The sequence below is a fragment of the Shewanella litoralis genome (assembly GCF_009828585.1).
GTDB lineage: Bacteria > Pseudomonadota > Gammaproteobacteria > Enterobacterales > Shewanellaceae > Shewanella > Shewanella litoralis.
This window is the reverse complement of sequence record NZ_WSRZ01000006.1, coordinates 115,343-173,013: the sequence shown is the minus strand read 5'-3', so window position 1 is coordinate 173,013 and position 57,671 is coordinate 115,343. Positions and strand designations below refer to the sequence as shown.

The 57,671-nt window shown below is 44.1% G+C and carries 50 protein-coding genes (2 of these 50 running past the window's edge); 25 read left to right on the top strand and 25 right to left on the bottom strand.

Annotated elements, in window-relative coordinates:
- The 4 genes in view from GQA99_RS07525 to GQA99_RS07510 are tightly spaced (at most 29 nt apart) and all read right to left on the bottom strand, a layout consistent with a single transcriptional unit that may run on beyond the window.
- Positions 1 to 355 carry the 5' end (the start) of a LysR family transcriptional regulator gene (locus GQA99_RS07525; RefSeq protein ID WP_160053277.1) on the bottom strand. 542 nt of this gene lie to the left of the window's left edge, so 355 of the gene's 897 nt are visible here — the first part of the coding sequence; the start codon lies at positions 353 to 355; its stop codon lies beyond the left edge, outside the window.
- Positions 356 to 384: 29 nt separating this feature from the next.
- Positions 385 to 1,971: a cryptochrome/photolyase family protein gene (locus GQA99_RS07520; RefSeq protein WP_160053276.1), complete on the bottom strand. Its 1,587-nt coding sequence runs from the start codon at positions 1,969 to 1,971 to the stop codon at positions 385 to 387.
- A 1-nt stretch (position 1,972) separates the two neighbouring features.
- The gene (locus GQA99_RS07515; protein ID WP_160053275.1) at positions 1,973 to 2,122 is read right to left on the bottom strand and encodes a DUF2256 domain-containing protein; all 150 of its coding nucleotides are present in this window, start codon (positions 2,120 to 2,122) and stop codon (positions 1,973 to 1,975) included.
- Positions 2,112 to 3,626, bottom strand: a complete 1,515-nt coding sequence (locus tag GQA99_RS07510; RefSeq protein WP_160053274.1) for a cryptochrome/deoxyribodipyrimidine photo-lyase family protein — start codon at positions 3,624 to 3,626, stop codon at positions 2,112 to 2,114. The genes GQA99_RS07515 and GQA99_RS07510 overlap by 11 nt, the downstream gene beginning before the upstream one ends.
- Before the next feature lie 202 nt (positions 3,627 to 3,828).
- On the opposite strand from GQA99_RS07510, the gene GQA99_RS07505 reads away from it, so the two are divergent.
- Positions 3,829 to 4,467 (top strand): NAD(P)-dependent oxidoreductase, encoded by a 639-nt coding sequence (locus GQA99_RS07505; RefSeq protein ID WP_160053273.1) that lies wholly within the window; start codon positions 3,829 to 3,831, stop codon positions 4,465 to 4,467.
- A 98-nt stretch (positions 4,468 to 4,565) separates the two neighbouring features.
- On the opposite strand, the gene GQA99_RS07500 is transcribed toward GQA99_RS07505, so the two are convergent.
- On the bottom strand, positions 4,566 to 5,861 hold the full coding sequence (locus GQA99_RS07500) for a sigma-54 interaction domain-containing protein (RefSeq protein WP_160053272.1): 1,296 nt from the start codon (positions 5,859 to 5,861) through the stop codon (positions 4,566 to 4,568).
- Positions 5,862 to 6,107: 246 nt separating this feature from the next.
- On the opposite strand from GQA99_RS07500, the gene GQA99_RS07495 reads away from it, so the two are divergent.
- From GQA99_RS07495 to GQA99_RS07485, 3 genes are all read left to right on the top strand, one after another.
- Complete coding sequence (locus tag GQA99_RS07495; RefSeq protein WP_160053271.1) at positions 6,108 to 9,194, top strand: choice-of-anchor O protein; 3,087 nt, start codon at positions 6,108 to 6,110, stop codon at positions 9,192 to 9,194.
- Positions 9,195 to 9,469: 275 nt separating this feature from the next.
- The gene (gene aguA, locus GQA99_RS07490; protein ID WP_160053270.1) at positions 9,470 to 10,582 is read left to right on the top strand and encodes an agmatine deiminase; all 1,113 of its coding nucleotides are present in this window, start codon (positions 9,470 to 9,472) and stop codon (positions 10,580 to 10,582) included.
- Between the two features lie 119 nt (positions 10,583 to 10,701).
- Positions 10,702 to 12,408 carry an amidase gene (locus GQA99_RS07485; RefSeq protein ID WP_160053269.1) on the top strand — a complete coding sequence of 569 codons (1,707 nt, stop codon included), beginning with the start codon at positions 10,702 to 10,704 and terminating at the stop codon, positions 12,406 to 12,408.
- Positions 12,409 to 12,572: 164 nt separating this feature from the next.
- Here GQA99_RS07485 and GQA99_RS07480 read toward each other — a convergent pair whose 3' ends face one another.
- The 3 genes from GQA99_RS07480 to GQA99_RS07475 are packed head-to-tail and all read right to left on the bottom strand — an operon-like array spanning position 12,573 to position 14,422.
- Positions 12,573 to 13,472: a patatin-like phospholipase family protein gene (locus GQA99_RS07480; RefSeq protein ID WP_206194570.1), complete on the bottom strand. Its 900-nt coding sequence runs from the start codon at positions 13,470 to 13,472 to the stop codon at positions 12,573 to 12,575.
- A gap of 4 nt (positions 13,473 to 13,476) precedes the next feature.
- On the bottom strand, positions 13,477 to 13,845 hold the full coding sequence (locus GQA99_RS20795) for a Rossmann-fold NAD(P)-binding domain-containing protein (RefSeq protein WP_229785938.1): 369 nt from the start codon (positions 13,843 to 13,845) through the stop codon (positions 13,477 to 13,479).
- Positions 13,790 to 14,422 (bottom strand): SDR family NAD(P)-dependent oxidoreductase, encoded by a 633-nt coding sequence (locus tag GQA99_RS07475; RefSeq protein WP_240904649.1) that lies wholly within the window; start codon positions 14,420 to 14,422, stop codon positions 13,790 to 13,792. Before GQA99_RS07475 ends, GQA99_RS20795 begins: the two co-directional genes overlap by 56 nt.
- A gap of 180 nt (positions 14,423 to 14,602) precedes the next feature.
- On the opposite strand from GQA99_RS07475, the gene GQA99_RS07470 reads away from it, so the two are divergent.
- From GQA99_RS07470 to GQA99_RS07455, 4 genes are all read left to right on the top strand, one after another.
- On the top strand, positions 14,603 to 15,493 hold the full coding sequence (locus GQA99_RS07470) for an AraC family transcriptional regulator (RefSeq protein WP_160053268.1): 891 nt from the start codon (positions 14,603 to 14,605) through the stop codon (positions 15,491 to 15,493).
- Positions 15,494 to 15,607: 114 nt separating this feature from the next.
- Positions 15,608 to 16,315 carry a fibrobacter succinogenes major paralogous domain-containing protein gene (locus GQA99_RS07465; protein ID WP_229785936.1) on the top strand — a complete coding sequence of 236 codons (708 nt, stop codon included), beginning with the start codon at positions 15,608 to 15,610 and terminating at the stop codon, positions 16,313 to 16,315.
- A gap of 82 nt (positions 16,316 to 16,397) precedes the next feature.
- Entirely contained in the window at positions 16,398 to 16,700 is a 303-nt protein-coding gene (locus GQA99_RS07460) for a hypothetical protein (protein ID WP_160053267.1), read from the top strand.
- 362 nt (positions 16,701 to 17,062) lie between these two features.
- Entirely contained in the window at positions 17,063 to 17,974 is a 912-nt protein-coding gene (locus GQA99_RS07455; RefSeq protein WP_160053266.1) for a 2OG-Fe(II) oxygenase family protein, read from the top strand.
- A 130-nt stretch (positions 17,975 to 18,104) separates the two neighbouring features.
- Here GQA99_RS07455 and GQA99_RS07450 read toward each other — a convergent pair whose 3' ends face one another.
- Positions 18,105 to 19,973 (bottom strand): SLC13 family permease, encoded by a 1,869-nt coding sequence (locus tag GQA99_RS07450; protein WP_160053265.1) that lies wholly within the window; start codon positions 19,971 to 19,973, stop codon positions 18,105 to 18,107.
- 1,573 nt (positions 19,974 to 21,546) lie between these two features.
- Positions 21,547 to 22,449 (bottom strand): LysR substrate-binding domain-containing protein, encoded by a 903-nt coding sequence (locus tag GQA99_RS07445; protein WP_206194569.1) that lies wholly within the window; start codon positions 22,447 to 22,449, stop codon positions 21,547 to 21,549.
- A 152-nt stretch (positions 22,450 to 22,601) separates the two neighbouring features.
- Between GQA99_RS07445 and GQA99_RS07440 the strand changes: the two genes are divergently transcribed.
- The gene (locus GQA99_RS07440; RefSeq protein WP_160053264.1) at positions 22,602 to 23,564 is read left to right on the top strand and encodes a TDT family transporter; all 963 of its coding nucleotides are present in this window, start codon (positions 22,602 to 22,604) and stop codon (positions 23,562 to 23,564) included.
- A gap of 10 nt (positions 23,565 to 23,574) precedes the next feature.
- On the top strand, positions 23,575 to 24,042 hold the full coding sequence (gene ybaK / locus GQA99_RS07435) for a Cys-tRNA(Pro) deacylase (protein WP_160053263.1): 468 nt from the start codon (positions 23,575 to 23,577) through the stop codon (positions 24,040 to 24,042).
- A gap of 102 nt (positions 24,043 to 24,144) precedes the next feature.
- Here the strand turns inward: ybaK and GQA99_RS07430 are convergent, their stop codons facing one another.
- Positions 24,145 to 24,864, bottom strand: a complete 720-nt coding sequence (locus GQA99_RS07430) for a YccT family protein (RefSeq protein ID WP_160053262.1) — start codon at positions 24,862 to 24,864, stop codon at positions 24,145 to 24,147.
- 46 nt (positions 24,865 to 24,910) lie between these two features.
- Positions 24,911 to 25,765: a pseudouridine synthase family protein gene (locus tag GQA99_RS07425; protein WP_160053286.1), complete on the bottom strand. Its 855-nt coding sequence runs from the start codon at positions 25,763 to 25,765 to the stop codon at positions 24,911 to 24,913.
- A 194-nt stretch (positions 25,766 to 25,959) separates the two neighbouring features.
- Here GQA99_RS07425 and lgt point away from each other — a divergent pair, with 194 nt between their 5' ends.
- Positions 25,960 to 26,736 (top strand): prolipoprotein diacylglyceryl transferase, encoded by a 777-nt coding sequence (gene lgt, locus GQA99_RS07420; RefSeq protein ID WP_160053261.1) that lies wholly within the window; start codon positions 25,960 to 25,962, stop codon positions 26,734 to 26,736.
- 106 nt (positions 26,737 to 26,842) lie between these two features.
- Here lgt and GQA99_RS07415 read toward each other — a convergent pair whose 3' ends face one another.
- The gene (locus GQA99_RS07415; RefSeq protein ID WP_160053260.1) at positions 26,843 to 27,685 is read right to left on the bottom strand and encodes a sulfotransferase domain-containing protein; all 843 of its coding nucleotides are present in this window, start codon (positions 27,683 to 27,685) and stop codon (positions 26,843 to 26,845) included.
- 241 nt (positions 27,686 to 27,926) lie between these two features.
- On the opposite strand from GQA99_RS07415, the gene GQA99_RS07410 reads away from it, so the two are divergent.
- The gene (locus GQA99_RS07410; RefSeq protein WP_160053259.1) at positions 27,927 to 28,148 is read left to right on the top strand and encodes a hypothetical protein; all 222 of its coding nucleotides are present in this window, start codon (positions 27,927 to 27,929) and stop codon (positions 28,146 to 28,148) included.
- 112 nt (positions 28,149 to 28,260) lie between these two features.
- Here GQA99_RS07410 and fdhF read toward each other — a convergent pair whose 3' ends face one another.
- The 3 genes from fdhF to GQA99_RS07395 all read right to left on the bottom strand — a co-directional run bounded on the left by fdhF (position 28,261) and on the right by GQA99_RS07395 (position 34,656).
- Positions 28,261 to 32,484: a formate dehydrogenase subunit alpha gene (gene fdhF, locus GQA99_RS07405; protein ID WP_160053285.1), complete on the bottom strand. Its 4,224-nt coding sequence runs from the start codon at positions 32,482 to 32,484 to the stop codon at positions 28,261 to 28,263.
- A gap of 434 nt (positions 32,485 to 32,918) precedes the next feature.
- Positions 32,919 to 33,635, bottom strand: a complete 717-nt coding sequence (locus GQA99_RS07400) for an oxidative stress defense protein (protein WP_160053258.1) — start codon at positions 33,633 to 33,635, stop codon at positions 32,919 to 32,921.
- 91 nt (positions 33,636 to 33,726) lie between these two features.
- A complete protein-coding gene (locus GQA99_RS07395) occupies positions 33,727 to 34,656 on the bottom strand; it encodes a LysR family transcriptional regulator (RefSeq protein ID WP_160053257.1) in 930 nt (309 codons plus the stop codon).
- A gap of 92 nt (positions 34,657 to 34,748) precedes the next feature.
- Between GQA99_RS07395 and GQA99_RS07390 the strand changes: the two genes are divergently transcribed.
- Positions 34,749 to 35,558: a class II aldolase/adducin family protein gene (locus GQA99_RS07390; protein WP_160053256.1), complete on the top strand. Its 810-nt coding sequence runs from the start codon at positions 34,749 to 34,751 to the stop codon at positions 35,556 to 35,558.
- Positions 35,559 to 35,817: 259 nt separating this feature from the next.
- Positions 35,818 to 36,699: a bile acid:sodium symporter family protein gene (locus tag GQA99_RS07385; protein ID WP_160053255.1), complete on the top strand. Its 882-nt coding sequence runs from the start codon at positions 35,818 to 35,820 to the stop codon at positions 36,697 to 36,699.
- Positions 36,700 to 36,734: 35 nt separating this feature from the next.
- Here GQA99_RS07385 and GQA99_RS07380 read toward each other — a convergent pair whose 3' ends face one another.
- Positions 36,735 to 37,745 carry an AraC family transcriptional regulator gene (locus tag GQA99_RS07380; RefSeq protein WP_160053254.1) on the bottom strand — a complete coding sequence of 337 codons (1,011 nt, stop codon included), beginning with the start codon at positions 37,743 to 37,745 and terminating at the stop codon, positions 36,735 to 36,737.
- A gap of 153 nt (positions 37,746 to 37,898) precedes the next feature.
- Between GQA99_RS07380 and GQA99_RS07375 the strand changes: the two genes are divergently transcribed.
- Both GQA99_RS07375 and GQA99_RS07370 read left to right on the top strand, forming a co-directional pair.
- The gene (locus tag GQA99_RS07375) at positions 37,899 to 38,228 is read left to right on the top strand and encodes a 2Fe-2S iron-sulfur cluster-binding protein (RefSeq protein WP_160053253.1); all 330 of its coding nucleotides are present in this window, start codon (positions 37,899 to 37,901) and stop codon (positions 38,226 to 38,228) included.
- Positions 38,229 to 38,238: 10 nt separating this feature from the next.
- Positions 38,239 to 39,396, top strand: coding sequence for an alkane 1-monooxygenase (locus tag GQA99_RS07370; protein WP_160053252.1), 1,158 nt, complete (start codon positions 38,239 to 38,241; stop codon positions 39,394 to 39,396).
- Positions 39,397 to 39,418: 22 nt separating this feature from the next.
- Here the strand turns inward: GQA99_RS07370 and GQA99_RS07365 are convergent, their stop codons facing one another.
- From GQA99_RS07365 to GQA99_RS07345, 5 genes are all read right to left on the bottom strand, one after another.
- Complete coding sequence (locus GQA99_RS07365) at positions 39,419 to 40,522, bottom strand: sensor domain-containing diguanylate cyclase (protein ID WP_189386241.1); 1,104 nt, start codon at positions 40,520 to 40,522, stop codon at positions 39,419 to 39,421.
- A gap of 537 nt (positions 40,523 to 41,059) precedes the next feature.
- A complete protein-coding gene (locus GQA99_RS07360) occupies positions 41,060 to 41,824 on the bottom strand; it encodes a DP-EP family protein (RefSeq protein ID WP_160053251.1) in 765 nt (254 codons plus the stop codon).
- A 173-nt stretch (positions 41,825 to 41,997) separates the two neighbouring features.
- A complete protein-coding gene (locus tag GQA99_RS07355) occupies positions 41,998 to 42,378 on the bottom strand; it encodes a DP-EP family protein (protein WP_160053250.1) in 381 nt (126 codons plus the stop codon).
- Positions 42,379 to 42,412: 34 nt separating this feature from the next.
- Positions 42,413 to 45,709 carry an nSTAND1 domain-containing NTPase gene (locus tag GQA99_RS07350; protein WP_160053249.1) on the bottom strand — a complete coding sequence of 1,099 codons (3,297 nt, stop codon included), beginning with the start codon at positions 45,707 to 45,709 and terminating at the stop codon, positions 42,413 to 42,415.
- A gap of 166 nt (positions 45,710 to 45,875) precedes the next feature.
- Positions 45,876 to 46,841: a 2-dehydropantoate 2-reductase gene (locus GQA99_RS07345; RefSeq protein ID WP_160053248.1), complete on the bottom strand. Its 966-nt coding sequence runs from the start codon at positions 46,839 to 46,841 to the stop codon at positions 45,876 to 45,878.
- 140 nt (positions 46,842 to 46,981) lie between these two features.
- Here GQA99_RS07345 and GQA99_RS07340 point away from each other — a divergent pair, with 140 nt between their 5' ends.
- Together GQA99_RS07340 and GQA99_RS07335 are read left to right on the top strand one after the other, a co-directional pair.
- Positions 46,982 to 48,286 (top strand): metal-dependent hydrolase family protein, encoded by a 1,305-nt coding sequence (locus GQA99_RS07340; RefSeq protein ID WP_160053247.1) that lies wholly within the window; start codon positions 46,982 to 46,984, stop codon positions 48,284 to 48,286.
- A gap of 259 nt (positions 48,287 to 48,545) precedes the next feature.
- Positions 48,546 to 49,529: a sensor domain-containing diguanylate cyclase gene (locus GQA99_RS07335; protein WP_160053246.1), complete on the top strand. Its 984-nt coding sequence runs from the start codon at positions 48,546 to 48,548 to the stop codon at positions 49,527 to 49,529.
- A gap of 177 nt (positions 49,530 to 49,706) precedes the next feature.
- On the opposite strand, the gene GQA99_RS07330 is transcribed toward GQA99_RS07335, so the two are convergent.
- Complete coding sequence (locus GQA99_RS07330) at positions 49,707 to 50,153, bottom strand: MarR family winged helix-turn-helix transcriptional regulator (protein ID WP_160053245.1); 447 nt, start codon at positions 50,151 to 50,153, stop codon at positions 49,707 to 49,709.
- A gap of 175 nt (positions 50,154 to 50,328) precedes the next feature.
- On the opposite strand from GQA99_RS07330, the gene curA reads away from it, so the two are divergent.
- From curA to GQA99_RS07310, 4 genes are all read left to right on the top strand, one after another.
- A complete protein-coding gene (gene curA / locus GQA99_RS07325; protein WP_160053244.1) occupies positions 50,329 to 51,357 on the top strand; it encodes an NADPH-dependent curcumin/dihydrocurcumin reductase in 1,029 nt (342 codons plus the stop codon).
- Positions 51,358 to 51,409: 52 nt separating this feature from the next.
- Positions 51,410 to 52,087, top strand: coding sequence for a type 1 glutamine amidotransferase domain-containing protein (locus tag GQA99_RS07320; protein ID WP_160053243.1), 678 nt, complete (start codon positions 51,410 to 51,412; stop codon positions 52,085 to 52,087).
- A 99-nt stretch (positions 52,088 to 52,186) separates the two neighbouring features.
- Positions 52,187 to 52,801, top strand: a complete 615-nt coding sequence (locus tag GQA99_RS07315; protein WP_160053242.1) for a glutathione S-transferase family protein — start codon at positions 52,187 to 52,189, stop codon at positions 52,799 to 52,801.
- Between the two features lie 176 nt (positions 52,802 to 52,977).
- Complete coding sequence (locus tag GQA99_RS07310) at positions 52,978 to 53,583, top strand: hypothetical protein (protein ID WP_160053241.1); 606 nt, start codon at positions 52,978 to 52,980, stop codon at positions 53,581 to 53,583.
- Here GQA99_RS07310 and GQA99_RS07305 read toward each other — a convergent pair.
- Positions 53,573 to 54,406, bottom strand: coding sequence for a TIGR03899 family protein (locus tag GQA99_RS07305; protein WP_160053240.1), 834 nt, complete (start codon positions 54,404 to 54,406; stop codon positions 53,573 to 53,575). The two genes, GQA99_RS07310 and GQA99_RS07305, sit on opposite strands and share 11 nt — an antisense overlap.
- Before the next feature lie 244 nt (positions 54,407 to 54,650).
- Between GQA99_RS07305 and hemG the strand changes: the two genes are divergently transcribed.
- Complete coding sequence (gene hemG, locus GQA99_RS07300) at positions 54,651 to 55,175, top strand: menaquinone-dependent protoporphyrinogen IX dehydrogenase (RefSeq protein ID WP_160053239.1); 525 nt, start codon at positions 54,651 to 54,653, stop codon at positions 55,173 to 55,175.
- Entirely contained in the window at positions 55,175 to 55,690 is a 516-nt protein-coding gene (locus GQA99_RS07295) for a cytochrome b/b6 domain-containing protein (RefSeq protein ID WP_160053238.1), read from the top strand. Before hemG ends, GQA99_RS07295 begins: the two co-directional genes overlap by 1 nt.
- 12 nt (positions 55,691 to 55,702) lie before the next feature.
- On the opposite strand, the gene GQA99_RS07290 is transcribed toward GQA99_RS07295, so the two are convergent.
- Positions 55,703 to 56,614: a LysR family transcriptional regulator gene (locus tag GQA99_RS07290; RefSeq protein ID WP_160053237.1), complete on the bottom strand. Its 912-nt coding sequence runs from the start codon at positions 56,612 to 56,614 to the stop codon at positions 55,703 to 55,705.
- A gap of 145 nt (positions 56,615 to 56,759) precedes the next feature.
- Here GQA99_RS07290 and GQA99_RS07285 point away from each other — a divergent pair, with 145 nt between their 5' ends.
- Positions 56,760 to 57,671: the 5' portion of an aldo/keto reductase gene (locus GQA99_RS07285; protein ID WP_160053236.1), read on the top strand. The gene runs 60 nt beyond the window's last position; 912 of the gene's 972 nt are visible here — the first part of the coding sequence; its start codon is at positions 56,760 to 56,762; its stop codon lies off the right edge, out of view.

Here is a 57,671-nt window from a genome sequence, read left to right as displayed (position 1 = left end):
GGTGTTGCTGGCAAAACGCTTCAACCACATCAAAGAGTTTATGTTGCCCAAGTCCGATTGGGGAGGCAATACGAATGCTGCCAACCAATTCATTATTGTGGCTGTTGGCGCGGCTTTCCATGGCGGCCACTTCACTTAAAATACGTTGGCAATAGTTGAGCGCTTCTTCGCCTTGTAGGGTTAAACTCACGCGGCGAGTGGTGCGGTGCAACAAACGTAGCGCCAGCCATTGCTCAACGTCTTTAATGTGCCGAGACACCTGTAAGCGGCTTAACCCAAGTTGCTCAGCCGCCTGAGTAAAGCTGCCACAGCTGGCGACTTCAACAAAGCTGCGTATGGCTGATATCTTGTCCATGACTCTCCTGGTGTTTGGTTTACGTAAGCTTATAAGTTGTCGAGGTTGGCTAACAGTACTTCGGCTTTATGGATAATGGCTTGCTGAGTCGCAGAGTCCATCTTTTGCCAGTTTTTATACACCATCGTCATGCGAGGATTACGGCCAAATTGTTGTTGATGACGCTGAATAAAGTGCCAATATAAGCTATTGAAAGGGCAGGCGTTAGCTTCTGTTTTGAGTTTGACATTGTAATGACAGCTTTTGCAATAGTCGCTCATTTTATTGAGGTAGTTGCCACTGGCTGCATAGGGTTTGGTGGCTACAATACCGCCGTCGGCATATTGAGTCATGCCGCGGGTGTTGGGCATTTCTACCCATTCAATGGCATCAATGTAAATGCCTAAATACCATTGGTCGACTTCGTCTGGATTAATGCCAGCGAGTAAACTAAAACAGCCCGTCACCATTAACCGTTGAATATGGTGAGCATAGGCAAAGTCGAGTGACTGCTTAATCGCGTGGTGCATGCAGTTCATCTTAGTGTTAGCAGTCCAAAAATATTCAGGCAAAGGCTTGTGTGCTTGCAAGACATTTTTAGTTGCGTAGTCTGGCATATTGATCCAATAAATCCCGCGGACATATTCTCGCCAGCCTAAGATTTGCCGCACAAATCCTTCAACTTGTGTCAGTGATATTTCGGTTTGATTGGCTTGCCAATGGCTAATGACTTTATTGATGACTTCGCCTGGCGAAAGGATTTTAGCGTTAATGGCAAACGATAAACGCGAATGGTACAGGCTCCAATCTGCCTGGCTATTTTCGGTCATGGCATCTTGAAAACGGCCAAAGCGAACTAATAAATGCTGGCAAAAATAATCAAGTAACTGCCGAGATTGGCGGCGATTAACTGGCCACAATAGTTGGTTTTCAGCTTTGCCTATTGTGGCGACGTGATGCCGCTCGAGCCGATTAATAATGTTGCTCACATCATTGGCAAATAACAAAGGCGCTGGAATATCTTGAAGGTCGGCTTTTTTTAAATTTTCACGATTTTGTTGGTCAAAATTCCATTGGCCGCCTAAGGGCTCATCGTCTTGCATCAGCACATTAAAGCGCTTGCGCATGCGGCGATAAAAGAACTCCATTTTAACGTGCTTATTGGCGGTAAATTCACGTTTAATATCGTCAAAAGGCAACAAAAAATGTTCGCTGTCATGGCAGGTACTTTTAATGCCTGGCAATGATAATTCGCTGAGTTGCGTGGCTAAACGGTATTCATCAGGCTGTTGGTATTCAATGGTATTGAGCTGGTGCTGAGTACAGAGATGCTCAAGCAGTGTTGGCAAATCAGTAAATGGTTGGGTTTCATCTAACGTTAAATACATCACCTGATGGCCGCAGTGAGCTAAAGCGTCGGCAAACTGCGCCATGGCAGCAAAAAAAGCACACACTTTTTGCACATGATGCTTAACGTAGGCGGTTTCTTGCTTGAGCTCGGCAATCACATACACCACAGCCGGGTCTACGTGTTTAAACCAGCTGTGGGAGGCATTGAGTTGGTCGCCTAAAATGAGCCGCAATGTGTGAGTTTGTGGTGACAGTGAGGCCGAAATAGTGTTGTAAACGGTTGTCATTTTATTCCTTTAAATCAGCTTTGTGACGGCGGCAACGTTCGGAGCAATATTTAACATGATCCCAATCTTTAGCCCATTTTTTGCGCCATGCAAATGGGCGCAGGCACACCAGACAGATTTTATGCTCAAGATGTGGTTTTTTATGTGCCATGCTGCTGCCTTGTGCGTTTAGGCTTTGGACGCACGTGGCGTGTTAGCACCGCAGCAATGTGTTGTTGTACTTGCGGTTTATCGCGATAAGACCATAAACGATCGCGAGCGGCTTGCGAGGCTAAGGTAATGTCTATCATGGGCTCGGGGTAATCTCGACCTAACATCACTTCATTAAAAATTGCTTCCATTGGCGGCTGTAACCAGGGCTGGTGGATATATTCATTGGGTAAATTGTTAAGCTCTGGACACCATTGGCGAATAAAATCGCCACGTGGATCCTGATCTTGAGACTGCTTTATCGGGTTGTACAATCTAATGGTATTAATGCCAGTAACCGAGGCTTGCATTTGCAACTGTGGATAATGAATACCCGGCTCAAAATCGAGAAAGTAATTGGCTAATGGTAGGCTGGCTAGTTGCCAGTGAATGTTTAAATGGTGGGTTACAAAGCTAACAAGCATGGCGCGCATTCTAAAGTTAATATAACCGGTTTGACGTAAACAGCGCATGCAGGCATCGATAATTGGAATGCCGGTTTGCCCTTCTGCCCAGCGCTGAATATCTCGCTCGACATCGTCATCATTACGATAAGGGAAATCCTCATAACCTGGATTAACAGGCGTAAACTCCATGCTGCATTGGCTTTCAAACTTTTGCATAAAATGACAGTGCCAATGCAATCTAGACATCATTGCTAACAAAGGTTTTTTCCAGGCTCTATTGCTGGTTTGTACCTCTTGATAACGAGTCATTGTCGCCTGATACACCTGCCTTAGACTGATATTTCCCCACGCTAAATACGGAGATAATCGCGAGCAGTGGGTTCGACTCAGGCTTGGGCTTGAAATACTGCGTTGATAATCTTTACCGCGATGAGTTAAAAAACTGTTCAGTATCGCTCGGGCTTGTTTAGGACCGCCGGGTTGAAAGTTATCGTTTGGCTCGGTTATGTTGCCCTTGAGCTCCATGACCTGACTATCTGTAAAGGGCTGAAATTGGCACTGTTGCCAATTAGGCACTGCAATAGGGCTGGCCATCACTTGTTGCCAATGCTGATCCCACGCCAGGCGATGTCGACGCCCACGAATAACCGCGCCTGTCGGAGATTGTTGCCATTGAATAGCGTGCTGCTGGCACCAATTGGCCACGGCTTTGTCGCGCTCAAAAGTGTTGTTTAGGCCGATTTCCTGGTGGCTAAATAGCGTGTTAATGGTAAATATTTCAGTCAGCTTTTCGAGTAAATTTAGCATTGGCATGGCAAACACATGCACCTGGCCATCATAGCGGCTAAGTTGTTGATTCATATCTTGCAGTGACTGCCAAACAAAGCGCCAATGGCGATCATTATAATGGGAGTCTTCCAGCATTAATGGCTCAAAGTTGTATATCAGCAAACAAGGCAAATGATGATTAAAGGCATCAACTAACGGCGGGTGATCAGACAAGCGCAAGTCGCGTTTAAACCAGACAATATTAATTGATTGCTTGTTGCTGCTGAGCATGAACCTAAAGCCTCGTGATGGATAACTAACCCTTAATCAGATTAAATACGATACTTTTAGCGGTTTAGATTGCTTTATTTGTTATTTTTACACCCAGATTAGTATCGAAAGTGAAACAATTAAGCGCGTTAATGTCTATTTATCTCGAAATGTGTCATCTATAAACTGGCTCCATTGTTAATGACCAGAGTGAGACAGAAAAATGAAACTAGCAGTATTAGGCGCAAGCGGTTGGATTGGTGGAACTATCATGCAACAGGCTATTAGCCGCGGTCATGAGGTTATAGCCGTGGTGCGTGACGCCAATAAAGTCAGCCAAGATGTGCCTGTTCGTACCCTTGATATTACCCAAATGTCAGCACAAGATGTTGCGACTGCGTTTACAGATGTTGATGTGGTTATCGCCTCTATTGGTGGGCGCGCTACACAAAATCATCAAATCGTTGCGCAAACCGCACAGCAGTTATTGCAAGATTTAGCGCAAGCTGGCTCACCACGTTTGTTGTGGGTTGGTGGTGCAGGTAGCCTAGAAGTTACCCCTGGGGTGACGTTGGTATCAACCCCTGAATTTCCTGAAGAGTACAAAGCCGAAGCCATTGCGCAAGGTGAGGCATTAGCTGTATTTCGCAGTACAGATTCTGCTGTTAAGTGGACTTACGTTAGCCCTGCAGCGATTATTTTTCCGGGTGAATCTGAAGCGCCATACCGTTTAGGCGGCGATGAGTTCTTTACCGATGCACAAGGTCAAAGCCGTGTGTCAGTAGTTGATTATGCTAAAGCCATAGTTGATGAAGCCGAAAATGCTAAGCACATTAACCAACGTATTAGTGTTGCATACTAGGGTTCGTGAGTGAGATTGACGTGATTTGACAGAACAGGCTCAAGTAGCCTGTTTTGTTTTGTAAAATCGCTTATATGACCTTCTATATGGCGCTTTCGCTATTGTATTTTCCTATACAGTGAGCGAGTGCTAATACCCGCTAATGCTGCGGCTTTATCTTTATCGCCATCGACACTGTCAATGAGGTGCTTTAGGTAGTTAAGCTCATTTTTTTTCAAATCTGTTGTTGTTCCTGAATCCCCGCGAGTTTTACGATCGATCTCAAGACAGGTTTTAATCACATGACGATCAATTATTGGGGTGTTTGATAAAACTAATGCCCGTGACAATATATTACGCAGCTCTCTAATGTTGCCCATAAAATCATGTTTTTTGAGCAAGTTGATGGCGCAATCTGTCACGCTATATTGACCGCTTTGATCAATTCGCTGAAGAAGGGTTCTTGTTAACAGGGCAATATCTTGTTTGCGTTCCTTTAAAGAAGGGATATGAATCGGAAACACATTAATTCGGTAGTATAAGTCTCGCCTAAATTCGCCCCGTTCTACCATGGCTAAAATATCTTGGTGTGTTGCGCAAATCAGTCTGAAATCTGAACGCCTAGTTTCTTTTCCACCAACGGGACGATAAGTGCCGGTTTCAATAAGACGTAGCAGTTTGATTTGTAATTCATAAGGCACGTCGCCAATTTCATCTAAAAACAATGTTCCGCCGTGTGCCACTTCAACCAGGCCTTGTTTATTGTACAGCGCACCGGTAAACGCGCCTTTTATATGGCCAAATAACTCACTTTCAAACAAGGTTTCGGTCAAGCCAGAGCATTCTAAAATCACCATTGGATGATCTTTTCGATTACTGGCAAGATGCACCGCCGATGCAGCGACTTCTTTACCTGTACCGGTTTCACCCACTAATAACACGGATGCCTCAGTAGGGGCTACACGGGTAATATTTTCGACTAGTTGATTAAATGCAGGGCTGGTACCAACCATTTCATTATTGCCAATTTTAGGGTTGGCCAGGGTGACTGATTTTAACAATTCGACAAAGAATGTTATCTCTCTTTTGTCGTTTAATATCGGCAAAATTTCGATGTCGATATGTTCTTTGCCGCGTGGTGAGTGATGAATATGCAGTACACGTTCTTTTTTACCAGAAGCATACGCGGCAGATAATGGGCAGGGCTCTCCAGCCTGCTCACATGGGCAATCATTGTTATGTGACACCTTAAAGCAATAAGCCGGTTTGCTTGTATCTATCTTTCCATAACTTTCAAGATAGTGCTGATTACTCGCCAATATTTGATATTGCGGCGTGACTAAAATGGCTGGGCAATCGTAAGCATTTAGCATCATGGCAAAATCTTCATTGCCTTGTTTTTGGCTTATCTGCATAACTGACTCCACTTTTGCCAACATAATTGTCATTTATGACAATTATGTTAACAAAAACAAAAACTATATATATCAATCAAACACATAAACTTGATATTTATCAGTGTTTATCGCGATTTCTTTGTGCGGATATCATTATGGCGCGGTCATTGCTGTACATACAGCATCCAATTAATTTTGGGGTTAAGTGATAGAAAACTAACAATAATATTTTTCATTTAATAATGACAATAAGGAAATTTTATTATGAAATTTAAAAAATTACTCTATTGTATGGCCGCCGCCTACCTTTCAAGCGCAACCTGTTCGATTGCCTTAGCAAGTGAGGTTACAGCTATATCTCCGCATGATGATGGTGGGGTACTCACTGAAGATTTAGCGTCTAAAGGTAAAATTGTCAGGCTGCCTAATGGCGATTTAGTCAGTACCTATGCCTATGGTAATAGTCAAAACCAGACCGTTTATGACGTAAAAGCGCAAAAAGAGTATCCTGCACAGGATATTTTTGTACGCGTTTCTAAAGATGACGGAGTGACCTGGAGTTTGCCCGTCAATATTTCAGATACGGCACGCAAAATCTCAAAACAAAGTTACTGGGTAACCGATGGTAATGGTGGTGTGTCTCTCGCTGACTTTTACGGTGATTCAGGCAAACCGAGTATCTTTGCCGCGAGCGGTTATGTCGCTGTGACATGGGATAGTAAATACTGTCCTGCAATAGGTACGGATGATGCTAGCCTTAATGATGACATGCCAGATTATAATTATCATCAAGGGGCATCGACCTACATTGATCGGGAGGGGAGACAGTTACCTTTTAGTTGTACTTATATTGCTTATACTAAAAACCCCAGTGCAGTCGATGCAAATAATACGCCTACAGGCGGCACCTGGAAGCGCGAGCAATTAAGCTTTGGTGAACGAGATGCCAAGCAAAATACACCGCATGCAACCACTTACAGTGACGGTACTAAAGTAGCGTGGAACGTTTCCTGGCAAGAAGACCCTGAAGGCTTAAAAACTGGAGATGCCGATGGACCAGGCGATGGTGCCAGTGGTGCGAATGTCAATAAAGGCACCGATATTTGGTATACCTATATTGAGGACATGAAAGCGCCCGCGCTTGCTGATATCTCATTTGCTGCCAATGTGTCTCGTGTTACCAATAACTTCAAAACGTTCAAAAAACGTGAAGGTGATGATGTCGTTACCGAATTAACCGGCTACCTTGATCCGGTTTGTGCGACAAAACCTGAGTGTGCTGACAACCAGCCTTTATTAGTCGAAACCGGTAAAGAAGGAGCATCACGGGCCAATTTAGGTTTAGTGCAAGTACCTGGACAAAAACCTGTCACTATTATTGCCTATGAAGAAACCAAAGGCGGCGGTGAAGGTGTCGATTTTGGTAAGGTTGTGCGTTATCACCGTTTTACGTTCGACAAGCCACCTGCAAGTTTTATTAATGTCGCTTTTAGCTCAGGTTTGCAAAAAGGCGGCAGCTCAACAGGTAATTCTCAAAACCAGAATCAACCTGGCGCCAAAGGCAACTTTACCGATGATGGCACCGTTTACAACGCTGAAGATACGCAAGTAGCCTATTCAGATACTGAAGGCGTGATCAGTGATGTTTATCAGTCCCCCGATTGGCAAGACCCTGCACGTATTGGTTGTGTGCTTAGTAATCCTGGAGAAAATGCGCGACGCGTGCGCTTTTTCTATAATCAAGTTGCAGGCATGGATGAAGCCATTAATCAAAGCGGTACCAAGATGATGGTTTTCTGGAAAGAAGGGGCGTATGACCAGGGTGGTCCTTCTGACATTATGGGCCGCATTGGCATAGTGGGAGAAGAAGCCACAAACACAGGCTTAACACCGCTTGATTTTACCCCTGCTGTCGATACCAGTTTTACAACATTTACCCGTTATGTACTGACCTCGACAGGAACGGTTGTTTATCCTGATGGTGTTGGTGGTTATGTCGATGGTATTGGGAATGCGGTTGACGTTGTTGACGGTGATGCGGTTTTAGATGTCACTTATCAGGAGGCTGGTGGTTGTAATTACTACTTAACCGATGAAGACAGAGACCACATCCCACCTGTTACGCTATCAGATCGTATTAACAACTCTGGCGCAATCAACCTAAGTACTAATGCATTTGCAGAAGTCACCACTGATGATACAACCAAGACCATTGAAGCTTTAACGATTACAAGTGAGAACAATAACCTTGAAGATGCCCGAGCACATCGTGGCGCGATCAACGGTGATATCATCCTATTTGGTTACAGCTATACATCAGACTGGGCATTGGCCAAGTACACCACCGAAGATAATTATAACTTCTTCACTCGTCGTAGTTACGATGGTGGCCATACCTGGACGGGTACCCAAAACTTGACTAACTATCTACCTGAACTAGAAGTAGACATTAAGGAACCACGTATTGTGGGGGCACCTAATAGTACCTCTGCATGCGATCCTGTTAATGCACCTGATGGTGAAAATTGCCAAGATCCTAATACCTTTATTTTAGCCTGGGGTTCTATCAAAAATACCTTAGCGCATATTGGTACGGGTACTGAACTTGATGTGTTTGTCACCAAAACCAGAGATGGCGGCCGCACTTACGAGCCTCTTAAATTGTTATCTGCCAATATTACCGTGCCATTAGATCCAGAAGGCGAACCGGACTTTGAATCACAACTTAGAATGAAGCCTAATGGTGACAATTTATATGCGGTATGGATGGAAACCTCAACAGATGCTGCTGGTTATCAAGATACCGTGGTGAGATACCGTGCAGAAGCAGACCTTGAAGATGCAGGTGCTCCTATGACGTTACTTGATGATGGCACCTACATTTACAATTATACCCAGCCTATTACGGTAGACCAGGGAAGTGTAACCGGCCTTATTGTGTCTAAAACCACTGCAACAGGTACCGAATACACTTATCCTATGCCGCAATTTAGTTATAACGTCACCGGTATTGCAGTGGGTAGTACGATTGTCGTAACCATTGATTTTGGCAGTGCGTTACCGACAGATTTTGTGTTGCTCAAAGTAAAATCAGACGGCTCGACAGTTGAAGTAGATACCAATGATTGGGTATTAATCGACAGCAACAAGCTGCAAGTCAGTATCACTGATGGCGGAGCTCTTGATGATGATGGTGCAGCCAATGGCACTATTGTTGACCCCGTTACTGTGGGTGTACTGAGTTCAACAGCAACCACCACATCTGGCAGTAGTGGTGGTAGCCTAGGGTTACTTGAATTGCTACTAGGTGTCTTTGGACTTGGGCTATTAACCCGTAGAAGCAAAAACTAACGAATCATTGGTTTGATTTAATCGTGTTAGCGAAAGCCTCCTTCGACAAAGGGGGCTTTTTTTTGCGCAGAGTCTCGCCCGATATGTGCTGGGTTATCTTGCGCTCAATATATTGAAAATAGTTATCAATGGCCTGCATACAAGTATTTAGCGCAAACAGGCTTAAATGATATGATACCTGCCATATTTTGACTAAGCTCAAATTCACCCAGAATTTCGTCCTATATTAGGGCGCACAATATTATCTTTTTCAGCATTACTGGAGAGCAAAATTCATGACCAATGCAAATGTGGAAGCCACACAATTATCTACAAAGCCATCACAAGATGGTTTTCACATGCCAGCCGAATGGGCGGCTCAGCAAGCTGTGTGGATGCTTTGGCCACATCGCCCAGATAATTGGCGCGCAGCAGGGGCTTATGCTCAAGCAACATTTGCAAACGTTGCCGATGCTATTGGTGCTGTAACACCAGTATACATGGGCGTTCCCAAGGCATTTTTAGCACAGGCTAAGACGGTTATGCCTGCTCATGTAACCTTGGTTGAAATCGATAGCGACGATTGCTGGGCCCGTGATACTGGCCCGACAGTGGTGGTAAATGCCAAGGGCGAATGCCGCGGTATTGATTGGGGTTTTAATGCCTGGGGTGGTCATAACGGTGGTTTGTACTCTCCGTGGGATAAAGACGAGCAAGTTGCGCAGTTAATGAACGCTCAACATGGGTTTGAGGGTTATCGCGCGCCACTCATTCTTGAAGGTGGCTCAATTCATGTCGACGGTGAAGGCACCTGCATGACCAGTGCTGAGTGTTTACTTAACAGCAACCGCAACCCCGATTTGACTCGTGAGCAGATAGAAGCTTATTTGTCTGAGTATTTAAATGTACAGCAGTTTATCTGGTTGGAAGATGGCGTGTACATGGATGAGACCGACGGACACATTGATAATATGTGCTGTTTTGCTCGCCCAGGCGAAGTGATTTTACATTGGACTGATGATCAAAACGATCCACAATACCCTCGCTCAAAAGCGGCTTTAGATGTGTTACAAAATGCGGTAGATGCACAAGGGCGTAAATTAAAAATTCATTTAATGCCACAACCAGGTCCGTTATATTGCACCGAAGAAGAAGCTCAAGGCGTAGAAGAGGGCACAGGCGTTCCACGCACAGCGGGTGAACGTTTAGCAGGTTCTTATGTGAACTTTTTAATTACCAATCAGCGCATTGTGTTCCCACTGCTTGACCCAGCAACAGATGATATTGCTGCGCAAAAATTGCAGGACATTTTCCCCGAGTATGAGATTGTGGGTGTACCAGCGCGTGAGATTTTATTAGGCGGCGGTAATATTCATTGTATTACCCAGCAAATTCCTTCTGGACAATAAATAAAAACCTAGACCAAAAACCAAAGGAAGACGGTGGGTTAAGTTACTGTCTTTCACGATATTTATCTTTAAGAGCAATTAACCTTTTACACAATTGCCTTTCAAGAAGAGGTTTTAACATGTTCGAAGTTACTGAGATTTCTATTTCTGAGTTACGTGCCGCACTCGAATCAGGCCGCACTACATCGGTTGAACTGGTTAAGTCATATTTAGCGCGAGTTGATGCTTACGACGGCCCAGCCACAGAGACTAAGCTAAATGCCTTGGTGGTGCGCAATCAAGATGCGCTAAAAGAAGCCGAGGCGTCAGATGCGCGAAGGGCTCGTGGCGAAACACTAAGCCCACTTGACGGCATTCCTTATACTGTAAAAGACAGCTATTTGGTTAAGGGATTAACGGCCGCGTCGGGCAGCCCTGCATTTAAAGACTTAGTGGCCCAATACGATGCTTTTGCCGTTGAACGTCTGCGTGAAGCAGGGGCAATATGCCTAGGTAAAACCAACATGCCGCCTATGGCTAATGGTGGCATGCAACGCGGCCATTATGGCCGTGCCGAAAGCCCATATAACGCCAATTACCTTACCGCACCTTTCGCTTCTGGCTCTTCTAATGGTGCAGGCACCGGCACTGCCGCAAGTTATTCTGCTTTTGGCTTAGCCGAAGAGACATGGTCGAGCGGTCGTGGCCCAGCATCAAATAACGGTTTGTGTGCCTACACGCCCTCGCGCGGGGTAATTTCTGTGCGCGGTAACTGGCCACTGACCCCGACTATGGATGTCGTAGTGCCTTACACTCGCACCATGGCAGACATGCTAGAAGTGCTTGACGTGATTGTTGCCGACGACCCAATAACTCGCGGTGACTTATGGCGCCTGCAACCCTGGGTTGAAATCCCAAAAGCCTCTACAGTGCGTCCACAATCTTATCTGGATCTTGCCGCTCAAGCTGGCGCGCTTAAAGGTAAGCGTTTCGGGCTGCCACGTATGTTTATCAATAAAGATGAATTGGCTGGCACCAGCGAAAATCCAGGTTTTGGTGGTCCAACCGGTCAGCGCATCAATACCCGTGCATCGGTAATCGACCTTTGTGAAGCGGCTCGTAAAGCATTGGTAGCCGCTGGCGCTGAAGTCATTGAAGTTGATTTTCCGCTGGTATCAAATTGCGAAGGTGACCGCCCAGGTGCGCCAACCGTTTACAACCGCGGTATAGTGACACCAGAGTTTTTGGAAGATGAGTTATGGGAGCTTTCTGGCTGGGCTTTAGATGAATTCTTGCGCGCCAATAATGACCCTAAACTGAACAAACTGTCTGACGTGAACGGCCATTTGATTTTCCCCCATGATTTAGGCACCTTACCAAATCGTGAAGGGGATTTAGCCGCAGGCATGGATGAATACGTCAACATGGCCAAAAGAGGGCTTAAGTCGTATAACCAAATCGACAGCGTTCCCGATGGTTTGCGCGGCCTAGAAAAAACCCGCAAGTTGGATTTAGAAGACTGGATGGACGAGCTAAAACTCGATGCTGTGTTGTTCCCAACGGTGGCTGATGTTGGTCCTGCTGATGCGCATGTAAACCCAGCGTCGGCAGATATCGCCTGGAGTAACGGTGTTTGGGTTGCTAACGGCAACCTGGCGATTCGTCACTTAGGTGTGCCGACAGTGACCGTACCAATGGGCGTGATGGCTGATATTGGCATGCCAGTTGGGTTAACGTTTGCAGGCCGTGCTTATGACGACAATAACCTGCTGAGGTTTGCGAGTGCATTTGAATCGACAGGCAACAAACGCGTTATTCCTCCACGCACGCCAGCGCTGAGTCAATAAGCGCTAAATTTAAGTTTTAAATTAAACGCTAAGCACTTATTGAAAACGGGATTGGTTTATCAAAGCCAATCCCTTTTTTATTATCTAGAATTAAGGTTTTACACATGTTTTACTTAAGCTTGCTGGTATCACCTAGGTTAATACCCAACTTAGTCGGTTATCGTTTAATTTAACAGTAGCGCTTTAATCTGCGGTATCACAGCCTTTGTTGCAAAATAGCCTGCCTGAATGGCTTGTGTTTTGTCATCGAATCCGCCAATGCCATTAGGCTCATATAAAGGTGAAATCACAATATCGGCACTGTCTAGTTCTGGTTGCGACAGTCTGCAGCTTTGCATCCTAAATACGGCTAGGGTTAACTGGCTGGCAGACACTTGAGGCTGAGTTTGGTTGTGGCAATAAATGTCGACAGCAATGACCCTTTTGGCGCCTAACTGTTTGGCTGCGTAAACCGGCACGACACTGAAGATCCCGCCATCAATCAAAATATCCCCCTGGTGCTCAACCGGAATAAACACCCCCGGAATCGTCGATGAGGTTTGTACTGCATGGCCCGGATTACCCGAACGAATGGTCACCGTATTGTGTGTGGTCATATTGGTCGCGGTAACCGCCACAGGCATCGGCATATCCGCAAGATCGTCATATTCTACTTGCGCGTTTATCCAATCGGATAGGTTTTTACCATTAACTAAGCCTTTTGATGACAATACAAAGTCGGCAATATCGCTCATCCCCACGTCTTCAATGGCTGCGGCCATAGCTTGATAACTCATACCTGACGCGTATAACGTTGCCGCGATTGAACCTGCAGACGTGCCGCTGACGACATTGGGTTTTATCCCTGCCTCTTCTAAAGCTTTGATAACGCCTAAATGCATAAAACCACGAATACCGCCACCACCAAAAGCGATGCCAAGCTGGTGCTCTGCATTGACTGTTGGCGTTGAAGCATTAAGATCCTTGTATATCAGATCGTTATAAAGATTTGGCGATGAGCAAGCCATTAACCCCAGCGTTGCCACTGTCAGTAATGTGACCAGCGTTAGTATTCGCTTTCTCATGCGATCAAAGCGACCAGTTTAGTGATGTTTTATCTAACGATAGCGCCCAAAGCTTGGCTGCCATGTCTTGATCCAATGCAATGCTATCGAGTGTATTTTGATCCACAGGGCCAACAGTATTAGCTCGTTTGGTGGGGCCATAAAGCGTGCCAGGTTTTAGCCCTTGCTCAGTTGCACACATGACTTCTGGCCATGCGCCTTTTTCAGCTGATTGAGCGATAACCCGAGACATTACTGCCCATAGCATTTTATTAAAGGTACTCGCGGTATCCATAAGCAAGTTGGTACGAGAAGCGCCCGGGTGACAAACCTGTACTTCAACGTTTTTGCCCGCCGCTTTTATACGGCGTTGCAGCTCGTAACCAAACATCATTTGTGCCAGCTTTACTTTGTGCGTATGAGTCCCAGGCGGTGTATTTTTTGTCAAAGTTAAGATCTTCAAACTTAATCCGTTTAAGCCCCATTTTGTACGCGTTGCTACCCACCATCACAATCCGGCCTTTAGCCTCGTTAATGCGATCAAACAGCAAGCCACACAATAAAAAGTGGCCAAAGTGGTTTACCCCAAGTTGGCTTTCAAAACCATCGGCGGTGAGATGTTGCTTGGCGACCTGTGCTATTGCGCCATTACAGATCAGTGCATCGATGATTGGCGTGGTGTTTAGGAGTTCGTTTGCTACGTTGCGTACCGATTCCAGCACAGCCAAATCGACCTGAATAAACCTTACATCAATGTGCTGACCTAATGATTGCTTTAATGCTTCAATTGCGTTAGCTGATTTGCTTGGGTTACGGTTCAGCATAACCACCTTGGCGCCTTTACTGAGCAGGATGCGAGAGGCTTCAAAACCTGCGCCACTGTTAGCCCCTGTGATCACATATGTCTTTCCTACAAGTGAGCCAATGCGTTCAGGAGTCCAACCTTTTTTACCAAATTGTTGAGTTGTCATCATCGTTACCTTTGTTGTGAAGCTAGGGGCTTTAGCAAGTGCAATAATTTAATTTGCATGTCGCTACGAGCGGTAGTAGTGTTATCTGAAATGTACTATAACTCTCAGGCTGAGATGTAAATAGGCTAATTAGTCGCTAAAACGTGCCTATTTGTATCTATTTGGTGAGGCGATGTAAAAATGATCAAACAAAAGATAAAGCAGTTAGTAGAACAACGCATCAGTGCCGATGGCATAGTCGAAACCGCCATTAAAGGGGTGAGTTTGTTTAAAATTACCCAGGCAATGCCTTGTGCTCCAGCGGTTTACGAACCCACAGTGGTGGTTATTTTGAACGGCCGAAAAGAAGCGATTCTCGATGGCGACAGGTATATCTACGACAACAGTCAGTACATGTGCTGCACCGTCTCATTACCTGTCGAGGCCGGTACGCCTGAGGCTTCCCCCGAGGAGCCATTGCTTGGGGTTTATATCTCGCTCGATACTAAAGTGATGACAGAGTTGGCCATTGAGATGGAGAGTGCCACAGGTGCGATTAAGCAGCCTAAAAGCAGCTCACAACCACAAGGACTTTCTTTAGCAAACTGGGATGATACTTTTGCTGATGCGCTACTTAGATTACTGCAACTCGATGGCAGCATGGATGCATCAATCCTAGGCGAAAGCCGACTACGAGAGCTGTATTACGCCGTATTGAAAGGCGACGCTGGTATTTCAGCCAGAAGAGCGTTTGGTATTGGTAACGAGATTGCTCGCTCAATTGAGTATTTATCCTTAAACCTAGGCAAAAATGTCACCATTGATGATTTAGCTTCTTTAGTAGGGATGAGTCGAGCGGTCTTTCATCGTAAATTTAAACAAGCTACCAGAATGTCACCTATTCAGTTTATGAAATCGATGCGCCTTAATCATGCCGCCATGCGAATTGTTGCCGGTATGAATGTCAGTGAAGCAGCGATGAAGGTTGGCTATGTCAGCTCCTCGCAATTTAGCCGAGAATTTAAGCGTATGTATGGTACGTCGCCTAAGCAATGGAGCCAATCTAAAGCGTTAATTGAGCATGTGGCGTAGTCATTAAAATCGCACATTGATACAAATAGGCATGTTTTAGACAGTATATCGCCTAGTTTGCTATTTGTTTGAGAGTTAAAGTTGTTTACATAAAAGTAATGTAGGGTACCCATTATGAAACAACTCATCTTATCGATAGGAGCAAGTATGGTTATTGCAGCAACAGTCACAGCGGCATCGGCCAGCGGCATTAACAGCGAGTTACAAAAACTTGAAAATACCGTTCAAGACAGAGAGGGTAATGTTTATCGCACCGTTAACATTGGCGAACAAGTTTGGCTTGCTGAAAACCTACGAAGCACCCAGTTTCAAGATGGCTCAGCAGTAAGTTCGGGCGCAGTGCCAAATGATGATGCGGCAAACCTATTAACATACGGCCGCTTGTACAACTGGCATGATGTCGCTGATCAAAGAAACCTTTGCCCAGTAGGCTGGCGAGTCGCCACCGATGAAGATTGGAAAACCCTAGAGCGCACCATAGGTATGCCAGAGGCTGATCTGCACAAAGACGGCTGGCGCGGTGGTGAGCAACATATTGGTTTACAGTTAAAAGAGGCTCAAGCTGATGGGCTATTTGCTAAATTCGAACCATCGCTTGTCAATAAGCAGCAGTTTTTTGCAAGACCTGCAGGCGTTAAATGGAACGGGTTTTACATTACTCAAGGCGCTTACACTGAGTTTTGGACCGCAACCAGCGCAACCGACAACCAAGCCATTATTCGCACACTCGCATACTCTTGGTGGAATGCGCATAAACACGAAATTCGCCGTGCGACCAGCTCAAAAGATTATATGTTTTCAGTGAGGTGTGTCAGGATTTAATGCTGTGTTAAAGTTAAAGTTAAATTTAACGCTTTGTGACAAGCTGAAGCAATTCAGGCTTTAGCTCTTTAAGGAGGTCGGCATGGAAAATGTGATTAAGTCTGTTACTGCAACCGTACAAAATGGGGTTGCTAAATCAGATGGTAAACTTACTCTGACCACATCACATATTAATTTCGAGCCGTACAATAAACGGCTTGGCCTTGGCCCATACACATTTGAACTCTCTCACATCATCAAGGTTAAAAAATCTATGGCCAAAGGTGCAGGGATTTTACCTCTCTCAGCTGATGCCATTGAACTAACGTTTACAGATAACCAGATGAAAACATTCATTTTGGGGAATACGGATGAGTGGATTAAGCTATTGACGCCTGCCGACTAGCAAACGCATTCATTTCAACGGAAAACTCGTATGGATACCCCAAATTTATTGTGATGTGTTGAATTACTAACTGGCACACTTCTGGCCAATCCGGATTTTGACAATATGATGGGGTTATCCGAATCTGTTCACGGTGCATTTGACGCATTATCGCAGGAGATATTGAACACTCTGAAAGCATACGAGTAATTGATTTGGAGCTAGAACAACTGCTAAAACCAAGGGATCCCACCCCATTATAAATAAAATCTTAATTCTGTTTGCTTGAGGTGCGTATTTATTTAGGTAAATAGATGTAATAAATTGAACTCCTCGCAAGGTGATAGCGATCGCCGAGCCACAGAATAGGAGTTTTACCCATTATGTCAGCAACTCAATTACAACGTGCACGCGCCTTAACATTACCTTCACGCGAAGCCATGCTTTACCGTGAGCCATCAGTACAGCAGTTTTGGAATAACAATAAAGCGTTATTCAGTGACGCCTGGAAAGAATGGCAACAAACCGAGCAAAAAAACGAGTTTAGCCTTGATAGTTCATTACTTGATAAGCGATTACGTGATGCGGTAACTCAAGCCTGGCAAGACCCAAGTAAAGAAGTCGCAGTTAAAGATTTACTGCAAGAAGTGGCACCTGACGTGTTTCAATTGCAGTTTTTTGATCCTGAGCGTTTAGCGGATTTGCGCAACTATTTAGAAAGCGTATGGGATGCACAAATTCCATTGCGTCCACCTTACGGCATTGTGCTCAATCGCCGTGGTGCTATGCTCGACAGCCGTTCAGAGGGCTACCTTGCCGCGCCAAGTTTCCAGGATTTTTATCATGAAATGTTAAACACCTATATGCGCCCAATCGCGCGGTTGTTATTTCCTGAAATCATGGGCTACGACACGCAAACGTTTGGTTTTTCGATTCATTATCAACCCAATACTGACAGTTCGATCCGTCCACACACGGATGCATCGGCGGTCACATTAAACATCAACCTAAATTTGCCAGAAGAAACCTTTACAGGCTCTGCAGTCGATTTTTTTGATGTGGCGACAGGGCAAAAAATTGCTTTAACATTTAAGCCTGGCACCGCCATGATCCACCGTGGCAATGTCGTCCATGCTGCGCAACCGATAACCAGCGGCGAGCGCACCAACTTTGTATTGTGGTTATATGGCGACCGAGGCCAAATACCACCACAAGGTGCTAAGCGCCCAATCATAGATGCAAGCGAACGTTGGACAACACCAACGGCAGCATTAGACAGCTTTGCGCCGTTTTAATTAGTTTATGGCAAAAGGTTAACTACACCCCTCACGTTGTCCCGGCATTATTTTGAGCCGGGACTCTTTTTTATGGCCAGCCATAGCTAAAACAAACTGCGGGGCACCAATCAGTTACGTGTGTTAACACTTACAGTGGCCACACCCAAAGCAGCATAGGAAGACTGATGCCGATCACAAGCAGTTCCAGCGGTATGCCTAGCTTCCAATAATCACCAAAACCAAAGCCTCCGGGCCCTAAAATCAAGGTGTTGTTTTGGTGACCTATGGGAGTGAGAAAAGCGCAAGATGCACCGATGGCTACCGCCATCAGGAAGGGATCTGAGCTGACATCAAGCGCTGCAGCGGTAGCAATGGCTATGGGGCACATCACGGCCGCGGTTGCGGTGTTGTTCATTAAGTCAGAGAGAAACATACTGGTGACCAGAATGAGCGTCAACCCAAACACAGCATTGCCTTGAGCCATGTTGTCGAGTAAAAACCTCGCCATTAGGTCGGCTGTACCGCTGGACTCCATTGCTCCAGCCACAGGGATTAGGGCCCCAAGAAGTACAATCACTGGCCAGTCGATAGCATTGTACACAGAGCGTGGTGGCACGGTTCGCAATACCATAGAGGCGAGTACGCCAAGAGAAAATGATATTGCTGCCGGAAGTAAACCAAAGGCTGTTGCGCCAACGGCTAAAGTCATAATAATTCCTGCTTCCCAGGCTTTACGTTTGCTTGGTATGCGCAGTTCTCGTTTGGCTAGGGGTACACAGTTGTTATCACTTGCAAATTCAGAGATAGCTTCGGGAGGGCCTTGCATCAATAGCAGGTCGCCTGAACGAAAAGGCCTTGAGCGTAATCGTGACAATGAAGGTTTACCATAGCGTGACACTGCCAACAAATTCATGCCGTAGCGCGTACGTAACATGATATCGGTGGCCGAACGTCCAAGTAACGGAGACCCAGGTAACACTGACAGTTCCATAAGCACAGTATGGTCTGAGGATTTGGCTTGATCTTGTGCTTTACTCTTGTTTACCGCTCCATCGGCGTCATCTTTTGTGTCATTTTCTGGGGTGTCTGCTGCGTCATTAGCCTTGTCCGATTCAGCTTCTTCTTGCTCAATTGCCTCCTCAAGTTCTAAGCCTAATGTAGAGAGTACAACCGCCAGTGATTTAGCTTCAGCCTCGATGACGAGAATGTCGCCAACACGAACCCTACGCCAAGCACTGGGTGCCATTATACGGACATCATTGTGAACCATACCGATGATCTGGGCATCGATCTCATCGATCATTTTATCAATATCGCGCAGGCTCATGCTTGCAATTTTACTGTTTTCGAGTACGCGGGCTTCGGTTATATAAGCCTCTGATTCAAAGCCTTTTACCCCGGACTGCTTACGAGCAGGCACCAGTCGCCAGCCTATCAGAGTGATAAAGCCGACACCCGCAGCGGCAACTGCGAGCCCGACCGGTAGAAAGTCGAACATGGCGAAGCTACCCGTGCCAGTTTGGTCACGAAAACTTGAAACTATCAGGTTAGGAGGTGTGCCTATCATTGTCGTCATGCCGCCGAGAATCGTGCTAAACGCTAGCGGCATTAAAAGTTGCCCTGGCGTCAGGTTTAGGCGACCAGCGAGTTGCACGGCAACAGGCATTAACAGCGCCATCGCGCCGACATTGTTCATAAAACCGGAAAGCACCGCACCTAGCGCGCAAAGCGTTGTCATACTAAGAAACACGCCGGCACGAGCAGGCAGTACGGCACGCGAGAGCGCATCGACAGCCCCAGAGGTTTGCAGACCTCGACTGAGTACAAGAACGCAAGCCACAGTAACTACGGCAGGGTGACTAAAGCCAATAAAAGCGTCACCCGATGGCACTAGCCCAGTGAGTACGCATGCCGCCAGCGAACAGATAGCCACCATGTCGTGACGCCAACGCCCCCATAGGAACAGGCCCACGGTAGCGAACAAGATCAGCAGAATTAATAGTTGGTCGTTTGTCATAAACGCTGCTGAAAATTGATTGTTAGAGTCTTAGAGCAACAAGTCCGTTGTGCCCGAGGGTTACGACAATATCCACTTAGTTGTTTCAATACTTCGTCTCCTTGCCGACTAAAATTACAATTACACTCACAATCACATTAATTATAATCTACTTAGCCAAATTCGCAGGCAATCAGAGATAATAAGTTAATGGATACCAAGGTTATTTTGTCAATTAACGGGTATAGCCATGGCTCAAGCAATAGTGGAATCACAAGCTTTAGTGGGTCAAGTTGGTCTTAGTTTTCAAAAGTCCAAATTCAGCTTTGAACTTTTAACTATGAACTTGAGGTCGTTGAAGGCTTTTTGCAAAAGAATACGTGAGCTGGCTATGACCTTTCACGCATATCTGACCGATTAGGATATTTGTGGTCGTAAGGCATAACTACAAAGCATAAAGAAACATCTGGATCCCGGCTCAAAAGCATTGCCGGGACGACGAGAAGGGGGTTAACAGGTTTTGGCCTAAAACGAGTAAGTCTTAGTTTTAGTTTTAGTCTTAGTTTTCAAATGTCCAAATTCAACTTTGAACTTTGAACTTTGAACTTTGAACTTGAGGTCGTTGAAGGCTTTTTGCAAAAGAATACGTGAGCTGGCCATGACCTTTCACGCATATCTGGCCTATAACGATATTTTTGGTCGTAAGGCATAAGTACAAAGCATAAAGAAACACCTGGATCCCGGCTCAAAAGCATTGTCGGGACGACGAGAAAGGGGGTTAACAAGTTTTGGCCTAAAACGAGTTGGTTTTAGTTTTAGTCTTAGTTTTAGTTTTCAAATGTCCAAATTCAACTTTGAACTTTGAACTTTGAACTTGAGGTCGTTGAAGGCTTTTTGCAAAAGAATACGTGAGCTGGCCATGACCTTTCACGCATATCTGGCCGATAACGATATTTTTGGTCGTAAGGCATAAGTACAAAGCATAAAGAAACACCTGGATCCCGGCTCAAAAGCATTGCCGGGACGACGAGAAGGGGATTAACAGGTTTTGGCCTAAAACGAGTAAGTCTTAGTTTTAGTTTTAGTGTTATTTTTCAAATGCCCAAATTCAACTTTGAACTTTGAACTTGAGGTCGTTGAAGACTCCTTACAAAAGAATACGTGAGCTGGCCATGACCTTTCACGCATATCTGACCGATTAGGATATGGGAAATGCCATACACGATAAAATTTATTCTGTGCAACGCATGTCTCTCATCAAACGGAGTTTTTAAAACCTGCAGATAAGACAAACATTTACAGCTTCATCATGGTGGTTTGCGAGCCGACCATCCGCCCCGTGGCCGCTCACTGGCATCCATGCCATCACGATATTTGTAGTCGAAGGGCATAAGTACAAAGCATAAAGAAACACCTGGATCCCGGCTCAAAAGCATTGCCGGGACGACGAGAAGGGGGTTAACAAGTTTTGGCCTAAAACGAGTTGGTCTTAGTTTTAGTTTTAGTTTTAGTTTTAGTTTTAGTTTTAGTTTTCAAAAGTCCAAATTTAACTCAGGCCATAAATAATAGAACAAGTACTCAGCCAACAACCGCTTTATGTATTATCCCATTGATGGCAAAACGCGATAAAGCTTTTTAACAATGGGCTGTGGTACTTGTCTTTGTGTACCACTAGCCAAAAGGGGCGTTGCATATTGAGCGTATTATTACTGTGAGGCAATTGCAGTTGAATGACTCGGCCATCGTTAATCGCGTACTGTGCGGCTAACGTCGATAAACACCCTAAACCTAATCCTGCCGCGACACTGTTAATGAGCGCTTCAGTGGTATTGAGCTCAAATACCTCATGCCAAGCCTCAATGTGCGGTGCAATAGTGCGTAAAAAAAACTCTCTCGAGCCTGAGCCTGCCTCACGTAATACCCATTCACTGTGTTCTAAATTGGTAAATGTACAGGGTGTTTGTTGGCTTATGGCTAAATGAGGCGCGGCAATAATGCACATTTGGTCGTGGCTAAACTGATGGGCAACTAATTCTGGGTGATGGCTTTTACCTTCAATTAAGCCGATGTCTAACTCGTAGTCGAGCAGCTTTTGGCAAATTAACCGTGAATTTGAAATCACCACGCTTTGCGAAAAATGCTGTGATTGTTGCCTAAATTGGCTCAGCAACCCGGGCACCACATGATTACCTAAGGTGTCGCTGGCACCTATTTTCAATTGACCCGAAAAAGCGTGGTCTGCATCAAACAATTGGCTGATGTTATTTGCTCTACTAAGCAGCTCATCAGCAAGTGGTAATAACTTGTGACCTTCTTGATTGAGAATTAATCGGTTATTGACCCGGTCAAATAGCGGATGGCCTAGCTGCTTTTCTAATTCAGCGAGCGCCATGCTCACTGCCGCCTTAGACAAATACAAGGCTTCGGCTGCGGCCGTTAAGGTGTTGTGCTGGGTGATACTGCTAAACACATTAAGTTGTTTCAGTGAGATGTTCATAATAATGACTTAGTGAATAGTTAATAGTGAATAATGATGAGTGAGATACTCGTTTGGTTTTTATGAACGTATGTTTTATATAATTGGATATATATAAACAAAGTGCAAGCGTAATATGACTGCATGACTCGAATAGAGCTGCTGAGGTTGTCATGGTAAACAGAGTAAAGCGTAAAATTGTTGGTGTACCTACACCCATGGCTGGGCTAGCGTTAGGCATAGCCAGTTTAGGTTGGAGTTGGGAAAACGCCGTGGATTTACAGCGCTATGGCCAATGGATTAGTGCCGCTATTGCCAGTGTACTGTTACTGGTATTAGCCAGTAAGTTTGTATTGCATCATGATCTGCTGCGCCAGGATGTTGCCCATCCGGTGGTGGGCAGTGTGGTGCCGACTTTTGCGATGGCATTAATGGTGGTGTCTAACTCGTTGGGGCATTTTTCTGCGCTAGCGGGTGACTTGCTGTGGTCTTTTGCGGTCATATTGCACATCAGCTTTTTAGTTGGATTTATTTATCATCGCAGCCAGCAATTTAGCTTACCTCAAATGGTGCCAAGCTGGTTTATTCCGCCGATTGGGATTGTAGTCGCAGACGTGTCTTTTTCAGGTAATGCACATTTATTGTGGATAGCAGAAAGCGCGTTGATTTTTGGCATGCTGAGTTATGCCGTAATGTTACCCATGATGATTTATCGACTTATTTTTACTGAGCAAATCCCTGATGCGGCTAAGCCGACATTAGCCGTTTTAGCCGCACCAGCAAGTTTATCGTTAGCAGGCTACTTAACCATTAGCTCGCAGCCTTCGCCAGTGATTATTGGGTTGCTATTTGGCATTGGCGTGTTGATGACCAGCATTATTTATTTATCATTTTTTAAACTGATGCGTTTACCGTTTAGTCCTGGTTATGCTGCATTTACCTTCCCGATGGTGATTGGGGCCACGGCGTTGTTTAAAGTGGAAGCTTGGATGCAAAGCATGAATGTTGGCGCTGAATATATTGCCCAGGTGCGAGGTTTAGCTGAGTTTGAATTGGTTGTTGCGACTGCGGTTGTCAGTTATGTTTGTGTGCGTTATTTACATTTTTATCAGCCCAGAAAATTAGTTTCAGCATAAGTGAGCCGTCATGACCCCAGCAATTGATATGGCCAAAAAGCACAAGATTGATTTTAAGGTGCACGAGTATCAACATGATGCCAGTAACGAGTCGTATGGCCTGGAGGCCGCGCAAAAATTGGCTTTACCAGCCGAGCAAGTATTTAAAACCTTAGTGGTGAGTCTTGATAATCAAACGCTTGCTGTCGCTGTGGTGCCAGTGTCTTCGATGTTGAGCATGAAGTTAATGGCCAAAGCGGCGGGCGCGAAAAAAGCCCATATGGCAGAGGCTGCAACGGTTGAGCGTTCAAGTGGTTATGTGCTTGGCGGCGTTAGTCCGTTAGGGCAAAAAAGACGCTTGGCGACAGTGATTGACGCTTCGGCGCAGCAGTTTGAACACATTTATGTCAGTGCCGGTAAAAGAGGGTTAGATATTTCGCTTAATCCTGATGATTTACAACGCCTGCTTAATGCGACATTTGCCGATATTTGTGCCTAATAAAAAAGCGATATACCCCAGTGGATATATCGCTTTCATTGATTTTATTGTTGTTACTTTCAGTTATCGCTTGGTTCGTTTACACCTTCAATAAATAGCTAACTACTGATTTATTTTGGCCTTAAACTCAGCTTGAGTTTGTGGGTTCGCTTTTTGGTACCAGTAATCGAGCATGTTAGACACTTCGGCCTGGTTTGGCTGCTCTACGCTGTCGCTTATAACTGGGCCGGCACCTTCAGATTGAACATCGGTTATGGCTAACGTGACTGGCGCTGTTGTGACCACTGAATTGGCAGGTTTGTTTAAGATTTTGGGCGCAGCTGCTGGCGCAGTGACTTTAGCTGCACGCCATGAAGCGGGGTTGGCGGCGGCATTATATTTTGTGATTTCTTGTTCAAAATCTCGGCCAATCTGTAAACCTTTTTTCATTAACTTGTCTTGAGTGAATTCAACCGCATTACCAGCCTGGTCAGTTAATGTCAGTGTGGGTGAGTCATTAAACTGTGTAGCACTGCTTTTGCTGCGGATGCTGGGCAGTGTTAATTGATAGTCTTGATCGCTGGCGCTAAAACGCAAAATAATCACATCTGAGCTAAAGCTATGCTGACTGCCTTGATCTCTAAAGCGGGCATGATAGCGAAAGGCGATTTGCTGTAATCCCTGTGGGGTATTGATGTCTAACGTGACCTGTTGCTGCTCAGTCGCGACACCATTCACTAATACCGTATTGGCATTGTTAGGTAGCTCTAAGCTGGCAGCCACACTGCTGTGGCAAAACATGTATGTGGCTAGGCACAGTGCAGTACAAATGATTAAACGCATAAACGTTTCCTATGATAATAATTAACAGATGCTGTGTTCTGCAGCGCTATAACGGCTGCTCGTCTGCAAATTGGGGGCGGTATTGTTCAGGTAACTCAAAGACCTTGGGTTTACCGCTTAGCGGGCAAACAAACGTAAAGTAACACGAGGTTAATTTAAGATCGGGCGCAGTGTTATCGGCATCACCGTGTAATCGGTCGCCCACCACCGGATGGCCTAAACTGGCCATGTGAATGCGAATTTGATGCTTACGCCCCGTGTCGATTTTGACTTGCACTTTAGATTGATTAAGCCCTGAATGATAGGTGATTAATTTTGCATGAGACAGCGCAGGCTTGTTGTCTACAGGCGTATCAATTTGCACCGTTTCACTAGAGAATTTGCCATGAACAATCACCTGGTAGTGTTTTTCTAATGCGCGAGTTTCAAATAATTTAGCGATAGCCGCAGTGGCTTTTTTACTGTGGCCCAGGATTAATAATCCAGTAGCGGCGCGGTCAAGGCGATGAATAATAAAGGCATTACGCTGTGGCTGCATATTTAATTCAGCAAAGCGATTCATGGTGGTGTGGTCGCTCCACTTTGACCCTTGGCAGCGCATACCGTAAGGCTTGTACCACACACTGTAGTCAGTCTCGTCAAACAACAACTCTGCCTGTGCTACCAGTTCATCGAGAATATGCTGATTGTAGTAAAGGTGTAGCTTATCGCCTGGGTGTAAGGGCTTTTTAGCCCGCCTAATTCGATTGGTTTGTTTGCCGTGAGTATGCCAAATCGCGCCTTTTTGCATGGCATCTTTTAATACTTGCTTACCTAAACCACTTGCTTGTGCCAGCAAATTAATTGCATCAGTACTGTGCTCAAGCACATCAATATGGAATTCGGTTTTATCGGCCATCATTTGGGTTAGCTCTAACAATGCAATGTATCTGTAATTAATAAGGGTAAATGTTACCTTATTTGGTCGTTCAATGTTAATTAACCTGCTTTGAGGCTGATGAAACTTTCTTTTAGATGACGTATCTCTGTATCATCTGGCATAAAGTTGTTTTAGCATAATGCGATAAAATACGGTTTTACTTTGGAGTAGGTCATTTGGAACACATCGTCTGGGATTTTAATCCTATATTAGTCTCGTTTATGGGCTTAACCGTACATTGGTATGGTGCTCTTTTCGCCTTAGCGATTGCCACAGGCTTTCAAGTATTAAAGCACATGTTTAAAAAAGAAGGATTGGATGTTGAGTCCCTCGATAACTTCTTAGTCTATTGTGTGGTGGGTATTATTGTTGGCGCGCGTTTAGCGCACTGTGTTTTCTATGACCCTGGGTATTATTTTGCGAATCCGCTCAAAATACTGGCCATTTGGGAAGGCGGCTTAGCCAGCCATGGCGGTGGTTTAGGTGCCATATTGGCGCTGTATTATTACCAACGTCAGGTTAAATTACCGTTTTTATTTTTACTTGATCGCCTAGCCATTTCTACCGTCATCTTTGGCTTTTTTGTGCGTATGGCCAACTTTGCAAACTCCGAAATTTTAGGTGAGCCAACTACTCAACCTTGGGGCATTATTTTTAAACGAATTGATATGCTGCCGCGTCACCCGGCGCAGTTGTATGAGTCGCTTGCTTATCTTTTAATTTTTATTGGCTTATACGCTATTTATAAATACACCAACATGAAACAAAAACACGGTGCCATTTTTGGGGTGTTTTTAGTGTCTGTATTTAGTGCACGTATTGCGATAGAAAGCGTTAAGGTCAGCCAGGCGGCTTACCATGAGTCGATGTTAAGTGCTGGCCAATGGTTAAGTTTGCCATTTTTACTGACAGGTGTGGTGTTGTTAGTGATGGCTTATCGTAAACAACGCTAACCAATATTTACCGTTAATCAATACAGCTGTCATTACCGCTAATAAAAACGTCCTAGTGCAGTAGCAATAGGACGTTTTTTATATTAGCCGTTTTAAGTTGGGCGAGTTACATCCCAGCAGGTAAATATTTAAAGCGCTTCATTTGCTCATAATGGCTATCAACAATGCGTTTGACTTGCTCTGGAGTGAGTAGTGATTGCCATTGATGCTTACCACCTTTCCTAAAGAAGGCATTAGCATTTTCATGCTTTTCAACAAATCCACGTTTGGCTTCTTGGGCTTTTAATTGCGCAAATGATGAGTGCTTAATGGCATTTTTAAGCCTTGTAGGATCTTTCTTTAAGCCTAAAAATGACTCAACTTTGCGGAAGACTTTTTTAGGGTCATCTAACATGTCTTCATAACGTAAAATGAGCTTTGAGGTATCATCGCTTGTCCAGCTGGATACATGCATCGACCACGAGGTAATAATTTGCGGCACATGCGGCGCCTCGTTTGGGGTACCTGTCATTTCTTCTGCCATGTAGGCAATGGCTTCATCGATGGTGTAATCAAAGTAATTAGCCATCGAAATCACCACATCAAGCGGATTACGAACCACATAAATCGCCCCAGAGGTAACTGAAGAGTTATGCAATGGTTGGCCGTTGTACTCGCCTAAATAATTATGGGTTTTTACAAATGTGGTGCCTTGAGCCTGATGGGCAATATCTGCTTGCACTTGAGGGCGAATCGCACTGACTTCTTCTAAGGTAAGCTCTGTGGTTGCGGATTTATCTTTAGGTAAATAAGCTTGATAACGATGCGCTGCTGATTCGGCAGTCGAAATGGTGTGCATGGTATTAATGTCGATAGGCTGATCTTGATTTTGAATGTAGTTCTCTAAAAAAGCGCGTACCCAAGTGTTACCCGATTTAGGGTAAGAGGCCACCCAAAGTATGTTTCCCATTCGTAATCCTTTGTTGTTATTTTTGCGTCTTTCAATGCGGTTAAAACTACCGATAATTCAGCAAAATGGCAAGTTTAGTGCGCAACAGATAAGAGTTAACCGTGCTGATACTATCGCTTGTTAAGTAAAAAATAATCCTCCACTTTACTGTGAGTAATATATGGATGTAACATTGTTGTTAAATGCGTTTGAATGATGAACGTTATGGCGTTATATCGAACTATTAATTAGGAGAGGGTAAATGGATTTTAATGCAACCTTGGTCGGCCAGTTGATTATTGTTTTTGCATTAGTGATGGGCTGTATTTGTTATTACTTAGGTCGTCGTAAAACACAATCGCCGATCTTAGCCGGTGTGATTGGCGCAGGATTATCGATAGTGCCTATTTTAGGGTTGGTTTACCTTGTTGTGCTTGTGCTTAAAAAAGATATCGAGATCGCACCAACAGTGGTTAATGGATAATCGCTAATCGTTTACATAATGATTAACGGTCACGTGATACAAAATGCCTCGTCTAATTAAGACGAGGCATTTTGGTTTTAGCGGCAGATACGACTACGACTTCTCATTAAAGCTATGCCACTGTAAGCGTTTGTTGTGACTTTTCCGCTTTAACTGAACACACCTTAAACTCAGGGATTTTGGCAATGGGATCTAATGCATTAATCGTCAGTTTGTTCGCGGCAGATTCGGCAAAGTGGAAGGGTAAAAATAATACCCCGACTTGCGCTCGTTTAGTGACAAAAGCCGCGATTTCAATGGTGCCTCGGCGTGTACTGAGGGTTAACATATCACCGTTATTCACCCCAAGTTGCTCGGCATCATATACCGAAATCATTACTCTTGGCGCCCCTTTAATATCAAGCTCAGGGGTTTTTCGGGTCATGGTACCGGTATGGAACTGCTCCAATAAACGCCCTGTAGACAAGATCAGTGGGTAATCGCTATCAGGCATTTCAGCCGGGAATAGATAACTGACAGGGATCATTCGGCCTTTACCGCGTAAAAAGGTTTCGCTATGTAAAACCGGTGTGCCGGGATGGTTTTCATCAAAACATGGCCACTGTAAACCATCCACTTTATGCTCAAGACGCTCCCAGGTTAAGCCTTGATACTGTGGGGTAACCTGGTTGATTTCTTGCCAAATATCGTTGGCACTTTGATATTGCCAGTTGGCATCGAGTTTATTGGCGATCATTTGGATGACCTTCCAGTCGACCATTGCATCACCTGGTGGGGTTAATGCCACCCGAAGCTGTTGTACTCGGCGTTCGGTGTTGGTGAAGTGCCCTTGTTTTTCTGCAAAGGCGCTGGCAGGCAGTACCACATGTGCCATTTGGGCGGTTTCGGTTAAGAAAATATCTTGCACGACCATAAAGTTAATTTTTTTAAGTGCGGCTATCACATGGGCCTGATCTGGGTCGCTCAGCACTGGGTTTTCACCCAATATATACAAGGCATCGATTTTATTTTTGACAATTGCATGCATAATTTCTGTTGCGGCATAGCCGGGAGTTGCAGGCAATGAGCTGTTACCCCATGCATGGGCAAATTTGGCGTTGTTGTCTGGGTTATTGATTTTTTGATAACCCGGATAAAAATCGGGTAACGCGCCCATATCACAGGCGCCTTGCACGTTGCTTTGGCCACGCAGTGGGTTTAATCCGCCGCCGACCACGCCGATGTTGCCACAGAGTAATTGTAAATTAGAGGTCGAAACCACGTTGTCATAGCCGGTAGTATGTTGGGTGATCCCCATTGCATAGTACAAGGCCGTTTTAGTTGCGGTACCAATCATTTTTGCCATCGCGGCAATGTCTTCAGCACTGACTCCGGTAAGTAACGCAGCATTTTTTAGATTGTAAGCAGGTTTGAGTACTTCTTGCTTAAGCAATTCGTAATATTCAACCCGATTATCAATGTAATCTTGGTCTTGCCAATTATTGAGAATAATTTGCTGCATGATAGCGTTGAGCAGCATCACGTCCGTGCCGGGTTTATGGGAGACATAGAGCGTGGCGCTGTCTGCTATGGTGGTTTTTTTAGGGTCTGCGACAATTAAGCGCGCACCATGTTGGCTGACTGCACGTTTAATGTGCGAGGCAATAATTGGGTGAGCGCTGGTGGTATCTGAGCCGATAATAAAAATAACATCAGACTCTTTTATGCTTGGAATATCATTGGTCATTGCGCCGCCGCCAATGGTATCGAATAAGCCTGCAACCGATGACGAATGACACAATCTTGCGCAGTGATCGATGCTGTTAGTACCCATAATGCTGCGGGTAAACTTTTGCATTAAATAGTTTTCTTCGTTGGTGCATTTAGCAGACGATAACGCGGCAAATTTACTTGGCCCAGCGGCCTCTTTAATGGGCTTAAGTTGCTCGGCAATGTAGTTAATTGCTTCGCTCCAGCTTGCCGGCTGTAACTGGCCATTTTTACGGATTAACGGTGTGGTAAGACGCTTAGGGCTGTTTAAAAAGTCAAAACCAGAGCGACCTTTTACGCATAGCATCCCTTCATTAACCAGTGAATCGCTGTCGCCAGTGACGCGCATAACGCGGTTTTTGGTTTGATCAACATGTAACTCAACCCGGCAACCGACACCACAATAAGTGCACACCGTTGAGGTTTTGGTTAGCGCTCGGTGTGTGCCTTGGGTTTTATCTCTGGCGTCGACTAATGCGCCTGTTGGGCACACTTGCACACAGTTACCACACTGCACACAATCACTGTCGTTCATTGATGCGCTAAAGCCGACACGCGGTGCATTTCGGCGACTGTCTGTTGTGCCTGCTGCATCGGGGAGTGCTTGGTAACTATTGGGCGCAAAACTAATCACATTATGACCACTTTGCTGGTGGCAAGCTTCAACACAGGCACCGCAACTGATGCAACGATTGGCATCAAAGGTGATAAACGGGGCGCTATTATCGACTTTAAATTTACGGGCGCGGGGCTGTTCAATACTATTGCTATCGACTTTATATTCGGTGGCATAGTCGCGTAATTTGCAGTCGGTGTTGGCCTGGCAGGCACATTCTAGGCAGCGCATTGCTTCTTGCATTGCTTTGTCTGGTTTAAAGCCGAGTTCAACTTCTGCAAAGTTAACCGTGCGTGTGAGCTGGTTGAGCTCGGGCATTTTTAAACGCGGACGTTTGGCGGTGTCTGGGTATAATTCGGGGTATGTGTTTGCCGCTAACGAGGCAGTTTTTTTGGCTTTGCGTGAGTTAAATTGTTGTGGTTCTAAATGACAGGTTAAGCCTTCTTTAAGTAAACCTTCAATGGCTTCAGCGGCTTTGCGACCATCAGCAACCGCGGCTACAGCTGTGCCAGGGCCGGTGCGTGAATCACCAATAACAAACAGTTTTTCAACCCCAGCAGACATGGTTTGCTCGCACCCCAAGAACGTGTGCCAGCGGCTGAGTGCTATGTGGCCTGTGTCTATTTGATTTCCGGGTTGTTCTAAAAAGTCTAAATCGACTTGTTGAGATACCGCAGGGATCACGGTGTCGAATGCTTCTTCAAAGGTTTCGCCAGTGGCTTTAGGCGAACGTCGACCAGAGGAGTCAGGCTCACCCAATGCCATTTTGGCAAAGGTGATAGAGCTGACACGGCCCTGATTGTCGCTGTGGTTTTCAATTGGATTTGTGAGAAAATGAAACTTAACCCCTTCAACTTCAGCCTCATGGATTTCGTAGGGTTCGGCGGGCATGTCTTCGCGGGCACGGCGATAGATTAAGGTGACATCGGCGCCATCTCTTAGTGCGGTGCGGGCACAATCGATAGCGGTATTACCGCCACCAATGACAGCCACTTTTTTACCCGTGATTAACTTTTTGTCGGTGCAATAATCGCGTAAGTAATCGACACCTAAATAGCAGCCTTGTAAGTCGCTGCCTGGGTAGTTCATTGGCACAGCTTTTTGCGCGCCAATCGCTAGACATACCGCATCATAATTAGCCACTAACTCGGTTAAGTTAGTATCGCGGCCCAATGCACAACCCGTTTTAATCTTAAGGCCATTGCGAGTCAGTAGTTCAATTTCTTTATCTAAAATTGCTTTAGGTAAACGGTACTCGGGAATACCATAACGTAACCAACCACCGGCTTTTGGGGCAGACTCCATGATGGTGACATCGTGGCCATTATTTGACAGGTAATACCCAGCGGTTAAGCCTGCAGGACCGCTGCCAATAATAGCGATGCGCTTGTTAGTTGCAGGCGCTTTTGGCGGTACATATGACTCTAAGTCGTGTAAGTCTAAATCAGCAGCGTGACGCTTTAGCTGCCTAATGGCGACAGGTTCATCTACCAGTCCTCGGCGACATTCTGCTTCACAAAATGCAGGGCATACACGGCCAATCGATAAGGGTAAAGGCAAGGTTTGTTTGATAACTTTAACGGCTTCGTGATGGTCACCTTTACCAATGTGGTAAAGATAAGATTGCACATCTACACCTGCTGGACAGGCTGTTTGGCATGGTGCTTCACAGTCGGCAAAGTGGTCGCTTAAGATGTCGTTCAGTGCTTGCTGGCGCACTTTACTTAAATAGCTCGACTGGGTAATCACATCTAAGCCTGTTTCTAGAGCGGTTTCACATGCACGAGCACAGCGTAAACTACCATCATGATTTTTGATTTGTACCTGGCACAAGTTACATTGCTGTTTGGCTTGATTGTGGGAAAAGTCACACAAGCTAGGGATGTTAATACCGGCATCTGTGGCGGCTTTGAGTAAGCTATCTGCCTGGGGTAGTGATAGGGGGACGCCGTCTATGGTGATGTTAATCATTACAAGGCCTTTTAAGTCTGCATTAGATGGGGCGTACAAGCTGGACGACATGCGGGTATCACTGCAAAAAGCGGAGTTTGTTTAGCGTGGATTATGCTGCTCTGCAGATTGCGTTTGATAACCTTGGTGTTGTTTCTGCACCCACTGTTGATAAGTTCAGTTTAATTGGCTAGGGGATGTTCAGACGTGATTTAGATCATTTTTGTAGTAATTAAAAAGCATGTTTAAATTTATTGCATAGTAAACATTGCGTTATGAACATAAAAATGGAGGAGGTAAGACCTGTTGAAATGCTTTTTTTTCGCCATTGTTTATGATTATGGACAGTAAAATGGTTGGTTTGTATTGTTTAAACAGGCACAGACAGAACTAACGGGCTCGGCCCGTTAGTTCTGTCTGTTCAAGTTACTTTGGTTTACTAACCCGAACTTGGGTTACTTAAGCCTAAATATTGCTTCGACTCTGTCGCTAACAATCACTTGGCCTTGTTGATAAGTTTGCGCCACGTCGGCATTCATTTTCATGCTGGCGCGGTACATTTCTGGCTGATGAGCTTGAGTTGGAAAATATCTCACCTGCCATACCCCGGCCACTTGCTCACCAAATCCTTTGGCTAATGATTCAGCTTTTTGTTTGGCATCTTTAATGGCAGCCTGGCGAGCTTGAGCCATCATGTCGGCTTCTTTACTCGATTTAAGCTCAATATTATTGACCTGATTAACGCCTTCTACTAACGCGCTGTCTAGCAGTTCGTTGAGCATATTAAGGTCCATTACTGTGACGGTGATTTGTCTGTTTGCGCTATAGCCCGTGAGTACTCTTGGCTCATTTTGTACATATCGATATTGTGGATTGAGCTGTAAATTGGCGGTTTGAATGTGCTTTTTATTAATACCTGCCTCAAGTAAACGCTGTCTAAACTGGCTCACTGCTTCGTCGGCTTCATCTTTGGCCGACTTTGCATTGGCCGCTTCAATTGATACCGCAACGCTAATAATCGCCATGTCGGCTTTTGCTTCAATGGTACTGGTGCCTACGGTTTCAATGTGGGCAAAGCTTAATTCGGCCGCTTGCACTGTCGCTAAACTGCTGGTGGCAGTTAAGGCAAAAAATGTACTTGAAATGAGGCTGTTAAGTAATAGTTTATTCATTAATAACTCCGCTAGTGATTAACTCAATACTGTTTTTACACTGGTAAAGTGGGTCTGAGTGTAAACGTGGCAAAACCTAAAAAGGGTTTTATTATTTATTTGCAGTGGGTGTATGGAAAATCTGCGCTGAAATATCAAGCAGCTTTTGCCTTATCCATTGGTTAACCGGATCGTCATCGGCTTGTTTATGCCAATACATGTGCACAGCAAGATTGGGTACTTCAAACGGTAAGGGCGATACCACAATAGGCATCGATTGTTGCAGCAACAACATGGCATAGCTGCTTGGCATGGTCATTATCATGTCAGATTGGCTCACCACATTGATGGCGGCAAAGTAGTGCTCGCAGCGCAAAGCAATATTGCGGGTAATGCCTTGAGTCGCTAGCGCCATGTCGACGGTGTCGATGGTAAAGTCTTTTAAACTGACTAATGCATGTGATGCGTTGGCGTAATTGTCCAGCGTGAGGTGCTGCAATATGGGGTGATCTTGTCGACACACCAGTGAAAATGACTCATGGCAAATTAAGCTGCTGCAAATGTCTTTGTGGGTGGGCATAAGCACATCAATCACAATGTCTAAGGTTTGTTGTGCCAAAGAGGGTTCGAGTTCAGTACGTTTTATTTGACGGCTGTTTAAGGTCAGATTTGGCGTATTATTGAGTAAATCGGGCACCAAAACGGGAAAAAACATCGACTCTAAAATATCGCGTAATCCGAGTTTTATTTCTCGTTTGTGTTGCTGAATATCAAAATTGGCGGGCGTTGATATGGTGTGCTCGAGTAAATCCATTGCTTGTAACACATCGGGAATGATTTTTTGGCACAAGGGGGTAGGCACCATTTTTCGGCCATGGCGAACAAATAATGGGTCGTTAAACTTGCTGCGTAAACGGGCAATGGCATGACTGACTGCGGGCTGCGTTAAATGCAGTTTAGCTGCGGCGCCGGTAATGCTGCCTTGTTGATAAACAGTCGTCATGATGAGGAATAAGTTAAGGTCTATCTTACTATGCAGCATATTAATAGTTATCTATGATTTAGTATCATTTGAATTAATTTTAGGCTTGGTTAAATTAAAGTCAAACTAAACCAATAAAAAGTAGACTCAACATGACAACATCACAAGAAGCATTACAAATTAAAAAAATGACTATCGGTACCGATAAATACCCAATGCCATTACCGCCTAAATTTGACTCTAAGCAACAGCAACAACAATATGAAAAACAGCGTTTAGCCGCTGCGTTTAGAGTGTTTGCTCATTACCGGTTTGACGAAGGCTTAGCAGGCCACATTACCTTGCGAGATTGTATTGACCCAGAAACCTTTTGGGTTAATCCATTGGCGGTACATTTCTCAAAAATCAGAGCGTCAGATTTGGTTCGTGTGGACCATAAAGGCAACATTATGGAAGGTAAACACCCCATTAATAATGCCGCATTTGCGATTCATTCTCGTATTCATCATGCTCGCCCAGATGTGAATGCGGTTGCCCATGCTCATACAACCTACGGCCGTGCTTTTTCCTCGCTTGGCGAGTTACTAAAACCCATATCGCAAGATGCCTGTATGTTTTATGAAAACCACAGCGTATTTGACACCTTTACCGGCGTGGTGGCTGACTTGTCTGAAGGCGATATGATTGCGGATGCTCTGCAAGGTCATGCCGCGGTTATTTTACAAAATCATGGTTTATTAACCGTGGGTAAATCTGTTGATGCCGCGACAGCAAATTTTGTCATGCTAGACAGTTGTTGTCACAGTCAATTACTGGCACAAGCGGCTGGCGAACTTAAACTTATCGGCCATGACATTGCCACCAAAACCCGCCAAATGAATGGCTCCGATCTCGTGACCTGGGGCAACTTCCAACCTATGTATCAAGTGGTTCTAGCACAAGACAACAGCTTTTTAGATTAACCTGAACTTGGGATAAGGGATGAATTTATACTATTTAAAATCAACATTTTATCCCTTCTCACTTTCAAGCTTGTCATTTGTTCTGCTAACAAGGCGAATTGACGCGTCAATAGCTAGCCTATTGTCAGTCGATTCAACGCATTTAGCAGGGCAAAGGACTGTTTGAAAGGCGTTTATTATCCCGAGCTCAGGTTAGATTAGTCTCTAGCTTAATACCACTCTCGCTAAGCCGTTTGGCTTAGCGAGCAAGGATGCATCTATGACAGGTTCGATTATTACCGAAATACTGCTGCCGCTTGCGCTCGCCTTTATCATGTTTGGTATGGGGTTAAGCTTAACGCGCTTTGATTTTTTACGCCTTTGGCAAACTCCTGCGCCTATTATTACTGGGTTTGTGGGGCAAATTATTGCACTGCCTTTACTCGCGTTGGGTATTTGTTTAGCCATGAAGTTATCGACACCCATGGCGATAGGTTTGATGATTTTGGCGGCATGCCCTGGGGGGACAACCTCTAATGTTGTAAGCCATTTAGCTAAAGCCAATTTAGCCTTGTCGGTGAGTCTGACCGCCATCAGCAGTATCGTATGTGTGTTTACCGCTCCTTTTGTGATTCAATTTGCGGTTGGCTATTTTGCCAATGGTGCTCCCATTGATGTGTCGCTCAGTAGCATTTCTTTAGGCTTGTTAGTGATAACGCTGCTGCCCATTGTGTTTGGCATGGTTGTACGCGGTTATTATCGTGAGTGGGCCATTAAGGTTGAAGTGTACTTTAGGCGGTTTGCATTAGTGTTTTTGTTATTGATGATAACTGGGGTTGTCATTCAAGAGCATGCCATTATTGTTGAAGCCTTTAACGAGGTATTTATTGCCTGCTTATTGCTAAACTTTGGTGCCATGTTCATTGGCGTGGTGAGTGCCAAGCTATTAAAACTGACACATAAAGATGGCTTAACTCTGGCGATTGAAATTGGTTTGCAAAACTCAACCATGGCGATGCTCATTTGCATCAGTTTATTGCAAATGCCCAGCTATGCTGTGGTTGCTGGCGTGTACAGTTTAACCATGTATGCTGGTGCAGGGTTGCTCATTGCTTATGCTAGTTATACACAAAAGCAACATAACAGCGCTCAGCCTAACTAATCAGCTTATTAGTACATTAATATAATACACACACCCTAGGTTTGTTGTTGGCGATATTCACTGGGTGTTGCGCCTTGCCAGCGTTTAAATGCCCGCCGAAAATTAGCCACATCAACGTAGCCCAATTGATAAGCTAACTGTTTAATACTGCCACTGGTTTGTGACAAGTATTGCTTCGAAATATGGTGATTTACCGACGCGACAATTTGCTTATAGCTACTTTGTTGTTGGCTTAAATGGCGATGTACCGTACGGGGCGTCATGTGAAAATGCGCCGCCGTGTCACTTAAGCTTGGTAATGGTATTGGGCTTTGGAGTAAATATTGATACACCTTATCACTTAAACCCTGTTGGCCGTTAAGTTGCTCAAGTTCGTTAATACACCATTGTTTGGCTTGCATAAACGAACTCGGGTCGGCCATATCAAGCGGTTGCGTCATTGATGCTTGAGTTAATATTAACTGGGTGTTGGCTTGATTAAAATGCACCGGCACCTGAAATAATTCCGCGTATTGTTGCCAATAAGTGGGCGCTGCAAAGCTTAGGTTTACTTGGCATAACGGCGTCGATAGCAGCGTGAATTGCGGCATGAGTTGTTGTAGCAATTTGGCAATCGTCACCAGCAATGCATCCATATAGGGTTGCCGTATTATTCCCAGCGGGTGTATTTCTTCAAGGGTAACAACCGTAGTGTTGGCCGTTTCGTGGGTATTAATCTTAACCAGTGGCGTGCGGGTGTTAATAAACTGCTTCAATGTATCAATAGCTTGTTTAAGTGTGCTGCTGTTAAGCATGGCGAAACCCATCATGCCATGAGTGTTAATGCCTATGCGATTGCCGACATGCAAGCCGAGCTCTGGTTTGGCGCAAAGATGAATGGCAGAGTTTATGAGGCGTTGATAATCATCAAAACTCACTTGATAGTGTGGATCTTGTAATTGCTCAAGTGTGATGCCGTTATGCACCAACCAAATGTTAACATCACAGCCCCACTGACGCAGTTGTTGATAAACTTGGTTTAAATAAAAAATCGGCAGTGGTTGCATAGCATCCTTATCAATCTTTATATCAATCCTATTCATCAGTTGTAACGGATTTGTCGGTGCTTGTCTATTAATGACCCCTTTATGTCTATTTATCCCTCTTTTCTATTTTGTCTGCTGACGTAAAGTGACCCTTTAACCTTTAAAGGATTACTTATGTTGTCAATGTTTACCGCTAAAGCTGTGAGCTTAACCATTAATGACACCCTCGTGGTTGAGCAAGCCAGCGTAAAACAAACCGTTTTAGCCTCGGCATTGGCAGCCGATATTGCTTTTCCTCATCATTGCCAGGTAGGCAGTTGTGGCGCTTGTCGGTGCCAGTTAGTGTCTGGTGAGGTTAAGCAATTAACCGACAGTGCTTATGTATTGTCAGCTAAGGCCATAGCTCAAGGCATGATTTTGGCCTGTCAAAGCGTGCCTAAATCTGCTGTTAATATTAAGGTTAATCTGCGTCAGCGCCAGTTAGCTGATGAGCCGCAAGAGTGAGGAGGCAGCCATGTTTAAGTATCTTAAATTTATGTCGTTTCACCTTATGGCGTTGATTGCCATTGTCAGTATTACCTTAGGTGAGTCGTACATCAGTATGGGGTTTGCTATTTGGGTTGCCGTTTATTTAGGTGGCGATATTTTATTTGGTGACGACGTGCACACACCAAGCTATCGATTTCCGGCTTTATTGACGTGGCAGTTATGGTTGGCATTGCCTTTAACCGTGATATTGGTGTTTGTGTGTTGCTGGCAGTTTGCCAGTCAAGATATCGGGCAATATGGTGCATGGATAAGCAGTTTAACTGGCTATGATGCCTTGCAAGCGCGTCAAAATACGAGTGTATTTCAATATGGTGTGATGGTGGTTTACTTAGGCTTAGTGGTTGGAGTAATGGCAACCATTACTGGCCATGAGCTAACGCATCGCACTTGGGACCCTGTGTCATTATTGATTGGGCGTTGGTTGTTAGCATTTAGTTTTGATGCAAATTTTGCTATTGAACATGTGTATGGCCATCATAAATACGTTAGTACCTTAAACGATCCAGCGACCGCACCTCGAGGTCGTAGTGTATACGCCCATATTATTATTTCGACCATTAAGGGCAATATAAGTGCGTGGCACATTGAGCAGCAAAGGCTAGTGCGTAAACAGCTTGCGGTGTGGCGTTGGCACAATAAAGCATTACGAGGCTACGCCATGAGCTTAGCTATTATGATGTGGGTATTTTGGCTTGCGGGTTGGCAAGGGTTAAGCTTTTTTGTATTAATGGCATTATGGGCTAAAGCGACCTTAGAGATCGTCAATTACATGGAGCATTATGGTTTGGTTCGCGAACTTAATTCGCCAGTAAAACCCCATCACTCCTGGAATACCAATAAGCGAGTAAGCTCGTGGGCCATGTTTAACTTAACCCGGCACTCTCATCACCATGCTCAAGGGCAACTGCCTTATCATCAATTAGCACCTTATCCCGATGCACCACAAATGATTGGTGGATACCTTAGCACCTTTGTCTTAACCCTCATTCCGCCACTATGGCATCGACTTATGCTGCCTAAATTACAGCATTGGGATGCACACTTTGCTACGCCAGCTGAATATCATATGGCCCAGCAAGCTAATCAAAAAAGTAAGATAGCAGCATACCAAGCGTGCAAATAATGGTTTATTGAGTGGCTGTCTATTAACTACTCATATTGATGCGGTTACGGCCACTTGATTTAGCGCGATAAAGTGCCGTGTCGGCAGCACATATCAGTGCGGTTGGGGTGCGATATTGGCCACTGCGTTCACAGGCAATGCCCTGACTAACACTGATTTTGGTTTGTGCAGGTAATCCTATATCGGTAAAGGTTAACTGATTAACCCTTTGTTGAATTTGTCTTGCAATATATTCCGCAATGAGCGGATTACTGTTAGGTAAAATGACCACAAACTCTTCACCGCCAAATCGGGCAGCCATGGCATTGTTAGAGGGGAGAACCTCTGTCAGTACTTGAGCAATTTTTTGCAAACATTTATCGCCGTTAACATGGCCATATTGGTCATTAAACATTTTAAAGAAATCGACATCGATAATGATTAAACACAGCGGTTGGTCATGGTTAATGCTGTCGTTCCAGTTAGTTTGCAGGGCATCATCAAAAGCGTGACGATTGGCAAGGCCGGTTAATTTGTCGGTATGGGCTAAGTGGCGCAGTTTGTTGTACTCGGCTTTATGGGTGGTGAGATTATGCATGATGCCAATAAATAATGGTTCAGATCCTATCTGCATCGATGGTAAACATGACAAGGATAAGTCTGCTTCAAGTAGCGTACTGTCGGCGCGATTAATGACAATTTCTTTAGGGCCATGATTAAACTGAGTCACTTTATTGGCTTCATTACTGGCGCTATTCCATAAGGTAAATAAAGATTGATACTCATCTTTGAAAGGACTTTGCAGATAATCGGTCCAGGTTTGACCGATTAACATTTCGGCAGGGGCACCGAATAATTTAGCGCCTAACGGATTAATCATCTCAATCACACCTGCGGAGTTAATCACAAAAATCGCTTCTGAAATTGCCGTAATCACATTGAGCAAGGTGCTAATTTGTAGGTTAGCTGCAGTTATACCTTGGCTGTTTTCTGTGGCACGTAGAGGTGTATTTGACTGGGCATTCCCCCCTGAGGTTGTCGACGCAGTTTGTTTTATTACACCAGGGAATTGTGCAAATGAGTCAGTGAGTTTTGTCACACGAGAAATCGTGTCATTGAGTTCAGTTAATTTATCATTGGTAAACATGGTGCATTCCCTTAAGCGTTTGGTATTGGTAACCCCTTGTTGATGTCAAACACTCTATTAGTAATAGCGATTTTTAACCTTTCGGTAATCTTCTGCTTTTAACTTGTTGATTTAATAGTTTTTAAAGTGGATTCTTATTGTGTGAATTTGTTCGTATTCACTGGTGTTTGCTGTTTGAGGGTGAAGTTTTGTTTGGTATTTGGGTTTTGGTTGATAGAGCATCTATCCATTTATAAGTGGAAATGGTCTGTTTGGTGTGCTCATCGGCTGGTTAAACGTTGGGATTTATAGCGTTTTTTTAGGGTTAATGATTACTGATTCGAAATGTGTTTGCTACAAGCGTAAAGCTGTATGGATTTATTTTTAGACTGAGTTTTGTGCAATAAAGTTGTTCGTTATTGAGCTCGTTTTATCGTGTTCGAGTGTGTTAATGGGTGGGCCGATGTGAGTGTTCTTGAGATGTTACGGTAAACTATTTTGCCGTTTATCGATAACTGAAAGCTCAGGAAAATCCCTGAGCTTTCTTGATCAAGAAAATTAATTTTCTGGACGATTGATAACTTGTGGATCTGGACTGAGTAACAATAAGGTATTTTCATCAGAGGCGAAAATGAATTGGAACTTGCTAACACCAGTATTTTGGATATTATTTTGTAAGTATATTGCTTGGCCGTCTTCGCTAACGGTGACTGTTTCGATATGCGCGTCGAACGGGTTGGCAAAGCCTGCACCCGTTAAGCGTAACCCTTGTGGCGATTCAGCGGTGTTGACCAGTTGATACGTGATGGTAGTGTTTTCGGTTAGTTCAACGTTGCCATCGCAAGCAACGTTATTTTGAGCGTAGCTGAATAGCGCTTGTTTGCTGCTGTCCATAATTACACTTAGGTCGATTGGGCTGGCTGCTTCACAGTATGGTAATGCTGAAGTGGATATGTCTAATAATAAACGGTCAGTATCGTTAACGACTTCGGCACCTTGATATTGGGCTATGTTGGTTTGTTGACCAAATAATGCCAGAATTTTATAAATTTCAGTTACGGTTAGATTATCTTCTAGCACGCTTTGGTCAAAATGAATCCCGTCGTGAGCGCCTTGCTGTGTATAGGTTACGCTGTTGAGGAAGAGGGGTAAATTATCTTCGAGGGCATCTAACGCTGACGCGTCGCTTAATATCACTTGCAGTTGTGCATTATTTTTAACCGGTGCCAGTGCTAAATCGATTTCTTGTTGTGTCGCCGCTTGGCTAATCATTGATGAGGCACATAGTATGGCAGCAAACACCCTAGAGATAGAACGTTTCATACTTAATCCTTTTAAATTATAAATTCACTTTTTAAACTAATAATTCGCCGTGTGTTAATGGATTACACACGCCGTTTTATCAAGGTTTAATTATTGGTTATTTTAATTATGCTGGACAAGATAAAAGCTCAGGGCAAGTCTGAGCTTCTTCAGTTAGTTGTTTGTTTGTTTGTTTAATGATTTGGGTGATTGACAATTTGTGGGTCAGGGCTGAGCATCTGCAAGCTATTACAGGTGTTTGACAACACAAACTGAAAACCGGTATTGCCTGGGGTTTCATCTAAATCGGTTAATTGAATTAATGTGCCATCGCTGCTAATGGTTATCGCATCAATAATTTTATCAAAAGGTGTGGTGAAGGCCGCACCAACAAATTTTAGCCCTTTACCGGTTTTATCAATTAGCTGGTAAGAAATGGTGCTGTATTGGTTAACGACGACATTGCCACATACATCTGTGCCATCTAGGTTGGTGTAAGTAAATACTGGTACATCTTTGTCGTTTAGGGTGATAGTGAGATTAAAAAACGTTGCTTGGCCTTGAGTGTTTGACATTATATTCTCCATACTTTGGTTTAGGGTTTAGGGTTTAGGGTTTAGGGTTAAGTTTAAGTTTAGGATTAAACCTAAAATCGGTTATGGCCGATTGTTGTAACAGTTGCAATAAATCAGGGTGTTGGTCGAGTTCGCCAAGGCAATCGAGAGCTTGAGCATAAGGAATGGTAAATTGTGGGTCGTTATTTTTTTCAACAATAGTTGCTAACAGATTTTTAGATTGCCGACACAAGGTGATAACTTGTTGTGGCTGGCCTATGGAAGCCAGTAATGACGCGGCTAACATATTGCTTTGGGTTAAATTAGCCACATAAAGTGAACTCTGCTTAAACTCATTGATTAATTGATTAAAAGAGGTTGTTGCCTGTTGGGCATAGTTTAGGCTATCGGACAATAATCCTTGTGATGCTAAATAATATGCTGCAGCCAGTTGGTAGTTTGCCAGTAAATCACTTTTTTTGTTAGAGGTTTGTAAGTACAAATCTTCAGCAAATATGGATGCTAATGAGTCAACACTGTAGCTCATTGTTTGTTCAATTGGTTCAAGGCTAAAAGCCAACATATTCAGATAATCATGATATTGCAGGATTTTCCAAACTTCATTTTCAGGGTCTTGTTTTAGGGCATTGGTAATAGCAATGAGACCAAGTTTTGCTTTTTCAAAGGCTTGTGAGTTATGACCTCGATAACTTAATAAAATCGCCAGCTGTTGGTAGCTACTGGATAGTCGTTCAAGTATATAAGGCTGCTTTCCCAGCGCTTGATTGGCCAACTGCTGTTGAATTTGCTCATGGATCCTTATTGCTGCACTAATATCGCCTTGGGCGGTGGCGGCGCTGGCAATCCATGAGCGAGTGTCTGCAATATCGGCAATTAATTGGCTTTCGGTGTTATCTTTATCCCATAGTTGTAACTTGAGTAGCAATGATTGCTCAAATGACTCTCGGGCGGCGGTAAAGTGTTGCTGCTTCATGTGTATCGAGCCAAGAGAGTTTTGTGCGTACGACAACTCCATAATGGCATCGTCATCGTCTGGCGCGTATTGATACATGGCTTGGCTGTAGCTTAAGTATTGCTCCAACCAAGGCTGTGTTGCAGCCCAATCACTTTTATCGTATTCAAGCTGGCCAAGCCAAAAAGCATTGGCCCCTAACGTTTTAAGTAAACTAAGGTTTTGCGGTTGTATTTCGAGTAACGGTAGCATGCGCTCACGGGCGGCAATTAAGGCGCTGTGGGCTTCGTCGGTATTGCCGCGCGAATAGGCCACTTCGCCCATGGCCTCTAAGGTTTGGCTGTGTTGAAACTGCGCTTCAAAGCTTAAATAGCTGGCATCGTCGGCCGAAAAGTCGCTGAAATATTCTAATGCTTTATTACTGATCCCATCGAGCAAGTCCATGCGACCAATACCGCGCATTTTGTCGGCGAATTCACCCACCATAAAACCGAGTAAGTTTTCTGCCGCCAGGCGTTTTTGTTGTGCCTGGTTTTCGGCCTCAATACTGCGAATACTCATGGCGACAGAAATTAACGTCAGTACCACAAGGGCTAGCATGACTGCGCGGCGGCGCCAGCGTCCGATGTTGGCCTGTTTGCTAGATGCCTGAATAAGCGCCAATTGTTGAGGTTCTAGGGTAAACAGCGAATTGTTGATTAAGCTTTGTGCCTCCACTAAGGGTTTACCTTCAGTGAGTAAATAGGCCGCGCTTTTTGACTCAGTTAACCAACGCTGTGTTTGATTCTGTAAGCGGCTTTTAATTGCTAAGCTGTCTTTATGCTCGTTTATCCATTGGGTTGCTCGCGGCCAGCGCCTTAATAAGGCCTCGTGAGCAATACTAAAACAGGCTTTATCGTATTGAAGATGCGAGACAAACAAGCGGTTGTCGACCATGGCTTTAACGAGATTTTGTTCTGCATCATTTTTTAATCCTTCCCAATTAGCTGCGCGGCTGGTCACTGACTTTTCGTCTTCGGATAAAGTGATTAACATTGATAGCACGTTAGGTAACGCAGTACGTTCGGCTTCATTTAATCCGGCAAGCACTTGCTCGGCATTTTTACCAATAGCCCCTTCTAAGCCGCCTAGTGAGTGGTATTCAGACACTAAAAGCTGGTCATTTTCATCGCGCTTGAGATATAGCGCTTCTAAGGTGTATTGCAACATGGGCAGTGCATCTGGGTTGGATGCGGCGTCACTACAAAGCAGTTCATCGAGCGGCATGGCGGTATTGGGATCAACTGACCATGTGAGGTTAGCGGCATTGGCGGGTAAACGGATCATTTGCATGAGTTCGGTTCGGCTTGGTGTCGACAAATCAAAGTGTGAACCGTTGGCTTTACCTGCCATTAAGCTTGGGTGGCTGACCACCTGGGGGTAAAAGTCATTACGACAGGCGCTGATAATCAGTACTGATCCTGATGTCGCTAATGCTTCGAGTACATCGAGAATCTCTGTGCGTTGTTGTTCGCTATAAATGGGTGATGACAGCAGCACTTCTAAACGGTCGATAAACAAACAAAATTGCGGTTGGCTATATTGATGGCTCGTTTTGGCTGCGGTTATGGCCTGTTGGCATTGGTTGATAACGTTAGGTATATCTTGCATTAGCTGCACGGCAAGTTGTTGTGCGCTTAACTGGTTAAACACCGGAATATCGTTTATTTCCCAGTCGAGCATGGCGCCGGCAATATCAATAAGCAAGCGGTCCTGGATAACATCGGCTAAGTCCAGGCTGGCATAATCGAGTACCCCTACGCCGTTAAAGCCGCTGGCACTTTTGAGGTTAGGGAGCACCCCCGCATTAATTAACGACGATTTACCCGTACCACTTGGGCCAAGCACTAAGCAAAATGCACGGCCGAATTGAATTTGTTTAGAAATACGATTGAGTAAGGTGTCGACTTGCTCACCACGGCCAAAAAACACGTTAGCATCATTTGCTTCAAAGGCACGTAAACCAGGAAAGGGCGATTGACCTTGCCAGGGCTCTGTTGTAACTCGGGTGTGGTGCCCAATGGGGAACTCAACTTTTGCAAGGGTGCGGTAACCGCGTTTGCGGATGGTTTCAATGTAACTGGGGTTTGATGCCTGATCGCCCAAAGCTTTACGCAGTTGGGTTATGACTTTATGCAATGGATTGTCACCAATGGCAATATCTCCCCAACATTGACGAATAATATCGTCAGGGGTGAGCACTTCTCCCTGGTGTTGGCACAGTAGTTTTAATACGTCCATGGCTTTAGGTTCGAGGGTGCGGATTTTGTCACCCGACTGAATACTATTGCTTTGTGGATTAACTTGCCAATCGCCAAAAAAGAAAGTGTTGTCGCTCATGTGTTATCCATTGATCAAATTAAACAGGCCCTAAATGACTCTGCAACCCAACATCTTATGGGTTATGACGTTATTGTGATAATAAGTCAGTCATTATAATGGTTGTGGCTAAATTGTATCTTAGCTTTACACTCGTATCGACTGATGTATTAAGTATGATATCTGGTTAAACTAATTGTTCTAATTGATTAATTTTGGCAACGATGGCGTTATTGATTGGGGTTTTTACGCCATATAGTTGCCCCAAACGTACTACCGCGCCGTTGATAAATTCGATTTCTGTTTTACGTTTAGCTTGGATGTCTTCCCACATTGATGAGCGGGCTTGTGGGTCAATGTCGAGCATTTGTTTAGCTAGCAGGGTAAATAACATATTGGGTAACGATAATATAACCGGCAACCATTGGGGTTTCACTTTAGTGTATTGGTGTAACGTGATATTGGCCGCCTGGCATACGTTGAGCCATTCTGTCATTGCACCAGCTAGTTGACGGCGACTGTCGCGCTGGCTGAGTTGTTGTTTAATCGGTAGGTCGGTTATGGCATTTAATGCATTATTAAGGTTTAACAATAGTTTACCGTAAATCACTGGTGTCATATCTTGGTGTAAGTCACAGCCAAAACCTTGAGCCTGCATTGCGGTTTGTATCGTTTGGGTATGTTCATTTTGCTGCAAGGTAAATACGCCTTCAGTGCCTTTATGAAAGCGCCCATTGGGTTGTTGCAACACATTAAAAGGCGTAATGCCTTGCAGTAAATTACAGTGACCCAGGGCATCTGTGATGGTATCGAAACTGCCGAGACCATTTTGCATAAAAATAATGCTGCTGTTGCTGTGAGTGATGGCAATTAACGTATTGGCAATACTACTGACTTGATGGCATTTTAACGTGACAAATACCACATCAAAAGCGGCATATGCTGTTGGGGCTTGTTCGATATCGGTGATCATGGTTTGTGGCATCACCGTATGTAAAAAGCCTTGATAATCACTCATGGTGATGCCGTTATTTGCGAGGATGGTTTGCTTAATTGCTGGTCTGCAAATGAGGCTAACATCAAATCCAGATAAACACAGTTGTCCAGCAAGATAACAGCCTGTCGATCCTGCACCAAAAATAGCGATTCTCATTGAATTTTCTCTTTTTATTATCGTTTTTTTATTGGATTCGGCACTACCGAACCATGTTTGTTAATTGTTGTAACATATCTGCACTTGTAACATATCAGCCTTTTTGTCAGTGTAGAACTTTAAAATAAGGTAAAAATAAAATGAAAAAATACTCCTTTGCTCTACTCGCACTGAGCGCTATGGCCTTGTCTGCACAGGTCAGCGCTGCTGATATAAAAGTGATTCATGCTGGTACATTATTAACCCTTGCCGGTGAGCCGGTACTAACTGAGCATACGTTGGTGATTACTGATGGTGTCATTACCTCGCTTGAGAAGGGCTATGGCGCAGGGCCGCTGGCCACATCGCAAGACACAATTGAGGTTGTGGATTTAAAAAACAGCTTTGTGATGCCCGGTTTAATGGACATGCATGTGCATTTACAAGGTGAACTTGGGCCAAATAATGATAGCGAAGCATTGCGTATGTCGGATGCCGATGTGGCAATGCGCAGTGCTCATTTTGCCAAAAAGACGTTATTAGCCGGCTTTACTACCGTGCGAGATTTAGGCGCTAAACCCGAACAAATTTATGCACTACGCGACGGCATTAATAAAGGCTGGGTTGATGGGCCGCGGATTATTGCGTCGGGCGGCGTGTCGGTAACCGGTGGCCATGGTGATGTTGATGGCATGAGCCCTGATTTGCTCGACAAATTCACCTCTAAAACCATCTGTGACGGCCCGTATGATTGTCGCCGTGCGACTCGCCGAGCCATTAAATTTGGTGCTGATGTGATAAAGATTACTTCTACAGGTGGAGTGTTATCAGACACTAACACTGGTACTGGTCAGCAAATGGATGATGATGAACTACACGAAGTGATTCAAACGGCCCATGCACTAGGGCGTAAAGTAGCCAGCCATGCTCATGCTGCACAAGGTATCAATGCGGCATTACGTGCAGGTGTGGACAGTATTGAACATGGCAGTTACGCCGATAAAGAAAGCATTAAGCTGATGAAGCAAAGTGGGGCTTATTTAGTGCCGACATTATTAGCCGGTGATACTGTGGTTGCAATGGCCAATGCTGCGGGCGCTGACTTTATGTCGCCAGCGATAAAAGCGAAAGCCATAAGAGTAGGCGGCGATATGCTGAAAAACTTCACTGCTGCCTATAAAGCTGGAGTCAACATCGCTTATGGCACCGACAGCGGCGTGTCACATCATGGCGACAATGCCAAAGAAGCACTGTTAATGAGTCAAGCAGGCATGAGTAATAGTGACATTTTAAAAAGCGCGACCATTAACGCCGCTAAGTTGATTGATATGTCTGATTCATTAGGGTCATTAGACGTGGGGAAACAAGCCGACATCATTGCGCTTAATGCCAATCCGCTTAAACACATTGATACATTACTTGATGTGCCTTTTGTGATGAAAGCCGGAGTTATTTATAAACGCTGATGCTATGTTGTTGCGGCAGTACGGCGTTTTAATAAGCATACTGCCTTAACGTTATGTGATTTTGAATAAAGTTATCTACTTTTTATCCAATAATTATTGATTACGTTCATTATTTGTTTGATTTTTGCGGGCAGTTTTCACATACTTGCTTATGCTGTTTTATACAGTACTATTTACTATAAAATTGTAACAGAACAACTGCTGATGTTGTGATTGAATAGTAAAACACATGGATGTGGATTAATGCTAAGGAATGCTCATGTCGATTGATAATATCGGGTTGTTAGTGATGGTTTTGCTGGGCTTTATTGCCTTGCTAATCCTCGTTAATTTAACTGTATTTCGTAAAGCGCAAACCAAAAAGCAGCAGCTGAACTCCTACGAACAAATCCTCGATCAAGTTGGTGCATATATCTACGTTAAAGACGTCAATTGCCGTTATGTGTATGGTAATCAACTCATTTTAGACTATTTCGGTATTAGCCAAGAGCAATTAAAAGGCACTATTGATAGTCACTACTTCTCTCCTCATGTTGCCGATATATTGCTGAGAAATGACCGTAAGGTACTGTCACTTCAGCAAAAAATGGCAGATGATATTATGATTGATAACGATGGCTTTAATACTGTATTTCATGAAATAAAACAGCCCTTGTTTGACCGAAATGGTCAGCTGATTGGCTTAATAGGTATTTCAACGGATATCACTGAAGAATTTACTTTGCGCACTGAACTCCAGCAACTTGCTAATAACGATCCACTCACTGATTTGTACAATCGCCGCTCATTTAATGCATTTAGTGAACACGAATTCTCTCGTGCAATGCGTTATTTTAACTCGTTATCTTTGATGATTATCGACATCGATTTATTCAAAAACGTTAACGATACCTATGGCCACTTAGTGGGGGATGAAGTGATTAAGCGAGTCGCTGCTGTTTGCGATGAGCATATCCGTGAGGCTGATATTTTAGCGCGGATTGGCGGTGAGGAGTTTGCGATTTTATTGCCCGATACCGATATTGACTCGGCGTTTAAGCTCGCAGAGCGATTACGGGTGGCACAGCAAACCAGCAAGCATGCTAGCGCCACTATAAATGAAGCGTTACCCGGTATTACCATTAGTATTGGGGTTGCATCTATACAAGTAAAAGACCGCTCATTTGCAGATATGTTTGCACGTGCAGATAAAGCGCTCTATTCATCAAAACATATTGGCCGCAATAGCGTTAATGTTGCTTAGATATGGGAGCTAAAACTGACATGGGGTTTTAATATTTCTTAAATTTTGTTAATTTAAGTTGTGCACAATTAATTATTGCGATTACAATATATTTGTTGAGAACTTATATTTTATAGAAATAGGCTATTGATTAGTCGTGATTGTGAGCGTTAACGAGCACTACGGATGTTTGCCTGTTTAAAAGTCGATATGGGCAGGCAGTTTTACTCTGAACTGATCGAGTTTATCTTTAATTTCTGTCATTTCAGTGAGATCAATACCGCACTGATCAATAATACAGTCATGAACATACTGAGCTTGTGACTGTAATTGCTGGCCTTTGTCGGTTAATTGCATGCACAGCATACGTTCATCTAATGGGTCGCGAATACGTTTAAGCAGACCATCGGTTTCAAGACGTTTAATAACAGGTGTGAGCGCACCAGATTGTTGGCCTAAACGAGAGGCGACATTTTTTAAGCTTAAGCCGTCTTGTTCCCACATGATCAGCATGATGAGGTATTGGGTATACGTGAGCCCAATTGACTCAAGCAATGGTTTATACAATTGGATAATGGCCAACGAGGTTGAATAAACCGAGAAACAAAATTGATTATCAAGAGTTATCTGGGTGTGTTTAGTCATTATTGGGTACTCGACTTAGCAAAATGATGGGTCATATTGATGTGATCAATCCAGAGAATATTAACGTACAACATGGCCTGGCTGCTTTGGCATATTATTGAATCATAGCAGCATACAAGAGAGCCTTGTTGGTTTTTTATACCATTTATGGTTCAACAAAGAACAAGGATACACCATGAACACTCATAATCGTCGTATTGTATTAGCAAGTCGCCCTCAAGGTGAACCCGTAGCCAGTAATTTTAGACTGGAAAAGGTTAATAAGCCTGTGGCTGGAGAGGGAGAAATATTACTTCGTTCAGTCTATTTGTCACTTGACCCCTACATGCGTGGACGGATGAATGACGCAAAATCATATGCTGAGCCAGTCGCGATTGATGATGTTATGGTCGGAGCTTGTGTTGCGCAAGTTGAGGTATCAAATCATCCAGATTATCAAGTTGGTGATTGGGTATTAGCCTATGGCGGTTGGCAAGATTACAGTGTCTCTAACGGCGAAGGCTTAATGAACCTAGGCCAGAACCCAAGTAATCCATCTTATGCGTTAGGCATTATGGGCATGCCCGGTTTTACTGCTTATATGGGTTTATTAGACATTGGCGCGCCTAAAGTGGGAGAAACCGTTGTTGTTGCCGCGGCCACCGGCCCTGTTGGTGCTACGGTAGGACAAATCGCTAAGCTTAAAGGCTGTAAAGTGGTAGGTATTGCTGGCGGTGCCGACAAGTGTGCTTTTGCGGTAAACACGCTTGGATTTGATGCGTGTATTGACCACAAAGCGGCTGATTTTGCACAACAGTTAGCGGCAGTGTGTGATAACGGAATCGATGTGTATTTTGAAAACGTGGGCGGTAAAGTGTTTGACGCTGTGATGCCGCTGTTAAATACCAGTGCTCGAGTGCCTGTGTGTGGTTTGATTTCACAATATAACGCCACATCATTACCAGCAGGCCCAGATCGTTTATCACTGTTAATGGGCACCTTGTTAGTTAAGCGCATTAAAATGCAGGGCTTTATTATTTTTGACGATTATGGTCATCGCTACCCTGAGTTTGCGCAAGACATGGGGCAATGGCTTAACGACGGAAAAATACAATACCGTGAACAGGTTGTAGACGGTCTCGACAAGATGCCATCGGCCTTTATTGGCCTGCTAAAAGGTGAAAACTTTGGCAAGCTTGTGATTAAGGTGAACGATCCGCTTTAACGATTATGTTCAATGTTCACACAGATGATTTTTAATAAATTAAGGGTTTAACATGAAAGTATTAATGGTATTAACGTCGCACGATGAACTTGGCGACACGGGTCATAAAACTGGTTTTTGGCTAGAAGAACTTGCCGCACCTTATTACGCTTTTATCGATAAAGGTGTTGAGATTGTTTTAGCTTCACCAAAAGGGGGGTTACCACCATTAGACCCAACGAGCGATAAAGAAGATTTTCAAACAGACTCTACTCGCCGTTTTACTGCCGATGAGCAAGCTCAGGCATTGCTAGCCAATACTCACAAGCTAGCGTCAATTAACGTTGCAGAATATGACGCCGTGTTTTACCCAGGTGGTCATGGCCCGTTGTGGGATTTAACCAACGACAAAGATTCAATTGCACTGATTGAAGCGTGTTATAAAACAGACAAATTATTAGGCCTAGTTTGTCATGCTCCAGGCGTACTGAAATACCCTAAAAAGCCAGATGGTTCGCCATTAGTGGCTGGTAAAAATGTTACTGGCTTTACCAACGGTGAAGAAGAAGCCGTACAATTAACTAACGTTGTACCGTTTTTAGTGGAAGACATGCTGCAGCAAAATGGTGCTACATACTCAAAAGGTGAAGATTGGCACCCGTATGCGGTTGTAGACGGTAAATTGATTACTGGGCAAAACCCAGCCTCTTCTGAGCTTGTTGCTGAAAAAATGTTAGCACTATTGAGTTAATATTAATTGACTTCAGCTTGGCTCTCCAAGCTGAAGTAACGATATGCCCTATGATTGATCATGGGGTTTTTTGTTTAACAGATTGAAAAGGATGGCTTAATGATTAAACTACATCACCTAAATAAATCACGTTCAAAACGCATTATTTGGTTGCTTGAAGAGCTGGGCGTTGAGTATGAATTAGTGGCTTACCAGCGCGACGCGACTACTTTTTTAGCGCCTGCAGCACTGAAAAAAATCCATCCGTTAGGCAAATCACCAGTATTAGAAACCAGTGAATTTACTATTGCAGAATCGGGAGCGATCACCGAATACCTTATTCAAACCTACGGTGCAGATAAGCTTATGCCTAAGGTTGGCAGTGCTGATTACATCGATTACCTACAGTGGATGCACTTTGCTGAGAGTTCTGCCGCGTTGCCATTGTTATTGAAAATTTTTGTCAAAATGGAAGGCGCTGAAACCCGCTTTATTGGCCCATATGCCGATGCAGAAACCGCAAAAGTCATCAGTTATGTTAATGACCGTTTAGCTGGCAAGCGTTATCTTGTTGGCGATAGCCTTAGCGGTGCCGACATCATGATGTCGTTTATTACAGAATTAGTCGGTCAAAATGGCGAGTTTGAAAAATACCCTAATATTGCTAAGTATTATCAACAATTATTGACTCATGAAGCGTTTAAGAAAGCGTTGAAAATCGAAGCCGATAATTAGTCGCATGTTGGCAAGATGAAAAGGCGAATTCGATTCGCCTTTTTTTATGCGTATAAAAAATAAACAAACTCGTTACACAGTAAAAACGGGTAAAGTTATTGAGCAAAGTTTGTTCAGCTTCATACTAAGGTGTTAGAATAATAATCAATGGGTAAGATTTTTGTATAGGATTATTTATGTCCACTTTATCTGATGAAGAGTTAGCGTACTTTAGCGATGTATTTTCGCCAAAGTCATCTGCCGATTCTGCGGATAATGCTTTTTCTAGACATTCGCTCAGTGTGGCCACCGAAATCCCACAGGTTCTGTCGCATATATTAGGCAATGCGAAGTTGACGTTGTTGGCCGAAATCAGTTATTACCGTTTGTGGTTTCCACTGCAATTAAAACAAGATGAATTTGGCCAGTTTACGCCAGAGCTGGGCACGCCAGAAGTAATTGATATGCGTGGTGGTGAACGCAGTTGGCGTATGGATAATGTAAAAGATGTGCGAGTGATAGATAATGAAACGTCTAAATTTGTTGAGGTGTTGTCTTTATCCAGTTCAGGCATCACTATTAGGGTGCCGCAAGAGCTTGATACTCAATCTCCACGTCTTACTCAGCTGATTTTACCTAATGGCACCCATGTTGAGATGGAGTTTGAACCAGTCAGAACTGAAAATGGCGTAATGGCGGCCAAAATCAGTGCCGAGGGCGAAAACAGGCAGATGTTAAGGCAGTTTTTGTTCAACCAACACAAAGCTAAATTTTCGCACCTTTACGAAGACATTAACCGTTAACGCTAAAGTCCTTCGCTAGTATCACTTTTATTGCACCAATAAAATCGTGGTCATTTTTGGCCTGAATGAGCTGGCATAGCTCATCTCCCACCGTAGTAAAACGATAATAGGTAAACAATAAATGTTGCCCTTTAGGGGTTAAGCTCATATTGGCATGGAACAGAGTCAATTGAATCTCTTCATTACGGTTTAATAAACCAGTTTCAAATTCACTTTTATGTAAAATCCCCGCATCAACCAGCGTTAAAATATTCGAATAAGGCAAACCAAACTGCGACAAACCAAAATTGGTTTGGTTGTGTTTACGGAAATACTGGGTGATCCCACCATTAACTCGATAACCACTTAACAGCTTAAATCTGGGTTCAGTATTGATTTTGACTGACATCCCGAGGGCCTTTTCAAATATCTGCGCTTCACGCAAAGTCAGTTGCTTTAATACGGCTAATGTTCGCAAACTAAAATTACCTGGATTGACAATTTCGCTGGCTAAAATCCGCGCCCATAAATCTTGCATTTTACGGTTATGAATTTGCTCCGCCATTTGGAAAAACTGATAACGCCAGTCAGGATCTAGCTCAACGCCCGTGACATCTGACGGAGTATAGTTAAGGGCGAGGGCGAAGATACTTTCAAGGTTGGCCTGATGTTGGCACAGTTGTTTACGCTCGCGGTGTTCGGCGCGTTCAGCAATTGATGCTGACGACGGGCGATAATCATCTTCGCTGGCTAAACCGATAATACGGCCAAGTAACAGTGCTTTTTTACGCGCAGACACCTGAGTATTGTCCTCCGGTATATCTATTACATCGGTATCAGCCATATGTTGTCAGACTCTTTAGCAGTAAGTATCTTGTTTAAATGAAATTATAAAAAGTAATCGAATTACAGGCATATAATCATATACCAATTCGATACTTTATACCTATTCACACTGCCTGGTGATATCTATTTTGTTCAGTGGTTTTATATAACGATACTCATGCCGTGATCTGTTTCATGTAAATTTCTATACCACTGGGCTAAGATACTGTATTACTTTTAAATGATTTTAATTTGAGGTCAGCATGAGCCATATTTTACTGATCCACTCGAGTGTTCATGGTTACACTCAAAAAATTTGTGAATACCTTAAGGGCAAGCTCGAGGAACAACATCATCAGGTGACTGTGGCACCCTTGTCAGATGCACCAAACCTGGACGCATTCGATAAAGTGTTTATAGGGGCTAGCATCCGTCATGGCAAACATCGTCCGGCGCTTTATCAATTTATTGAATCTCACCAACAGCAGCTCGAAGGAAAACCTAGCGGTTTTTTTTCAGTGAGTCTAGTGGCGCGTAAACCCGCTAAAAATACGCCGCAAACCAATAGCTATATGCAGCAATTTTTAAGTCAAAGCCCTTGGCAACCTAAGGTTTTGCAAGTGTTTGGCGGTAATTTAGATTACCAGGGGTACGGCGCAATGGACCGGAATATTATTCGCTTTATTATGTGGATAACCAAAGGCCCAACGGATCCCAATACCAAAGTTGAATTTACTGATTGGGCTAAAGTCGATGAATTTGCTCAGCAAATGATTGAGGCGAGTTAATGACAGCGAAACAACTGTGGCAACGTATTGAGACAATGCTGCATCCTGCGGTGTTGCTGTTATCATTGCTACTTGTGTTTACAAGCTCATGGGTATTGATTGGTCGCCAGTTAACGTCGCGTGCGAGTTTTTGGGATTTGCTTCATGTTTACGGTGGCTTGTTGACCGGCATATTGGCATTACTGTTTGCCGTTAAGGTGTGTGTCGGCGGGCAATGGCGGCAGTTTTTCCCATGGTTAACGCTGGATGTTAAACCACTCATGAGTGACATTAGCGGCCTAATGCGCGGCCAATTGCCTCATTCTGGTGGTAAGGGGCTAATTAGCGTTATTGAAGGCCTTGGAGTGATATTGCTTTTGCTGGTGGCGTTAACTGGCGCAGCCTGGTACGCGGCCGATCCTAGTAACGCCTTAACGTGGCGTTATTACCATATTGTTTTTGCCCATGGTTTTATTGGTTTTATTGTCCTGCACTGCGTACTTGCATTATTACACCTGAGAGACTTTTTTAATTAAATTGTTCTTTTATCAACATTTATCAAGACGTGCTGGTTCACGGTTTCTCTGTTGCTTAAACCACGCTAGGGTAAATTGAATAAAACTGCTCAACCTTGCCGATTGATTAATCATTTGTGGGTGGACAATATAAGTGGCCGATTGGCTCATGGTTTCATCTGGCAAAATCACCCGTAAACGCCCTTGTTGTAACTCCTTATCCACCAGATATAGTGGGCCTAACATAATGCCTCTTGCGAGTAAGGCTTGTGTTTTTAGCATGTGGTTATCGTTGACGCTCATAAAGCTGTTAATGGCGATGGTTTTACTGCCAAATGTCCATTGAGTTTGCTCTGCTGAGGTTAAGCATTTGTGCCGCTGTAAATCATCAATGTGTATTGGTGTCCCGGCTTTTTCAAGATATTCGGGCGCCGCGCAACACACTTGCTGATACTCAAATAACTTTTTGGCAACCATATTTTGCGGTGGGTTTTGCGTTGCTCTAATGGCTAAATCAAAATCATTTTTTGCTAAATCATACAAGGTGTAGCTGCAATCTATGCTGAAATTTACCTGTGGATGCTGTGCGTTAAACTCATGGCAAATATCGAGTAAATAACGCTGCGTAAATTGGCTAGGTGCTGTAATGCGGATCCTACCGGCAATATCCTCATTGTCGTGACGAATTTTTCGGTCAAGATCTAATAAGTCTGCTTTCACTTGTCCCATGCTGGCTAAAATCATTTCACCTTGAATGGTCAACTTAACACTGCGGGTGGTGCGGATAAGCAATGCCCGACCAAGTTCTTGTTCAAGCTGCCTAATTTGCTCTGATAAATATCCGCGTGAGATCCCTAATTCGGCAGCCGCTTCGGTAAAACTCAGTTGTTTGGCTACTTCACTGAATAGGAATAATCGTTCAAATTTTTTGTGTTCTCGACTCATGTTAGCCACCCAGAATATTATTTTATAAAGAACTTTAATTCCTTATTGGTAGCTATATCAAACAATGATTTTGTTTTTTACTCTTCATCTGTAAAGATAAACCTCTACACTAAGCCATATTACTTGTTCAAAGAGAGTTAACTCAATGTCGGCATTACCATTAAAAAGTGTTTTCCCTAATGTTAGTTCGTTAGTTTATGGTTGTATGGGATTAGGCGGCGGGTGGAATAATAACGCCATTTGCGCTGCAGATATTCAGCAAACACATGAGGTTATTGATACTGCGCTGCAAAGTCATATTAATTACTTTGATCATGCCGATATTTACACCTTTGGCAAAGCGGAAACCGTATTCGGACAAGTCTTAAAGCAGCGCCCTGGCTTACGCGATAATATGTACCTGCAAACTAAATGTGGTATTCGATTTGAAGACGGTAAAGGCCCTAAACGTTACGATTTGTCGTCGGCTTGGATTCACTATAGTGTTGATAAAAGTTTAGCCGAATTACACACAGATTATATCGATGTGTTGGTACTTCACCGCCCCGATCCCTTAATGCAAGCTACCGAAATAGCCGATACTTTCCATAAACTTAAAGCAGCAGGTAAAGTGCGTTTTCTCGGTGTTTCGAATATGCAGCAACATCAAATTAGCGCATTGCAACGTGTGCTTGATGAGCCAATAGTGGTCAACCAAATTGAAATGAGCCTGCAAAAACATGCTTGGTTAGACGAAAGCATTTATGCCGGTAATCAAGAGGGAAAAGACATAAACTTTACCCCTGGTACGCTTGAGTATTGCAATCAAAACAACATACAAATTCAAGCTTGGAGCAGCTTATGCCAAGGTGTTTATAGTGGTATCACCACGGTAGGTCAGTCTAATGCGATAATACAAACCAGTCAGTTAGTCGCCACGTTAGCGGCTGAATATAATACGACTCCAGAAGCCATTTTATTAAGTTGGCTGATGCGCCACCCTAGCCAAATTCAACCGGTTATTGGTACCACTAATATTGAGCGAATTAAGGCGTGTAGCCAGGCGACTCAGGTATCA

Coding starts and splice junctions, on each gene's coding strand:
- GQA99_RS20795 (WP_229785938.1), bottom strand. CDS start 13,845: ATGATGTTTGGTTACGAGCTGCAACGCCGTATAAAAGCGGCGGGCAAA.
- GQA99_RS07515 (WP_160053275.1), bottom strand. CDS start 2,122: ATGGCACATAAAAAACCACATCTTGAGCATAAAATCTGTCTGGTGTGC.
- ybaK (WP_160053263.1), top strand. CDS start 23,575: ATGACCCCAGCAATTGATATGGCCAAAAAGCACAAGATTGATTTTAAG.
- GQA99_RS07460 (WP_160053267.1), top strand. CDS start 16,398: ATGGAAAATGTGATTAAGTCTGTTACTGCAACCGTACAAAATGGGGTT.
- GQA99_RS07495 (WP_160053271.1), top strand. CDS start 6,108: ATGAAATTTAAAAAATTACTCTATTGTATGGCCGCCGCCTACCTTTCA.
- GQA99_RS07380 (WP_160053254.1), bottom strand. CDS start 37,745: ATGCAACCACTGCCGATTTTTTATTTAAACCAAGTTTATCAACAACTG.
- GQA99_RS07480 (WP_206194570.1), bottom strand. CDS start 13,472: ATGAGAAAGCGAATACTAACGCTGGTCACATTACTGACAGTGGCAACG.
- GQA99_RS07320 (WP_160053243.1), top strand. CDS start 51,410: ATGAAAGTATTAATGGTATTAACGTCGCACGATGAACTTGGCGACACG.
- GQA99_RS07430 (WP_160053262.1), bottom strand. CDS start 24,864: ATGCGTTTAATCATTTGTACTGCACTGTGCCTAGCCACATACATGTTT.
- aguA (WP_160053270.1), top strand. CDS start 9,470: ATGACCAATGCAAATGTGGAAGCCACACAATTATCTACAAAGCCATCA.
- GQA99_RS07390 (WP_160053256.1), top strand. CDS start 34,749: ATGACAACATCACAAGAAGCATTACAAATTAAAAAAATGACTATCGGT.
- GQA99_RS07295 (WP_160053238.1), top strand. CDS start 55,175: ATGACAGCGAAACAACTGTGGCAACGTATTGAGACAATGCTGCATCCT.
- GQA99_RS07335 (WP_160053246.1), top strand. CDS start 48,546: ATGTCGATTGATAATATCGGGTTGTTAGTGATGGTTTTGCTGGGCTTT.
- GQA99_RS07425 (WP_160053286.1), bottom strand. CDS start 25,765: ATGATGGCCGATAAAACCGAATTCCATATTGATGTGCTTGAGCACAGT.
- GQA99_RS07500 (WP_160053272.1), bottom strand. CDS start 5,861: ATGCAGATAAGCCAAAAACAAGGCAATGAAGATTTTGCCATGATGCTA.
- GQA99_RS07355 (WP_160053250.1), bottom strand. CDS start 42,378: ATGTCAAACACTCAAGGCCAAGCAACGTTTTTTAATCTCACTATCACC.
- GQA99_RS07510 (WP_160053274.1), bottom strand. CDS start 3,626: ATGCTCAGCAGCAACAAGCAATCAATTAATATTGTCTGGTTTAAACGC.
- GQA99_RS07455 (WP_160053266.1), top strand. CDS start 17,063: ATGTCAGCAACTCAATTACAACGTGCACGCGCCTTAACATTACCTTCA.
- GQA99_RS07385 (WP_160053255.1), top strand. CDS start 35,818: ATGACAGGTTCGATTATTACCGAAATACTGCTGCCGCTTGCGCTCGCC.
- GQA99_RS07360 (WP_160053251.1), bottom strand. CDS start 41,824: ATGAAACGTTCTATCTCTAGGGTGTTTGCTGCCATACTATGTGCCTCA.
- GQA99_RS07365 (WP_189386241.1), bottom strand. CDS start 40,522: ATGTTTACCAATGATAAATTAACTGAACTCAATGACACGATTTCTCGT.
- GQA99_RS07410 (WP_160053259.1), top strand. CDS start 27,927: ATGGATTTTAATGCAACCTTGGTCGGCCAGTTGATTATTGTTTTTGCA.
- GQA99_RS07470 (WP_160053268.1), top strand. CDS start 14,603: ATGATCAAACAAAAGATAAAGCAGTTAGTAGAACAACGCATCAGTGCC.
- GQA99_RS07330 (WP_160053245.1), bottom strand. CDS start 50,153: ATGACTAAACACACCCAGATAACTCTTGATAATCAATTTTGTTTCTCG.
- GQA99_RS07400 (WP_160053258.1), bottom strand. CDS start 33,635: ATGAATAAACTATTACTTAACAGCCTCATTTCAAGTACATTTTTTGCC.
- GQA99_RS07520 (WP_160053276.1), bottom strand. CDS start 1,971: ATGACAACCGTTTACAACACTATTTCGGCCTCACTGTCACCACAAACT.
- fdhF (WP_160053285.1), bottom strand. CDS start 32,484: ATGATTAACATCACCATAGACGGCGTCCCCCTATCACTACCCCAGGCA.
- GQA99_RS07345 (WP_160053248.1), bottom strand. CDS start 46,841: ATGAGAATCGCTATTTTTGGTGCAGGATCGACAGGCTGTTATCTTGCT.
- GQA99_RS07465 (WP_229785936.1), top strand. CDS start 15,608: ATGAAACAACTCATCTTATCGATAGGAGCAAGTATGGTTATTGCAGCA.
- GQA99_RS07505 (WP_160053273.1), top strand. CDS start 3,829: ATGAAACTAGCAGTATTAGGCGCAAGCGGTTGGATTGGTGGAACTATC.
- GQA99_RS07475 (WP_240904649.1), bottom strand. CDS start 14,422: ATGACAACTCAACAATTTGGTAAAAAAGGTTGGACTCCTGAACGCATT.
- GQA99_RS07415 (WP_160053260.1), bottom strand. CDS start 27,685: ATGGGAAACATACTTTGGGTGGCCTCTTACCCTAAATCGGGTAACACT.
- GQA99_RS07395 (WP_160053257.1), bottom strand. CDS start 34,656: ATGCTGCATAGTAAGATAGACCTTAACTTATTCCTCATCATGACGACT.
- GQA99_RS07445 (WP_206194569.1), bottom strand. CDS start 22,449: ATGAACATCTCACTGAAACAACTTAATGTGTTTAGCAGTATCACCCAG.
- GQA99_RS07290 (WP_160053237.1), bottom strand. CDS start 56,614: ATGAGTCGAGAACACAAAAAATTTGAACGATTATTCCTATTCAGTGAA.
- GQA99_RS07305 (WP_160053240.1), bottom strand. CDS start 54,406: ATGGCTGATACCGATGTAATAGATATACCGGAGGACAATACTCAGGTG.
- GQA99_RS07440 (WP_160053264.1), top strand. CDS start 22,602: ATGGTAAACAGAGTAAAGCGTAAAATTGTTGGTGTACCTACACCCATG.
- GQA99_RS07340 (WP_160053247.1), top strand. CDS start 46,982: ATGAAAAAATACTCCTTTGCTCTACTCGCACTGAGCGCTATGGCCTTG.
- GQA99_RS07375 (WP_160053253.1), top strand. CDS start 37,899: ATGTTGTCAATGTTTACCGCTAAAGCTGTGAGCTTAACCATTAATGAC.
- GQA99_RS07485 (WP_160053269.1), top strand. CDS start 10,702: ATGTTCGAAGTTACTGAGATTTCTATTTCTGAGTTACGTGCCGCACTC.
- curA (WP_160053244.1), top strand. CDS start 50,329: ATGAACACTCATAATCGTCGTATTGTATTAGCAAGTCGCCCTCAAGGT.
- GQA99_RS07370 (WP_160053252.1), top strand. CDS start 38,239: ATGTTTAAGTATCTTAAATTTATGTCGTTTCACCTTATGGCGTTGATT.
- GQA99_RS07310 (WP_160053241.1), top strand. CDS start 52,978: ATGTCCACTTTATCTGATGAAGAGTTAGCGTACTTTAGCGATGTATTT.
- GQA99_RS07350 (WP_160053249.1), bottom strand. CDS start 45,709: ATGAGCGACAACACTTTCTTTTTTGGCGATTGGCAAGTTAATCCACAA.
- hemG (WP_160053239.1), top strand. CDS start 54,651: ATGAGCCATATTTTACTGATCCACTCGAGTGTTCATGGTTACACTCAA.
- GQA99_RS07450 (WP_160053265.1), bottom strand. CDS start 19,973: ATGACAAACGACCAACTATTAATTCTGCTGATCTTGTTCGCTACCGTG.
- GQA99_RS07315 (WP_160053242.1), top strand. CDS start 52,187: ATGATTAAACTACATCACCTAAATAAATCACGTTCAAAACGCATTATT.